This window comes from Micromonospora sp. NPDC000316, from assembly GCF_042898885.1.
Lineage (GTDB): Bacteria > Actinomycetota > Actinomycetes > Mycobacteriales > Micromonosporaceae > Micromonospora.
The window spans coordinates 56,076-113,163 of the sequence record NZ_JBIAZG010000015.1 but is presented as its reverse complement, the minus strand read 5'-3'; the positions used below and the strand labels follow the sequence as shown (position 1 = coordinate 113,163).

The following is a 57,088-nucleotide window of genomic DNA, read 5'->3' as shown; positions in this document are numbered from 1 at the left end:
GTCGAGCTGGAGCCGGTTGTCGCACGCAACCTGGACCGCCACCTCTCGCTCGCCAAGGAGTGGTTCCCGCACGAGTACGTGCCGTGGAGCGAGGGGCGCACCTTCGACGGGCCGCTCAATGGTGAGGCGTGGTCGCCGACCGACTCGACAATCCCGGACGTCGCCCGCACGGCGCTCATCGTCAACCTGCTGACCGAGGACAACCTGCCCTCGTACCACCACGAGATCGCCACCCTGTTCGGTCGCGACGGCGCGTGGGGCACCTGGGTGCACAGGTGGACCGCGGAGGAGGGCCGGCACGGCACCGCCATCCGCGACTACCTGACCGTCACCCGGGCGGTCGATCCGGTGGCGCTGGAGCGGGCCCGGATGACGCACATGTCCGCCGGCTACGTAAACGTCCACGACGACGAGGTGCTGCACTCGCTGGCGTACGTCTCCTTCCAGGAGCTCGCCACCCGCATCTCGCACCGCAACACCGGCAAGGCCACCGGCGACCCCGCCTGCGAGGCGCTGCTGGCCCGGGTGGCCGCCGACGAGAACCTGCACATGGTCTTCTACCGCAACCTGCTCGCCGCCGCGTTCGAGCTGGCGCCCAGCCAGGCCATGCGGGCCGTCGCCGACGTGGTGGCCAACTTCCAGATGCCGGGCAACGGCATCGACGGCTTCGCCCGCAAGTCGGTGGCGATCGCCCTGGCCGGCATCTACGACCTGCGTCAGCACCGCGACGAGGTGCTCCAGCCGGTGCTGCGCCAGTGGGACGTGTTCAACGTGACAGGTCTGAACGCCGACGGCGAAGCCGCCCGCGAACAGCTGGCCACCCAGCTCGACGAGCTGGACCGGGCCGCGAGCCGCTTCGAAGAGAAGCGCGACGCCCGAGCCGCCCGCCTAGCCCTCCGCTAACCCGGCGCTCAGCCCGCCGCACCCCGCGCGCCCCGAAGCCCGGCACCCCCGGGCGTCCGCGCTCTCGCGCGCCACCCCCACTCCCGCGCTCTCGCGCGCCACCCCACTCCCGCGATCTTGCAGTTTGTGCCCCGGCAAATCGGTGCAGAGCGCCTATTTCGGCGACCGAAACTGCAAGATCGCGGGGGTGAGGGGTGGGGGTGTGGGGGTGTGGGGGTGGGGGGGTTAGGGCAGGGGGTAGATGAGGCAGGTGCTTGTGGCGTGGGCTATCAGGCGGTTGTCGGCGTCGGTGAGGCGTGCTTCGGCCAGGGCTGTGCGGCGGCCACGTTGCAGCACGGTGCCCTCGCAGCGCAGCGTGCCGCTGTCGACCGTGACCGGGCGGAGGAACTTGACGTTCAGGTCCAGCGAGGTGTAGCCCACGCCAGCGGGCAGCGTGGTGTGCACGGCGCAGGCGGCGGCGGTGTCCAACATCGTCGAGATGACACCGCCGTGGACGGTGCCCAGCGGGTTGTAGTGGAACTCCTGCGGGATCAACTCGATGGCGACGCGGCCCTCTTCGGCCTCCATCCGCCCCATGTCGATGAGGTCCATCACCGGCGGACCGGCCAGCTCTCCGGCGATCATCGCGCGGAGCAGTTCGATGCCGCTGCGCCGCCCCACCTGCGCGGCGTTGGTCGCTGGGTCCGACCATGTGAAGGTACGGCTGCGCGCCGGCTCCTGGGTCTGTGTCATGGACGCAGCCTCGCAGTCGATTGCTGAGTCTGTCAATTAGACCTAGCCTGGTCGGATGAGGCCTGCGGCACTGGACTGGTCGGTGGAGAACTGCACAATCGCCCGCGCGATGGAGATCCTCGGCGAGCGGTGGACGCTTGTGGTGCTCCGCGAGGTCTTCAACGGAGTACGACGCTTCGACGACATGCGGGTACGCACCGGGATTCCACGTCAGGTGCTCACCAACCGGCTTGCCGTTCTGGTGGAGCGGGGCGTCCTGCGGCGCGAGCCGTACCAGGAGCCGGGCAGTCGGTCACGCCACGAGTACCGGCTGACCGAGATGGGCCTCGCCCTGTGGCCGGTGCTGGTCGCCGTGCTCGGCTGGGGCGACCGGTACCTCGCCGACCCGGAGGGCTCGCCGCTGAGGGTGGAGCACCGCGACTGCGGCGCCGAGGTGCGCGTCGAGCTGCGCTGCGCCGAGGGACACGAACTGGCCGAGCCCCGCGAGGTGCAGCCCCGACCGGGCCCCGGTGCGCGCCGCCGCATCCCCTGACACCGCCTGCCCGCCCGCCTGCCCGCCTGCCCGCCTGCCCGCCTGCCCGCCTGCCCGCCTGCGGCCCCGCGCCGCGACGTTGTGCTGCGCCGCGTCGACGCGCCATGCGTCGACGTGGTCGGCCATCCGGCGGGCTTGTGGGCTGAGCGAGGTCGATCCCGCGTTGGTCCGGGTTCGGTTGTGGCGCGAAACGTGCCCTGCGGCGGACGGTGTCCGAAACGGATCCGGCGGTCGTTCGGTGTGACGGTAGCTGTCCGCCAGCGTGTCGGTGGTGTTGCGGCTATGTCACCGGTGAAGGTCGACTAATTCGGGCGAAACCAAGTCTTGTCAATGATCTTAAGTATGTGAATACTTCAGTTCACTCGGACGGTTTTCCCAGATCGGCCGGGTTGCCCTCGGGTCAGCCGGCCTTGGCGAGACCCGTTCTCCCCCGCCCAGGAGGTTTGTTACATGCGACCCACGAGGTCCTCATTCCGCGTTGCGGCAACCGTCGCCGTGAGCGGAACCCTGGTCGTCGGCTCGCTCATCGGCGCCCCCGCCCATGCCGCCCCCGCCGCCTCGCCCGACGCCGCCGCCGCCCTCTCCGCTCAGCTCGGTGACCGCTCCGCCGGTTCGTACATCGACGCCAGCGGCAAGACCGTCGTGACCGTCACCGACGCCGCCGCAGCGCGCAAGGCGAGCAACGCCGGGGCCACCGTCCGCTACGTCACCCGGGGCTCAGCCGAGCTCAACCGGGCCACCGCCGAGCTGGAGCGGTCCGCGAAGATCCCGGGCACCGCCTGGTGGAGCGACCCGGTCACGAACCAGGTCGTCGTCTCCGTCGACAGCACCGTCACCGGCGCCAAGCTGGAGCGGGTCAAGGCCGCCGCGGCGCGCGCCAACGGCGCGGTGCGGGTCGAAGCCGAGGCCGGCGTGCTGAGCACCCGGATCTCGGGTGGTCAGGCCATCTACGCCGGCGGCGGCGGGCGCTGCTCGCTCGGCTTCAACGTGCGCAGCGGCAGCACCTACTACTTCGTGACCGCCGGGCACTGCACCAACATCTCGTCGAGCTGGTACTCGAACTCCGGCCAGACCGCGCTGCTGGGCACCCGGACCGGCACCAGCTTCCCGGGTAACGACTACGGCATCGTGCGGCACAGCAACTCCGCAAACGCCGCCGGCAACGTCTCGCTCTACAACGGCAGCTTCCGGGACATCACCGGCTCCGGCAACGCCTCGGTCGGCCAGTCGGTGCAGCGCTCCGGCAGCACCACCGGCCTGCGCAGCGGTTCGGTGAACGCGACGAACGCCACGGTGAACTACGCCGAGGGCTCGGTCTCCGGTCTGATCCGTACCAACGTCTGCGCCGAGCCGGGCGACAGCGGCGGCTCGCTGTTCGCCGGCGGCACCGCCCTGGGCCTGACCTCCGGTGGTAGCGGCAACTGCCGCACCGGCGGCACGACCTTCTTCCAGCCCGTCACCGAGGCCCTGAGCCGCTACGGCGTCAGCGTCTTCTGATCCACGCACCGCAAACGGGCCGCCGGAGCACTCCGGCGGCCCGTTCGCTGTCCCAACCCGTGACAGGCAGCACCGCGCGACCGCCAGCGGCTCACGGCGTGCCAGGGCGGCGACCGCCGGCGGCCGGTCAGTGTGGTGAGGGCAGGCGGCGGGTCAGTGCGGCGAGCACGGCGGCAAGCGGTACGACCGCCTCGGCGGCCGCCACCAGCCGCTCCGTCAGCCCGATCCATGCGCCGTCGGTGAAGTACTCGACGGCGAACCAGCCGAGTAGCCCCAGCAGGAGCGCCGTCACCGCGAGCGCTGCCCAGCGGGTGGGTCCGTGCCGGCCCGGCCCGTGTTGATCCCGGCCGACCGGCCGCGTCGACCGCCAGGGCACGGCCAGGGCGGGCCACACGGCCAACGCCCCGAACGCCAGAGCGGCGGCGACGACGTGGGTGATCGACCCGTCCGGGCGCTGCGGGAAGACGACGAGCACCAGGGTGGCAAGTCCGCCGAGCGCGAGCAGCCCACGGCCCGCAGGTGCGGCGGTGACCAGACCGAGCGCGGTCAGCAGGTGGCAGAGGCCCAGGCCGGCCAGCCCGACCGTCATGATCCAACGATTGTCCGCGTCGGTCGCGGCAAGCGCGCTGATGGTCTGCCGGACAGGATCGAACCCGTCTGGCTGGGCGGCCTGCGCCACCGTCCAGCCTCCGACGAGGAACAGTGGCGCGCCACCGGCTGACAGCAGGGCCCAGCGGGGAACGACCGACATCGCGTGATCGTAGCGGTGCGGCCGGCGGCGACACCGGGGCCAGCACGGCTGGGACGGCTGGCTCCCGACACAGTCATCGCAGGGGTGCGGTGACGGCTCAGGGCAGCGGATCGGAGCGTCGCGTGGTGGGGCCGGGCGGTGGCAGAAGCGGATCCGGGGAGACGACACCGCTCATGGGCAGGGCCGGGCCGACGGTGGTGGTGCCACCGGTGGCCCAGGCGAGGTGCGCCCGTCGGGCCGACAGCACCGCGAACAGGGGCCAGAGCGACACGGCCACCGCCGTCACCCGCTCGGCAAGGCCCGTCCGTGACCCGCTCGTCACCTCGAACGCGGACCAGCCGAAGAGGGCCAGCAGCACGGCCGTCGCGCCGAGACCCACCCCTCGACGGAACGCCCACGGCGGCTGCGGTGCCGACGGGTGCGCGTCGTCCCGACCGCGTGGCAGCCGCAGCGCCGAGCCAGCCGGCCAGAGCGCCAGGGCCAGAACGGCGACGGTCGCCGCGATGCCGTGGCTGAGCGAACCGCCCACCGGCGGCCGGGGAAACGCCACAAGCGCGACGGTGGCCACTCCACCGATCGCGAGCAGGAATCGACTGGGCAGCCCTGCCGCGTGCAGCACGGCGGCCACCGCCAGATAGCAGCAGCCCAGCAGCACCAGGGAGGTGACCATGATCCAGGCGTCGGTGGCGTCCTGCCCCGCCAACTCGCTGATGGTGTCGCGGATCGGGTCGTACCCGGCGGGTTGCCGGGTCTCCGCGACCGTCCAGCCGGCCACCAGCACCAGCGGCGCGGCCGCCGCCGTGGCGACTGCCCAGTTCGGTACGGCGCGCATTTCGCCACGTTAACCAAGACGCCGGGCCCGCGAGCATGGTTCGCCGGTCCGCCCACCTGCGAATCGCCCCGGGCTGCCGGGTGCCCCCGAAAGAGACCGGCCGCCCCTGACAGAATGCGGAAGAGGACTGTTCCACGATGAGGAGTTGCCAGCCGTGATCCGTACCCACAATGCCGGAAGCCTGCGCGCGACGGACGCCGGCACGACGGTGACGCTCGCCGGGTGGGTGGCCCGCCGGCGCGACCACGGCGGCGTCATCTTCGTCGACCTGCGCGACGGCTCCGGCGTGGTCCAGGTGGTGTTCCGCGAAGAGGACGCGCACGCGCTGCGCAACGAGTTCTGTGTGAAGGTCACCGGCGAGGTGACCCGCCGCCCCGAGGGCAACGAGAACCCGGAGCTGCCCACCGGCGAGGTCGAGGTGACAGCAACCGAGCTGGAGGTGCTCTCCGAGGCGGCCCCGCTGCCGCTGCCGGTGGACGACCAGATCGAGGCCGGCGACGACCTGCGGCTGCGGTACCGCTACCTGGACCTGCGCCGCAGTGGCCCGGCGAACGCGCTGCGGCTGCGCTCGCGCGCCAGTCACCTCGCCCGGGGCGTGCTGCACGAGCGCGACTTCCTGGAGATCGAGACGCCGACCCTCACCCGCTCGACGCCCGAAGGCGCCCGCGACTTCCTGGTGCCGGTGCGGTTGCAGCCCGGCAGCTGGTACGCGCTGCCGCAGTCGCCGCAGCTGTTCAAGCAGCTGCTGATGGTCGGCGGCATGGAGCGGTACTACCAGATCGCCCGCTGCTACCGCGACGAGGACTTCCGCGCCGACCGGCAGCCGGAGTTCACCCAGCTCGACATCGAGATGTCCTTCGTGACCGAGGACGACGTCATCGACCTCGGCGAGGCGATCGTCTCGGCGCTCTGGAAGGACCTGGCCGGGCACGAGATCACCCGGCCGATCCCGCGGATCACCTGGCACGACGCGATGGCCCGGTACGGCTCCGACAAGCCGGACCTGCGCTACGGCGTCGAGCTGACCGAGCTGACCGACTACCTGCGCGGCACGCAGTTCCGGGTGTTCGCCGGCGCGATCGACGCGGGCGGCTACGTCGGCGCTGTGGTCATGCCGGGCGGCGCGTCGCAGACCCGCAAGGAGCTGGACGGCTGGCAGGACTGGGCCAAGGCGCGCGGCGCTCGTGGCCTTGCGTACGTGGTGCTGGACGCCGAGACCGGCGAGGCGCGCGGCCCGGTGGCCAAGAACCTCTCCGCCGAGCACCTGGGTGGGCTCGCCGACGCGGTCGGCGCCAAGCCGGGCGACGCGGTGTTCTTCGCCGCCAGCACGAACACCCGTGAGGCGCAGGAGCTGCTGGGTGCGGCCCGTGTCGAGATCGCCAAGCGGGCCGGCCTGATCGACGAGAGCGCCTGGGCGTTCTGCTGGGTTGTCGACGCGCCCATGTTCGAGAAGACGGACGAGGGCGGTTGGACGGCCGTGCACCACCCGTTCACCTCGCCGAACGCCGAGTGGGTGGACCGGTTCGAGGAGGCCCCGGACCGGGCGCTCGCGTACGCGTACGACATCGTCTGCAACGGCAACGAGATCGGCGGCGGCTCGATCCGTATCCACAGGGGTGACGTGCAGAAGCGGGTCTTCGACCTGCTCGGCATCACCCCGGAGGAGGCGCAGGACAAGTTCGGCTTCCTGCTGGAGGCGTTCAAGTACGGCGCCCCGCCGCACGGCGGCATCGCGTTCGGCTGGGACCGGGTCTGCATGCTGCTCGCCGGCGCGGACTCGATCCGCGAGGTGATCGCGTTCCCGAAGACCCGTGGCGGCTTCGACCCGCTGACCGGCGCGCCGACGCCGATCACCGGCCAGCAGCGCACCGAGGCCGGCATCGACGCCAAGCCCAAGCCGCAGGCGGCCCCCCACACCGGCACCGCCGGCCCTGCAGCCCCGGTAGCCGACCCGGTCTAAGCCCCACCCCAGCTTGGTTGATCAAGAGGTTTGCGTCATCATCGCCCCGCGAGGTGACGCAAACCTCTTGATCACGGGGGAGTGGGTTGGGATGCGGGTGCTTGTTGTCGGGGGTAGTGGGTTTCTCGGGCGGGAGGTTTGTCGGCGCGCCGTTGACGGCGGCTTCACGGTGACCGGGACGTACCACTCGGGTTCCGTTGGGGTGCCGGGTGTTGCGGAGCGCCGGCTGGACGTGACCGACCGGGCCGCCGTGCGCGCGCTTGTCGCCGAGGTGCGGCCGGACGCCGTGGTCGCGACCCCCTATCGGTACGACGACTGGGCCGTCACCGCCGACGGGGCCGCGAACGTGGCGGTCGCCGCCGCCGAAGCGGGTGCCCGGCTGGTGCACGTGTCCAGTGACGCGCTGCACGCCGGCCGTCCGACGCCGTACCTCGACGACGACGTGCCTACCCCGATCCACGCGTACGGGGCCGCGAAGGCCGCCGCCGAGACCGCCGTGCGGGCGATCGACCCGGGCGCGGCGCTTGTGCGTACCTCGCTGATCGTGGGGGAGGGCAGCAAGCAGATCCAGCTCTGCCGGGACGCGCTCGCCGGCCGGGCGGTGCTGTTCACCGACGAGACCCGCTGCCCGGTCGACGTCACCGACCTGGCCGACGCCGTGCTGGAGATGGCCGGCTCGTCGTACGCCGGTCTGCTCAACGTGGCTGGCCTTGACGCGGTCAGCCGGGCCGAGTTGGGCCTGCTGGTCGCCGGGCGATATGGCCTGGACGCGGCCGGGTTGAAGACGACCACCGGCGCCGCCGCCGGCGTGGTGCGTCCCACCGAGGTACGCCTGGACTGCTCCCGCGCCACGGCTCTGCTGCGGACCCGGCTGCGTGGGGTGCGCGAACTTCTGGCCTCCTGAGTCTGCACACTTCCTATGCACAACTCTTGTGCATAGGAAGTGTGCAGAGTTATTGTGCGTTCATGGGGATTGACGAACCGACACCGCGACCCGCGCCCCGCGAGGTGCGGATCGACAAGCGGCAGGTCCGCGTGCTCGCACACCCGCTGCGGATGCGGCTGGTCGGGGCGCTACGGGTGCATGGCCCCGCCACCGCCACGACACTGGCCGAGCTGCTCGGGACCAACACCGGCGCGACCAGCTATCACCTGCGCCAGCTCGCCGAGGTCGGGCTGGTCGTCGAGGATCCCGACCGGGGCAGCGGACGGCAGCGCTGGTGGCAGGCCGCCCACGACGTCACCAGTTGGGAGCCGACCGACTTCGACGACGACCCCGACGCCCGGGCCGCGATCGAGTGGATCCAGGGCGACCAGGTGCGCCACCTCGTCGAGCACGCCGAGCGGTGGTTCGCCACCCAGCACGAGTGGTCGCCCGCCTGGCGCGACGCCCTGGGCATGGGCGACATCTTCATGACCATCCCACCGGCCCGGCTGGAGGAGCTCAAAGCCGAGGTGTGGCAGGTGCTGGAGCGGTACCGCGAGGCCGGATCCGTCGACCCGCAGGCCCGCCCGGTGCAGGTCTTCCTGGCCGCGTACCCGCTGCGGGAGGGCCTGCGGTGAGCGCGCTTACCGTACGTCAGGTCCGGCAGAGGTTCCTGCTCCTGCACGGGCTGCGGTGGCTGCCCAGCGGCCTGATCATTCCGGTGATGATCCTGCTGATGCAGGAGCGTGGCCTGTCGCTGTCCCAGATCGGGTTGGTCACCGTCGCCCAGGGGCTGGTCGTGTTGGCACTGGAGCTGCCCACCGGCGGCCTCGCCGACGCGCTCGGCCGCCGGCCGGTCCTCCTGGTGGCCTGGACACTCGGTCTGGCCTCCCTGCTGATCTTCGCGGTCGCCGACTCGTTCGCGGTCTTCGTGCTGGTCTGGGCCCTGCAAGGGGTCTTCCGGGCCCTCGACAGCGGCCCGCTGGAGTCCTGGTACGTCGACGCCACCCTCGCCGCCGACCCGGAGGCGAAGTACGAGCCGGGTCTCGGCTACGCCGGCACCGTCATCGGCGTGGCCATCTCCGCCGGCGCGCTGCTCGCCGGCGGCCTGATCGCCCTCGGCCCGATCGGGCCGGTCAGCGCGCTCACCGTCCCGGTGCTTGTCGCCGCGGCTTTCCAGGTGGTGGCCCTGGCCGCCCTTGTGACACTGCTGCGGGAGGTCCGCCCGGCCAAGGGCGCTGGGGCGCTGCGGGCCTCGATCGTCGAGGCGCCCCGGATGATCGGTCAGTCGTTCGGGCTGCTGCGCCGCTCCCGGGTGCTGCTGGCCCTCGTCGCGGTGGAGCTGTTCTGGGGCTTCGGCATGGTCACCTTCGAGTCGCTGCTGCCGGTCCGGCTCGCCGAGGTGGTAGGGGATCCGGACCGGGCGGCGGCGCTGCTCGGACCGGCGAACTCGGCGGCCTGGCTGGCCAGTGCGGCCGGCGCTGCCCTGACCCCGCTGCTGCTGCGCTGGCTGGGCGCCGCGCCCAGCGCCGCCCTGCTGCGCATCCTGCAGGGCGTGACTGTGGTCGGGATGGGTCTGCTCGCCGGCCCGGTCGGGGTGCTCGTGGCCTACCTCGCCTGCTACAGCATTCACGGGGCATCCAACCCGGTGCACATGGGGCTGCTGCACCGCCAGGTCGACGGGCCGTACCGGACCAGCGTGATCTCGCTGAACTCGATGATGGGCCAGCCCGGCTTCGCGGTGGGCGCGGTCGTCCTCACCGCGCTCGCCGACCGGGTCAGCGTCACCGCCGCGATGCTTGTCGGCGCGGTGGTGCTCGCCGTGGCCGCGCCGCTGTACCTGCCGGCCTGGCGGGCCGGTCGTCGGCCCGTCGACCCGCCGGCCGATCAGGGCGCGGTCCCGGTGGCGGAGCTACCCGACCCACGGCGCGAGCATCCTGCGTCCGCCTCAGGCTAGACGTACCGAGGTGAGGCCGAGGGTGCTGGTGAAGCCCAGGCGACGGTAGAGCCGTGCCGCTCCGACGTTGTCCAGGTAGACACCGAGCGCCACGGTGTCGTGGCGCGCCATTAGCGCCCGGGTCATCCCGGCGGTCAACGCCGCGCCCAGCCCTCGACCACGCTGGTCGGGAGCGACGGTCAGGCCGGCGAGGAACCCGACGTCGTCCCGGCTGCGCTCCGCGCCGCACGCCACCAGCCGGCCACCGGCCCGGATGCCGTACCAGTTCACGACCTGCTGGTCGCTGGGGCGGGACGTGCTGCCCGGGAAGGCCTCGTCGATCAAGGCCTCCAGCGCCGGGTGGTCGGCCTCGGTGAGCCGTACGACCCGCCGCTCGTCCGGCTGCTCCGGCGGTGGCGTGCAGGTCCAGTGGAAGTCCCAGTCCTCGTGCCGGTCCACGGTCGGGCGGCCCGCACGGAGGGCGGGATCGTGTCGGGGCAGGTGCAGCCGATCCTGCGGGCGCAGCACCCCGTCGGCGACCAACTCGCCGCAGATCTCGATCGCCGGACCGGCCGGACCGATCGCGCTGGCGGCAGGCCCGTACGCCGACGGTGACAGCCACAGCACTGTCTCGTCGCGCTGGTAGCCGCTCGTCGGCACGTCGAGCCCGAGCGCGTACCGGGCGTACGGGTGGTGACCGGTGGCGGCCAGGATGGCCGTCCGGTCGTGGAGCAGGTAGTCCCCCATGATCATGACGGTCAGCCTACGAAAACCGGCTCACGGGTGACCGCGCCCGGTCAGGTGCAACGGCCCGATCCACGGTGGAGATTGACGAGTCGACCGTTTGGGTACATCACGCGCCGACCTACTGGGAACCCCCACCGGAGGACCGAACATGCTCGCCATTCTCGCGGCCATCGTCTTTGGCTTCGCTCTGCTGATCGACCTGCTCGACACCAACTTCGGCGCGCCCGACCTGTTCAACTGGAACACGCTCGTGCTCCTCGGGTTGTTTCTGCTCGCCCTCTACCTGGGCGGCGTGGGCAGCGGCCCGCGCAGCGGCGGTGGCGGTGGCGGCGGCCGCTGGTACCGGGGTCGTCGCCCCGGTCGCGGCTGACCGGAACTGATCATCAATGGCCCAGCCCACGGCGCGATTCCGGCGCTGCGGGCTGGGCCCGGTACTGTCTTCGTGATGGAGTCAGACGCCCTCTTCACCCTCGGTGCGCCCGCCGGGTCGCGCAGCGCGCCCGAGGGTTCCGCAGGTGTCGACGGCTTCACTCCGGTAGCGCACGATTCGCCCCTGCCCGTCCGTATGCGCCCGGCGACCCTCGACGAGTTGGTCGGCCAGGACCACCTGCTCGCCCCCGGTGCGCCGCTGCGACAACTGGTGTCCGGCGGCGCGCCGCTGTCGGTAATCCTCTGGGGACCGCCCGGCAGCGGCAAGACCACCATCGCGCACCTGGTCGCGGCGGCCACCGATCGCCGGTTCGTCGCCATGTCGGCGCTGTCCGCCGGGGTCAAGGACGTCCGCGCCGTCATCGAGACGGCCCGCCGCCAGCGCCGTTCCGGCGGCCCGCAGACCGTGCTCTTCATCGACGAGGTGCACCGGTTCAGCAAGACCCAGCAGGATTCGCTGCTCGCCGCCGTCGAGGACCGTACGGTGACGCTGCTCGCGGCGACCACCGAGAACCCGTACTTCTCGGTCATCTCCCCACTGTTGTCGCGGTGCGTGCTGCTCACCCTGCAACCGCTCGATGACGACGCGGTGCGCGGCCTGCTGCGCCGGGCGGTCGCCGACGAGCGCGGCCTGCGCGGCACGCTCACCCTGACCACCGAGGCCGAGGACCACCTGGTGCGGCTCGCCTCCGGCGACGTCCGCAAGGCTCTGACCGCGCTGGAGGCGGCGGCGGCCTCCGCCACGGCGCTCGGCGTCGGGCAGATCGACCTCGCCACCGCCGAGCAGGCGGTCGACGTGGCGGCGGTGCGCTACGACCGCGACGGCGACGCCCACTACGACGTGGTCAGCGCGTTCATCAAGAGCATGCGCGGCTCGGACGTGGACGCCGCCGTGCACTGGCTGGCCCGGATGCTCGTCGCCGGTGAGGACGCCCGGTTCATCGCCCGCCGTCTTGTCATCTTCGCCAGCGAGGACGTCGGCATGGCCGATCCCACCGCGTTGAGCGTCGCCACCGCCGCCGCGCACGCCGTCGAGTACGTCGGGCTGCCCGAAGTGCAGCTCAACCTGGCCCAGGCGGTGATCCACCTGGCGACCGCCCCCAAGTCGAACTCGGCGACCACCGCGATCGGTGCCGCCATCGCCGACGTACGGGCCGGCAAGGGTGGCCCGGTGCCGCGCGGGTTGCGCGACGCGCACTACGCCGGCGCCCGAGGGCTGGGCCACGGCACCGGCTACCGCTATCCGCACGACGACCAGCGCGGCGTGGTCACCCAGCAGTACGTCCCGGACGACCTGGTGGGCACGGACTACTACCAGCCCAGCCCGCACGGGGCGGAGCGGTCGGTGGCGACCCGGTTGCCGCTGCTGCGCCGGATCGTGCGCGGCCTGCCAGCGCCGCCGGCCCGACCGGAGGCCCCGGCAGCCGCGCCCGTAACGGCGCAGGCCCCATCGGCGCTTGGCGGTCAGAACGGTCGCCCGGGCACGGGCACGAGCGGTCCCGGCACGACGCAGGACAGCGGCACTGACGCCGCGGGAGAGGGTCAACAGTGAGATCGCGTGGTGCGGACCGCCCGGACGAGGGCCCGGACGAGCGGCGTGATCCCCGCGCCAAGGGCCGCCGCTGGGGTCGAGGCCGAGCCGAGGCGGAGCCGGAGGAGCCGGTATCCGGCGAGGAGTTCGGCTGGATCGACGACCTGCGCTCGGCCAAGCAGCAACGCACCGAGTTGGGCCCGGACGGCGCACCGGCCGAGCCCGTGGCACCGCGCGCGAGCGCGCCCACGACGCCGGACGCGACGCCCGGCCCACGCCGCGGCGACCCGGACGGCAGCGGGACGCGTCGCCCGGCCGACGGCCCCTGGCCGGGCGAGCCGCCAGCGGTTCGCCGCCCGGACGAGCGGCCACCCGCCGACCGACCCCGCCCCGCCGGTCCTGGCGTCCCCGCCCAGGGCCAGCCGGCGCCGCGCGGCACACAGCCGGTGCCCGGCACCGGCCCCCGCGCCGCCGGACCGCCGCTGACACCACCCGCCGCCCGCCCGGCCGGCGGTGACCCGGCAGGACCGCCCGGGCCGCGTCCTTCGTCCGGGGCTCCCGCCGGCCCGGCACGGCCGCGTCCGGCGACGGCTCCACCCGGCCCACCCGTGGGCCCACCGACCTCGGGCGCCCCGACCGGTCGCCGCCCGGATGCTGCCGCGCCGGCCGGCCGGGCGGACGCGATGCCGCCGCTGCGCCGCCCGGACGCCGTCCCGCCGAACCGCCGCCCCGGCCCGGAGCCCACCGAGCCCGGCCGTCCACTGCCCACCGACGGGCCGCCCGCGGGTCGGCGCACCACTGGGCCGGTCGCAGGTCCGGCGCGCACCGCCGGGCCGCCCGCCGGCGCTGGTCCGGCCCGCTTCGACGGGCCGCCGCCCGGTGTCGTACCGCCGGTCCCCGACGGCCCGCGGCCCGACCCCGCGATCGACCGCGACCCGCGCGGGGCCCAGCGTCGTCCCGGCCCGGTCGACCCGGGGGCACCGCAGCCACCCGTTCCCCCTCGCCCGGCCACGGGCGGTCGCCGCCGCGCGGCGGAACAGCAGGAGCCCGTGGTGCCCCGCTCGGGCAACGCGCCACCGATGCCGCCCGCGCCCGCCACCCAGCGCGGTGCCGCCCAGTCCGGTCCGGCGCAGTCCGGCCTCGCGCAGTCCGGCCCGGCGCAGCATGGCGCAGCGCAGTCAGGTGTCGCGCCGGCTGGACCCCGCGCGGGGACCTCGCCTGCTGGCCCCGCGCGCACGGGTGCCGCGCCCACCGACGGCGCCGGCCGTCGCCGGGCAGCCACCGACGAGCAGGGTCGGCGCGGTCCGGCCGGCGCTGAACCCCGGGCGGACCGCCCGGAGCGACCGGCCGACTGGCTGCGTCAGGCCGGTCGGCTGCCGCACACCGACCCCGGCCTTCCGGTGGTCAACAGGCGCGGCGGCGGTGCACCCGCTCCGGCCGGAAACCGGCCCGCCGGGCACCGTCCGGCACCGTCCGCAGGCGATCTGACCGGCGGCTCCACCGGCCCGCTCGCCGTGCCGGACCCGGCTGCGGACCGCACCGCCGGCCAACGGCCCGTCGGGCCGCCACCGGATCCGGGCGCGCCCCCTCCCACGGGTCGCACCGCACGGCCGGGCCCGGCGGAGTCCACCGGGGAAGAGCCGAGCGGTGCCGTGCCCCCCGCCGGAGACCGGCCCGCCGGCCGCCGGGGCGCTGCGACACCCACACCGGATCCGACCGGTCGGCGCAGACCCCACGCCCAGCCCGGCCCCGACGCAACGACCGCTGCCCGGCCCGGCCCGGCCGGTGAGCGCGGCGACGACCCGTACGCCGGTCCCGCTGGCGGCGCGCCGTCCCGGGGCGGCACCCGCTCCACCCCGCCCGGCGGACGGGCACGTGTCGGCCCTGGCGACGCGCCGGTCCCCGGTCGCCGTGGCCCCGACGGCCCACCCCGCCCCGGAACCGACGTACCCGAGCGGGGTGCCCGACGCCCGGACGGCCCGGCGCGTGCCGCCGTCCCACCGGGTGCCGGCCCGGATGGTCCGCCCCGACCACGCCCGGATGGTCCCGCTCGTGCCGCTGTCCGCCCGCCCGCCGCCGGGCAGCCGCCCGCCGGTGTCGCTCCGGCCGGCGGCGAGCCCGGCACCGGTCCCGGGTCGCCAGTCGCGGCGCGCGGCGGTGCCGCACCCGTTCGCCAGGCGGATCGCGCCGCCGGCCGTGCCCTGCCGCCGCACCGGGATCCCGGCCGCCCCGAGCCGAGCGGCGTCGCCCCCGTGCCGCCTCCCGGACGCCCCGGCGAGCCCGTCGGCGTGGCCCGTGCCGCCGCCGTGGTGCCCGCCGCGACCGGGCCGGCGGACCGCCCGACCCCCGAACCGGCCGGCGGGGCCGCGCTGCGCGCGGCCAACCAGGACACCCCCGACGACGACGGGGCCGCACCGGGCGCCCGGTCCGAGCTGCGCCGGCAGTTGCGCGAACGACGCCGGCTGCGGGCGGCGGTGCTGGTGCTGGTGAGCGTCGTGCTGCTCGGCGCGGTGCCGCTGTTCTTCGGCGTCCGCACGCTGAGCCGCGACCCGGTCTTCGACAACCTGGACCAGCTCAACGTGCCTGGCTGGGCCGCCACGAAGACGGTCGACGACGTCAGCGGCAGCCGCTGGTGCCTGCTCGACTGCCGGCTCCGTGAGCGCACCGTCAACTCCGAAAAGTCACCGGAGGAGACGACGAAGGTGTACGAGGACGCGCTGCGCCAGGACGGCTGGCAACCGTGGAAGGTGAGCCGCTGCCCGGAGCAGGAGACGAAGGGCACCTACACCTGCTGGCGTCGGGACGAGTTGACCCTCGACCTGTGGGTGCGTTCGCCGACCTGCGTGCCGCCGCCTGTCGACGGCGAGCCGGCGCTCGTGCCGTCCCCGGAGCCGTCGGCCGCTGCGGCGGAGTGCACCGGCTCGTTGGTGTCGGTGAAGGTACGCAATGCGATCGACGACGAGCGGACCAGGCCGCAGCCGGCCACCGACCCGTCGCTGACCGGAGAGGATCCGTTCCCGACGGTCAGTGCGGATCCGCTCGGCGACCTGACACCCTCACCGTCCTGAGCCGGTCTCCATCACGGACGGTAGGGTCTGGGGCTGGCGGGCCCGCCCGCTACCGCTGACTGGCGACAGATCGGCGCGGGCACAAGGTGGTGCGTTCCGGGGACGTCGGGTCCTGCGGAATTCTGTATGAGGAGGACAGGCGTGGACGGCTTGGGAGAGGTCGCGGCGCTGATCGCGGCGTCGGCGTTCGCGGTACTGGTGCTCATCCTGACGCTGCCGATTCTGCGGCTGCGGCACACGGTTGACGCCACTACCCGGATGATCAACGACCTCAACGATCGGACCGCGCCGCTGCTCGGCGACGTGAACACCACTGTGAAGAACGTCAACACCGCGCTGGAGCAGGTGCAGACCTCGCTCGACGGCGTGAACCTGCAGCTGGCGAAGGTCGACACCATGACCAGCCACGCGCAGAACGTCACCGCCAACGTCGCCAACCTGGCCACCGTCGTCTCCGCCGCTGCCGCGAACCCGCTGGTGAAGGTGGCCGCGTTCGGCTACGGCGTGCGCAAGGCCGCCGCCGGCCGGCGGGCCGCCGAGACCGAGCGCGAGGTACGCGACACCATCAAGAAGCAGCGACGGGCCGCCCGGCGCGGCGACGACCGCTGACCAGCCGGCGCACCAGGAGGTAGCACGACATGAAGCGCTTGTTCTGGCTCGGCATCGGCGTGACCGTCGGCGTGATCGTGGTCCGCAAGGCGACCCGGACCGCCCAGGCGTACACGCCTGCCGGTATCGCCAGCTCGTTGTCGGAATCCGCTGGCGGCCTGGTCGAGTCGCTGCGTAGCTTCGTGGAGGACGTCCGGATCGGGATGGCCGAACGCGAGCAGGAGATCCACCACGCGTTCGCCCAGGGCGAGGCGTTCGACGACAAGTTCGCCGAGCTGCGGGAAGACCCGCGGATCGGCGATCGAGAAATCTTTCCGGAGGAACACCAGCGATGAAGACGGCGGAGATCAAGCGGCGGTACCTCGCGCATTTCGAGGCGAATGGCCACGCCGTGGTGCCGTCCGCTCCGCTGCCCGCCATCAGCGACCCGAACCTGCTGTTCGTCAACGCCGGCATGGTGCAGTTCGTGCCCTACTTCCTGGGCCAGCAGGCGCCGCCGTACCAGCGGGCGGTGAGCGTCCAGAAGTGCATCCGCACCCCGGACATCGACGAGGTCGGCAAGACCAGCAGGCACGGCACGTTCTTCCAGATGAACGGCAACTTCTCCTTCGGTGACTATTTCAAGGACGGCGCGATTCCCCTCGCGTGGGACCTGGTCACCAAGTCGCAGGCTGACGGCGGGTTCGGTCTGGACCCGGAGCGCGTCTGGCCGACCGTCTACCTCGACGACGACGAGGCGTACGAGATCTGGCGGTCGGTGGGTGTGCCGGCGGCGCGGATCGTCCGTCGGGGCAAGGCCGACAACTTCTGGTCGATGGGGATTCCCGGGCCGTGCGGTCCGTGCTCGGAGCTGTTCTACGACAGGGGCCCGGAGTACGGCCGCGAGGGCGGCCCGGCGGTCGACGAGGACCGCTACATGGAGTTCTGGAACCTCGTCTTCATGCAGTTCGAGCGGGGTCCGGGCACCACCAAGGACGACTACCCGATCCTGGGTGAGCTGCCGGCGAAGAACATCGACACAGGCATGGGCCTGGAGCGGATGGCCTCGATCCTGCAGGGTGTCGACAACCTGTACGAGATCGACGAGGTCCGGCCCATCCTGGACCGGGCGGCCGAGCTGACCGGCAAGCGGTACGGCGCGCACTCCGGGCACGTGGCGAGCGAGTCGCACCCGGACGACGTACGGCTGCGGGTGGTCGCCGACCACGTGCGGACCGCGCTGATGCTGATCGGCGACGGTGTGACCCCGAGCAACGAGGGGCGCGGCTATGTGCTGCGTCGGATCATGCGGCGGGCGATCCGGTCGATCCGGCTGCTCGGCTGGCAGGATCGGGCGCTGCCCGAGCTGCTGCCGGTCGCCCGGGACTGCATGGCGCCGTCGTACCCGGAGCTGGCGAGCGACTTCGACCGGATCTCGCAGTACGCGTACGCGGAGGAGGACGCCTTCCTGTCCACGCTGCGCGCGGGCACCACGATCCTGGACACGGCGATCGCCGAGACCCGTACGGCGGGTGGCACGGCGCTGTCCGGGGCGAAGGCGTTCCAGTTGCACGACACGTACGGCTTTCCGATCGACCTGACCCTGGAGATCGCGGCCGAGCAGGGCCTCGCTGTCGACGACGAGGGTTTCCGCCGGCTGATGGCCGACCAGCGGACCCGGGCGAAGGCGGACGCGCAGGCCCGCAAGACCGGCCACACCGATGTGTCCGCGTACCGGTCGGTGCTCGACTCGGGTGGCCCTGTGACGTTCACCGGGTACAGCGAGGTGGCCCGCGAGTCGCGGGTGCGGGCGCTGCTGGGCGGGGCGGGCCCGATCCAGGCGGCGACCGAGGGCGACACCATCGAGTTGGTGCTCGACACGACCCCGTTCTACGCCGAGGGCGGTGGCCAGCAGCCCGACCACGGCATGATCACCGTCGGCGACGGGCAGGTCGAGGTGCTCGACGTGCAGCAGCCGGTGCCCGGCCTGATCGTGCACCGGGCCCGGGTGATCAGGGGCGAGGTGCGCGCGGGCGACACCGGCTACGCCGAGATCGACACCACGCGGCGGCGGGCGATCTCCCGGTCGCACACCGCCACCCACCTGGTGCACCAGACCATGCGTAACTTCCTCGGGGAGTCGGCGACGCAGGCGGGTTCGTTGAACGCGCCCGGTCGGCTGCGGTTCGACTTCAACACCCCGACCGGTGTCTCCCCGACCGTGCTGCGGGACGTGGAGCAGCAGGTGAACGAGGTGCTCCTGGCCGACCTGGAGGTGCACGCCTTCATCACGTCGCTGGACGAGGCGCGACGGATCGGCGCGATGGCGCTCTTCGGTGAGAAGTACGGCGAGGAGGTGCGGGTCGTCGAGGTGGGCGACTACGCCCGGGAGCTGTGCGGTGGCACGCATGTGGCGCGCTCGGCCCAGCTCGGCCTCGTGAAGATCCTCTCCGAGTCGTCGATCGGTTCCGGTGTGCGCCGGGTCGAGGCGCTCGTCGGCATGGACGCGTTCGGCTTCCTGGCCCGCGAGCACCTGCTGGTGTCCCGGCTGGCCGAGCTGTACCGGGTGCCCAACGACCAGGTCGCCGACCGGGTGGAGCAGACCGTCACCCAGCTCCGGGACGCCGAGAAGGAGCTGGAGAAGCTGCGCGCTCAGTTGGTGCTGGGTGGGGCGGGAGCGCTCGCCGCGCAGGCGAAGGATGTGCGCGGGGTGGCGTACGTGGGCACCGAGGCGCCGGAGGGCGCGGCCGGTAACGACGTGCGGACCCTGGCCCAGGAGATCCGCGGCAAGATCGACCCTGCGCGGCCGGCGGTGGTCGCGGTGGCGGCCCGCGCGAACGGCAAGGCGTCGCTCGTGGTGGCGGTAAACGCCGCCGCGCGCAGCCGGGGCCTCGCGGCCTCGGATCTGGTGAAGGCGGCGTTCTCCGGGCGCGGCGGGGGCAGCCCCGACCTGGCCCAGGGCGGCGGGCTGCCCGCCGCCGAGGCACCGAACCTGCTCCTCACCGTCGAGAAGGCGATCACTGAAGCGTGATACCACGATCGTTGTCAGCCAGGGCGGACCGAATGGTCCGCCCTGGCTCGTATGGCCCTCCGGTGACCGTCGGTGAGTGAGCGCGTGCGTGGTGTGCGGATCGGTGTGGACGTCGGTCAGGTGCGGGTGGGTATCTCCCGCTCGGATCCGGACGGGATCCTGGCCACCCCACTTGTGACCCTGGCGCGTGATCTCACCGCCGCGCCGGACGCGGTGCCGAGTGACATTGCCGAGGTGGCGGCGCTGGTGGCCGAACATGAGGCCGTCGAGGTTGTCGTCGGCCTTCCGGTCAATCTCGCCGGCAAGCATGGTCCGGCGGCGGTCCATGTGAAGGCGTACGCTGACCGACTGGTCGATGTGATAGCGCCTGTCCCGGTAACGCTCACCGACGAGAGGATGTCGACGGTGGTCGCTTCTCGTAGGCTTGCCGAGCGTGGCGTTCGGGGCAAGCGTCAACGTGCGGTTGTCGACCAGGCGGCCGCGGTGGAGATCCTGCAGAGCTGGCTGGACGCGCAGCGGAGGCGGACGTAATGATCGACGATCTGGACCTTGGGTTCGACGAGCCGGAGCGGGGGGAGAAGGGCCGGCACCGGCGGGGCTTCCGCAAGCGCAAGGGTGGGTCCGGTGGCGGCCGGGGCAAGACGTTCCTGGCGCTGCTGATGGCCTTTGTCCTGTTGGGCGTCATCGGCGGTGGGGCGTTCTACGGTTTCGACAGGGTCCAGAGCTACTTCGTCACACCCGACTACGACGGCACCGGGTCCGGCGAGATCAGCGTCGAGATCAAGAACGGCGCGCTGCTCGCCGACATGGCCGACGCCCTGGTCGCCGCCGACGTGGTCAAGAGCCACAAGGCGTTCATCGAGGCCGCCGAGGCCAACTCGCGCAGCAAGAACATCCAGCCGGGCACCTACAAGCTGCGCAAGCAGATGAGCGGCGAGAGCGCCGTCGCCGCCATGCTCGACCTGAAAAACAAGATCGTCAACGGGTTGACCATCCCCGAGGGGCGCAGCAGCAAGAACATCTACAAGCTGCTCTCCGACAAGACCAAGATCCCGGTGAAGGACTTCGAGGCCGCCGCCAAGGACCCGGAGGCGCTCGGCGTGCCGGACTGGTGGTTCAAGCGCGACGACGGCAAGAAGGTCGTCAAGTCCGTCGAGGGCTTCCTCTTCCCGGACACGTACGAGATTCCGCCGAAGGCCACCGCGGAGAGCATCCTCAAGCTGATGGTGGACAACTTCCTCTCGGTGACCGGCGAGATGAAGTTCGCCGACCGGGTGCAGAAGGAACGCAAGGTCAGCCCGTACGAGGCGCTGATCGTGGCGTCGCTGGCCCAGGCCGAGGCCGGCAACAAGGACGACCTCGGCAAGGTGGCCCGGGTGGCCTACAACCGGGTGTACGGCGAGTTCCCCTGCAACTGCCTGGAGATGGACGTCACCGTCAACTACTACCTGGAGTCGATCGGCAAGCCGACCAAGTCGTCCAAGCAGATGACGGCGGCCGAGTTGGACGACCCGAAGAACCCGTACAACCGCAAGCTGCCGGGAATGATCCCGACCCCGATCAACAACCCCGGTAAGGAAGCCCTGGAAGGGGCGATGGACACGCCGGTCGGCAAGTGGCTCTACTTCGTGGCCATCGACAAGGAGGGCCACTCCGCCTTCGCCGAGACCTACCCGGAGCACCAGCGCAACGAGGCCAAGGCCCGCGAGGCCGGCATCATCTGATGGCACTGGTTCGGCGTGCGGCGGTGTTGGGGAAGCCGATCGCGCACTCGCTCTCCCCGGTGATCCACAACGCCGGCTACGCCGCCGCCGGGCTGACCGGCTGGTCGTACACCCGGATCGAGTGCGCGGCGGCGGAGCTGCCGGCCCTGGTCGCCGGCCTGGGCCCCGAGTGGGCCGGGCTGTCGGTGACCATGCCGGGCAAGGAGGCGGCGCTCGCCGTGGCCGCCGAGGCCTCGCCTGTCGCCGCCGCCGTCGGCGCGGCCAACACGTTGGTACGCCGACCGGACGGCTCCTGGCATGCGGACAACACCGACGTGGGCGGCATGGTGCACGTGCTCACCGGCGCGGGGGTGCGCGCCGGTGCGGCGATGACAGTGCTGGGTGCGGGCGGTACGGCCCGCGCCGCGCTCGCCGCCGCCGCACGGCTCGGCTGCTCCGGCGTGACGGTGGTGGCCCGCCGGCCCGCGGCGGTCGACGAGTTGCGCCCGGTGGCGGCGGCGTTGGGGGTCGGGCTGACCGGCGGGGCCTGGGCTGACGCGCCCCGCCACCTCGCCGCCGACGTGGTGGTGTCCACAATGCCGGCGGGCGTCGCCGACGCACTTGCCGACGCGGTGACCTGGTCGCCGGGCGCGGTGTTCTTCGACGCGGTGTACGACCCGTGGCCGACGCCGCTTGCCGCTTCGGCCCTTGGTGCCGGCCTGCGGGTGGTGTCCGGTTTGGACCTGCTGCTGGCGCAGGCGGTCGGCCAGTTCGAGCAGTTCACCGGCGTGGCCGCCCCGGTCGAGGCGATGCGGGCGGCTCTGCGGCAGGCCACCGGCGCCTCTCTTAGCTGACGCTTAAGACGCGCTTACGGAAAACTGTCCTGCCCACGACTGCCCCTGGTCATGGATACGCTGCTCTGCGTTACGCCAGCAGACACAGGGAGTTTCCTTGACCAGGCACGGACTGCACCGCGCGGGCCGGTTCCGCTCCGGCCCTCACCGCAAGGCGATCGCCCTCGGCGTGGTCGGAGGTTCCGTGGTCGCCGGCATCGTGGCGACCACGCTGCCGCTGCTGGCCAGCGACGACCTGTCGATCCGCGCGGTGGCGGACACCACCGCGACAGCGGTGACCCAGGACGGCGACAACGCCGCCAAGACGACCCTCGCCACCTGCCCGGCCCGCTGTGACGGCAATCCGCAGGGCGGCCGGGAGGCGGTAATCGAGTTCGCCGTGACCACCGTGCCCGCAGCGGCGGTAAACGTCCGGGCGACCCTGCGGGTGCACGCCTGGCAGCAGTTCGCCGCCACGGTGACGGCGCACGCGTCACCGCTGAGCGCCCGGGAGACGCGGCCGGCCGTGGCGTCGGCAGGCACCGCACTGGACACGGTGACAGGTGTCGCCAAGGGTGCCAACGAGTGGGACATCTCCAGGCTGATCACCGGCAACGGGACCTGGACGGTCTCGCTTGCCCAAAGTGGTCTGGACACCCGGATCTACTGGGCGTCGGTCGAGAACAGCAACCCGGACCTGCGGCCCAGCCTGGTGATCAGCTACGACATCGGCACCGCGCCGTCGTCGCCGCCGACCACGCGTCCGGCGCCGCCACCGACGCTGAGCGCGCCGCCGACCACCGCCGCGCCCACGCCGTCGCCGACAGTCGCGCCGACGTGGGCGCCCACCGCGACGGCGAACCCGGCTCTTCCGTCCGGCAAGTGCGGCTCGGTGTCGGACAAGCTCGTCCCGTCCTGCGGCGCCTGGTGGGGCATGTACGCACCCGCCCGGGCGGCCGGCGGCTGGAACCACGGCAAGGCCGTCACCGACGTGGAGGCGCAGGTCGGTCGGAAGTTCGACATCGTGCACCGCTACCACGACTTCTCCAACGCGGGCAGCAACGGCGCCTTCCCCGACGCGTACGAGCAGCAGCAGATGCGCGAGGGCCGGCTCATGTTCTTCGCCTGGGAGTCCCGCAACTTCTCCGCCGGCACGACCTTGAAGTGGGCCGATGTCTACAGTGGGCGGCAGAACGCGACGATCGACGCGGTCGCCGGCCGCATCCGGGCCGCAAAGGTGCCGGTGTTCCTCGGCTTCGACCACGAGCCGGAGGACGAGCCGGCCAAGGGCAGCGACGCCGAGTTCGTTCGCGCCTGGCGGTACGTGTACGAGCGGTTCGCCAAGGCGGGCGCGGACAACGCCGTCTGGGTGTGGACGATGATGGGCTGGTCCGGGCACTACTCCCGGTACGCCGGCCTCTACCCCGGTGACCGCTACGTCGACTGGGTGGCCTACGACCCGTACAACTTCCACGTCTGCCGAAACAGCACGGTGTGGAAGAGCCCGAGCGCGACGGTCGGTGGCTTCTATCGCTGGTTGGACCAGAACGGCATCGGCGCTGGCAAGCCGCGGATGCTCGCCGAGTTCGGCACCAACTTCAACTCCGCCGACCCGGGGGCCAAGCAGCGCTGGTTCCAGGAGTTCCCCGCGGCGTTGAAGGCGCACCCGAAGATCAAGGCAGCCGTCTACTTCAACTCGGCAGGCGTAACGTCCCGCACGGCGACCTGCGACATGACGATGAACCATGACGCCTTGTCAGTGGCAGGCTTCGCGCGAGCCGGTCAGGATCCCTATCTGCGGCAACCCACCGCAGGAAGCCGTTGACGACCACCTGGGTGACGACCGCTGGGCCACCTCGCACTGGCCAGGTGTTGCCGTCGAGTTTCGGCACTGTCGTAAATGCGACTCGACGCTAATACGATATTCACTTTCGTCGGATTTCGGTGATGTCAACGCCCCACGCCCACAAATGGTGGACGGACAGCGGACAGATTGGCGGCTATCGCGGAGCGTCCTGGTCCCCTAACGTGTCACCAGCCGAATGGCATGTGGCGGTGGTGGTGAATCCTGCTGGGATTTGCCGGCCTCTCGGGGCGAGGAGGGTCGATGGCTCTGGCAGACGCGAGGTGGCCGCGTGCTGTGGATGTGGCGGGACAAGCCGCCTGCCGACGTGACGGCGGTGGCCGGCTGTGGCTCTGATCTACGCCCTGGCGGCACTGTCGGTGCTGGTGCCGGCTTTTCTGATCCCCGTGGTGGCGACCCGGTGGGTGCCGGCCGTTCGGGAGAGTCGGGCGGCGGACCGACTGCGTGCGGCGGTGGCTGGGCTCACCGAGGCGCTCGGCCGACTCGGGGCGGCTCTCGTCGTTCTGCTCGCGGGGTCGGCGGCGGTGGTGGCGATCTGCTGGCCACTCGGCGAGTTGCTGGCCAAACTGGAGCCGTCCGTTGATCATGGCGTCTTCGACTATGTGCATGCCCGGCGCGTCGACGTGTGGGTCGACATCAACTCATTTATCACGGCAATCGGGGACCGGTACCCGCTCAAGTGGGTGACTGTGGTTGCGGCGCTCGGCTTCGCCATCGCCTGGCGCCGCCGCCGCTGGTGGATTCCGCTGGCCGCCATGCCACTGCAGTTCGTCCTTGAGCAATACACCCAGCAGATCCTGGCGGTGACCGTCGACCGGGGCCACCCACCCACCGACGTCGGCACCTACCCGTCGGGCGGCTGCGCCCGAGTCCTGCTCACCTTCGGCACCGTCGCGGTGCTGGCGATGCTGACCTGGAATATCTCGCGCCGTGGCCGGATCGCCATCGCGGCCGCTCTGGCCGTGCTGGTCTCCGTCGAGGGGTACACCCGGATCTACGCCGAGAAGCACTGGTTCACGGACGTGATCGGGGGCTGGATCTTCGGCGCGCTGCTGCTCGGCGTGATGGTGCTTACCGTGCTCGTGGCCGAAGGGCGGGTGCGTCCACCAATCCGGTCTGCGAACGCGGCGCCCGAAAAGGTCACGACCACCCTTTGATCCCGCTTGCCGCTGTGCTGCGCGACCGCAGGAAGCGGTGGGAGTCCGATACCCGGCACGGCGCCCGCCCGCCGTTGTCAGGTACAAGCGACAGTCCAATCGGCGGATATCGCGAATGATGACCGACGAGGCACGCTACCCAGGTCCTCGTCCAATTTGGAGGCGCAGCGTGCGCAATATTCCGCTCTCTCGACGACCTGTCGGATTGTGTTTCCGCGTAGCCGTAGTCGCCTTGGTGACCATCGCCGGGACGATGACCGTACCCACCGTCGCCTCGGCTGCCGTGGTGCCGGCTCCTGAGACGGCGACAGTGGTGTCGACAAATCCCGCCGACCACACCCCACACGGCCGCGACGGCGAGACACGGGCCTTCGCCGAGGTCGGATCCCAGGTGTACGTGGGGGGAAGCTTCACCCAGATCCGGCAGACCTCCACCGCGCCGTGGATCACGCAGAGCTACCTGTTCTCGTACGACCGGGTCAGCGGAACCATCGCGTCCACGTTCCTGCCGGTTCTCGATGGCCCGGTCAACTCCCTGATCGCCGGCCCGAACGGCACGCTTATCGTCGGCGGCGGGTTCAAGACCGTCAACGGTGTCTCCCGGAAGAACCTGGTGGCGCTGAACCCCACGACCGGGGCGACCATCGACAGCTGGGTCGGCCGCTCCGACGGCGGCATGATCCGAGACATGGTGCTGCGCGACAACTGGCTCTACGTCGCTGGCGCCTTCAACTGGTTGAACGGCGCCGCACACTCCGGGCTGGCCCGGCTCAACGCCGCCACCGGCGCGATCGACCCGACCTTCAACATCAACGCCACCGTCGGGCGGCACGGCACCGGCTCGTACGGTTGGACGATCGATGTCACTCCGGACGGGCAGACCATGATCGCCGGCGGCAACTTCAGCCTGGTGAACGGGCTCTCCCGGAACCAGATGGTGATGATCGACCTCTCGGGTACGCCGACGGTCCTGGACTGGAGCACTGACAAGTTCGCCGCGCCGTGCGCGGCGCCCGAGACCTTCACGCACTACGTCCAAGACCTGAAGTTCGGTGCGGACGGCAGTTGGTTCGTCGTCGGCACCAACGGCGGTGCCGGCTGGCCCGCCGCGTACTGCGACGCCCTGATCCGGTTCGAGACCGCAGACCGGGGTAGCGGTCAGCTCGGCACCTGGGTCGACTACACCGGCAACGACACCATCACCTCGGTGGAGGTGGCCGACAACGTCATCTACCTGGGCGGGCACTTCCGCTGGCTGAACAACCCGAACGCCAGCGACGCGGCCGGCGCCGGCGCGATCGACCGACTGGGAATCGCCGCCGTCACCCCGGCGACCGGCCTGCCTGTCGCGTGGAATCCCGGCCGCCGCGGCAGCACGTCCATGCCGGCCGGAAGCAGCAACTGGGGCTCGCAGGTTCCCGTGCTCTGGAGGGGGAGTGACGGGATCTACTTCGGGCACAACTCCGACGGCATGGGCAGCGAATATCACGGCCGGCTCGGCATGTTCCCGCTCGCCGGCGGTCGCACCTTCGCCCCGAAGAACCCGCCGACCGCGACAACCGGCAACCTCTACCTGGGCACGGGTGAGGGTCAGCTGGCCAAGGCTTCGTTCAACGGCACGACTCTCGGTGCCCCCACCACCGTCAGCCAACCCACCTACACGATGGCCGGCGCGACCTGGCGTGTGAGCGACCGCATCTACTGGGCGCACACCGTTGCGGGCACCCGCACCGGCAGCCGGATCGACGTCTCGATGTTCAACGGCGGCGCCATCGGCGTGCCGTGGGAGTCGTCAGGGTTCAACGCCTGGTTCAACGCCGCGGCCATGACCGGTGCGTTCTACCTCGACGGCCGGCTGTATTACACACGCACAGGCGCCAACGCGCTTTACTACCGCTACTTCGAGATCGACGGCAACTACCTGGGCGCGACCGAGTTCCGCCTCACCACCACGGGCATCACGTGGTCGTCGGTGCGGGGCATGGCCTGGGTCGGCGGCCGGATCGTGTACGGCGGCAGCGACGGCACGCTGCGAAGCGTGTCGTTCGATCCCACGGCCAGCGTGGCTGTCGACGCCGCGACCAGCACGGTGATCGCACCGGCGAACGGAGACCTGACCTGGTCCACGCCAAAGATGTTCTTCTCCGTGCAGTGACAGCTGATCCGTTCAGCACGGAGAATCGATAGATCACGGTCGGGCCGGCGGCGGACCACGTCGCCGGCCCGAAGCGTCACAAGGGACGTACGTCGCCTGCCGCAGGCGCAGGTTCGTCCGGGCAACTCACGACAGACGGTGAAGTTCTATGGCTGATGCAAGTTCCTGGCCCGCCGATGCGCCGGGCGGTGGGGGCACGCCGGCCCGGACAGTCACCCTGACGGATCTGCTCCGCGTCCCCCTGCATCGGATCCGGCTGGTGGGGGCGGTCGCCGCGTTCGGCCTCCTCGCCGCCCTCGGGTATGTCCTCCTGCTGCCGGGCGCGGTCACCGCGAGCGCCGTGGTGGCGGTACGCCCGGTCGTCACCGACGCGTTCACCCCGAGCGGCGCCGCCGCCGACCGGGCGGTGAACATGAACGTGGAGAGCGGCATAGCCACGGGGACCGAGGTCGTGCAACGGCTCGCGGGAGAGGGTGGGGACCAGCGCGATGTGCGCGACGCCCTCGAGGTGGAGGTGCCGACCGGCGGGCAGATCCTCCGTTTCTCCTACACCGATCGCTCCACCGACGCCGCGGTACGCAATGCGAACCTTGCCGCGCAGACCTACCTCGACGTTCGCCGCGGGATGTACGAGAGACAGCGGGCCGAGATGCTGAAGCGGTACGACGAGAGCCTCGCGGAGGTGGAGAAGCAGCGGGAGTTGTTGCAGCGGCGCATCGCGAGCGCGCGGGACGGCTCGCTGGACGCCGCGATTGCCGAGCTGGGCGGCACCAACAACCAGCTGACGCAGTTGAAGTCCTCCCGCACCGAGATCGCGGCAGTCGATGTGAACCCGGGCTGGATCACGCAGAGCGCGGAGAACATCCTGGTCTCCTCCAGCCGACACACCGTGCTCTACGTGCTGGCCGGGCTGCTCGGTGGCGCACTGCTGGGCGTGGTGCTGGCGTACGCCTGGGAGTCCGTGGACCGCCGGGTCCGATCGGTTCACGACGGGCGCGACATCACCGGCCTGCCGTTGCTCGGCACCGTACGTGACCGGCTGTTCCGCGGCCGGAAGAAGGCAGTGGACGCCGACATTCGATATGTGGCGATGGCGATCGCCGAGCGGGTTCGTGAGCCGGCCCGGGTGGCGATGCTGACCACACGTGAGGACCAGACCACCATCACTGCCGGTCTGGCGGTCGCGCTCGCCGCGACCGGCCGGGAGGTCTACGTGGCCGACGACAGCGGTCGCCTTGAGCACCTGCGTGCCGCGGTGCTGGCGGACCGGGATCAACTGCCCGCGATGGCCAACCCGGCACGTCCGCTCGTCCCGAAGCCCCGAGGCGCTGACCTGGTCAGCGGCAGCGACGTCACCGACCAGGTCCCCGCCCGCCGCCCATCTCCGTACCCGACCGGGAGCTTCCCGTCGACGGACCCGGACGCCACCCTGACCCTGCCGCGAACGGGTCTGACCGCCAGCACGATGAACACTGTCGGAAACAGCGCCGAGGTGGTGCCCGTCGGCGCCGGTGGAGTGCGTTTCGGCACGTGGCGTCAGCGCACCGCCACCGGGGTCGTACTCTTCAACGCGCCGCCCGCGGAGGCCGACGAGCGCGGTGTCGCGGCGGCACGTCAGGGCACCGCAGTCGTCGTGGTGGAACAGGACAGGACCCGCCAGGGCGACTTGCGCCGTCTCGTGGAGCGGCTGCGCGCGGCAGGCGTCACCCCGATGGGTTTCGTGCTCACCCGCACCGGGCGGGGATGACGGTGTCGGTCACCGTCGCCCTGGCCAGCAGCGAACCGGACGGGCGCGATTCGTCGGCCAGCCCCGCGCCGCCACCACCTCGGCTGCCCCGCTGGCCACTGTTGATCATTTTCGGTCTCGTCCCACTGTGGTGGTTGGCCGGCGCGTTCTACCTGATCTGGCCGCTGTTCGGCGCGGTGCTGCTGGCGTTGCTGATCGTCCGGGGGCGGGTGCCGCTGCCACCGGCCACCGGCATCTGGCTGCTGTTTCTGACCTTGGTGCTGCTCAGCGCCACGCAGCTGCCCTCGCCGGTCTCGCTGCTGCCCTTCGGTCTGCGGCTCGGCCACTACATCACCGCTCTGGTGGTTGCCGTGTACGTCTACGTCTATGCGCGGGAGCGAGCCGACGTGGCGGGGGCGCTCGTGCCGATCTGTGCATTCTGGTTCGGTCTGGTCGCACTGGGCTGGCTGGGTGTGCTGGCGCCGCGTTTTGCGCTGATCACCCCGGTGGAGATGTTGCTGCCCGGCGGCATCGGCGGCCACCCCTATATGCAGGATCTCGTGCATATCAACGCCACCGAGTACAGCGAGGCGGCGCTCAACCCGATCTATCGGCCGACGGCGCCGTTCCCGTACACCAACAACTACGGCAGCGCGTACGCGATGACGCTGCCCTGCGTCGTCGCGTACACCATGTTGTGCCGCCGCGGACTCCTCCGCTTGGCACTGCTCATATCGATGCCGTTGTCCCTGGCGCCGGCCTTCCTCACCCTGAACCGGGTCATGTTCGTGAGCCTCGGCGTGGGCTTGGCGGTGCTCGGCGTGCGTGCGGCGCTGCGGGGCAATGTCCGGGTTGGCGCGTCCGTCGTCGGTGTCCTCGTCATCGCCGGGCTCGCCAGCCTGGTGATCCCGGTCGCTGAGTTGATCAACAATCGGGTCGAGTCGTCGGACACGAACACCGATCGGTTTTCGCTCTACGCGGAGGTCATCCGCCGCATCGGAGACTCACCGTGGCTCGGGTACGGCGCGCCCGTCACCGTGGACACGGTCACCGCCGAGGTGCCGGTCGGCACCCAGGGGCAGATCTGGATGGTGCTGTTCAGTCATGGCATACCAGCGCTTGTCTGCTTCCTCGCCTGGTTCGTGATCGTCACGCTGAAAACCGCCCGAGCCCGCTCGGCACCCGGGCAGTGGCTGGCGGTGGTTCCGGTTATCTGCCTGGTGCAGATGCCCTTCTACAGCATGGCCGATCCGAACATCACTATCGCTTACGTCGGGGTGGCCGCCGCGATAGCGCTCGCGGAGCAGGAGGCGAGGCACCCGAATGTCCGCCCGGCGGGTCCCCGTGCCGGCGCGGTGGCGGTTGCGGCATGACCGCCGGCACTCCGACAGGGGTCGACTCCGGCCCCGGTACGGACGTCATCGACGGCACCACCGAGGCGCGGCGCAGTGCCCGGACCGGCCTCGCGGGGCTCGCCGGGGCCGCGGCCAACGGGCTCTTCGGGTTCCTGCTGGCGATCGTCATCACCCGTGGCTACGGCCCGGTCGGTTCGGGCGCGTTCTTCGCCGCGATCGGAGTCGTCACCGTCACCGCCGCCATCTGCACCCTCGGCGCCGAGACGGGGCTCATCTGGATGCTGCCGCGTCGACGTACCGGGCGGAGCGGCGACGCAGCCCGGGTCCTCCCGGTGGCGTTCCTGCCGCCGCTGGTCACCGCAGTCGTCGTCAGTCTCGTCGGCGTGTTCGCCGCAGACGTGCTCGCCTCCCGCCTGCTGGACGGGCCGGGTGCCGACGGCACGTCCCTGATCGCGACAAGCTTCGCCGCGGTGCCACTTGTGGTGGCGATGACGCTCCTGTTGGCCGTGCTCCGGTGCGTCCGACCGATCCGCGCGTACATCGGTGTGCAGTCCGTCCTGCTGCCGGTCACGCGGCCGGTGCTTGTCGGTGCGGCGGCCCTGGCCGCTGGTGGTGTGCTTGTCGGCGTGACCGGGTGGCTGGTGCCGGTGGCGTTCGCTGTAGTGGCCTGCCTGGCGCTCGTGGTCGGCCCTCTGGGTGTGGGCCGGGGTGCGGTGCTACGGCCGGACCGGGCCGACTGGTCGACGTTCTGGCGCTTCGCGTTGCCCCGAGCGGCATCCGCCGCGATCGACGCCAGCGTCCTGTGGGTGGGCGTGCTGCTCACATCGGTGCTCGCCGGGCAGGCCGACGCCGGCGTGTTCGGCGCGGTCGGCCGCTACATTCTGGCCGGCCAGTTGGCGATGCAGGGGCTGCGGGTGGCGGTCTCGCCGCAGCTCTCCCGGCTGCTGGGGCGTGGCGAGCGGGTCGCCGCCGCAGCGGTGCACCGTCAGATGAGCACGTGGGTGCTGGTGCTGTCGTGGCCGATCTATCTGCTGCTCGCGGTGTTCGGGCTGGCGTTCCTTCAGCTCTTCGGGCCCAACTTCACCGCCGGATCCACCGCGATGACAGTGCTCGCCGTGGCCATGCTCGTCAACACAGGTGTGGGCAACGTGCAGAGCCTGCTGTTGATGGGCGGGCGCAGCGCGATGCACCTGGCCGCGACGGTCGCCGGGCTGCTGGTCACCGTATCCCTCGGGCTGTGGCTGATCCCGGGGCACGGGGTGACGGGCGCCGCCGTGGCCTGGGCGGCCGGTATCGCCACCGAGAACCTGATCGCGTTCGGCTGCGCCCGGGCGGTGATCGGGCAGCCTCTCGTCGACGCGGTGCTGCTGCGGGCGGCCGCCACGATCAGCGCCGGGGTGGGCATCGCCGCTCTGGCCGGCGTCCTCACCGCCGGTCGGGGGGTCGCCGGTCTGCTGGTGGCACTGTGCGTCCTGGCCGCCGGTTGCGTCGGCTTGTTGACCGTGCCCAGGGTGCGAGGGCGTCTTCGGGTGACCATGAGTCAGTTCCGTCGCGCTCAGACGGCGGCGCCGGTCGCCGCCGATGCGGCCGCGACGTCGACGAAGGACAGGTGAGAACGCGGTGTCGTCCATCCGAGATCGGGTGAAGCAACTCGTGCCGGCCCAGGTGACCAACCGGTTGAGGGACTCCCTTGTCGACTATGCGGTCCGGACGAGCGACCGGCGCGCGCTGCCGGACTTCCTCATCATCGGCACCAAGCGGGGCGGCACGACCTCGCTGTGGAACTACCTCGTCCAACACCCGCTGGTGCCGCGCCTCTTTCCGGCCTGGAACACCAAGTCGGCGCACTATTTCGAGGAGCACTGGGGTCGCGGCGAGGCGTGGTACCGCTCGCACTTTCCCACCGAGCGCCAGCGCGAGGCCCTCGCCAAGCGCCACGGCGGGCCGGTGCGCGTCGGTGAGGCCGCCCCGCTGTACATGTTCCACCCGCTCGCCGCGCAGCGGGTCGCCGGGCTGATGCCGACGGTGAAGCTCATCGTGCTGCTGCGCGACCCGGTGGAGCGGGCGTACTCGCACTGGAAGGAACGCCGCACCCACGGCATCGAACCGCTCGACTTCGCTGCCGCGCTGGCCGCCGAGCCGGAGCGGACGGCGGGGGAGCGGGCACGGCTGATCGCCGAGCCGGAATACTTCAGCGAGCCGTACGACTGGTACACCTACCGGGCCCGGGGCCGCTATCTGGAGCACCTGGAGCCGTGGCTGGAGCGTTTCGACCCGGGGCAGATGCTGTTCCTGCCCAGCGAGGACCTCTATCGCGACGCGCGCGCCACCTACCAACGAACGTTGGACTTCCTCGGGCTGCCGGCGCACGACCTGCCGAGCTTCAAGGTCTACAACGACCGGCGTTCGTCCCCGCTGGAGCCGGCCGTGCGCGCCGAGCTGACCGAGTACTACCGGCCGTACAACGACGCGCTGCGCGAGCGGCTCGGGCTGGCCCTCGACTGGGCGGATCGGCCGGCGTGACCGATCAGGTCGACGAGCCAGCGGATCCCCGGTCGCGGACGGACGGGCTGGGCTGGGTCAGTCGGGCGGTCTTTCCCGACCGTCGGGTCGCGCTGACCGTGGGCGCCCCGGCGCCCGCCGGCCATCGCACGATGGCCCGTTACGCAGTCGTGCCGTCGTTGGCGCGCGCCCGCTTTCTCGTGCCGCTGGGCTCGCCTCGCGCCGGGGCGGCGTCGCTGCTGGCGTACAACGCGTTGCGACCGCCGAAGGTGCGGGCGGTGCGGGCCGCGATCGGCGGGCTGGTCCGCCTCGGCCTGCTGGGTCTGGCACCGTTCCCGACCCTGACCGTGTCGGCGCCCGCCGAGGTGCCCGCGACCGAGGTGCTGCTCGCCGAGCGGCTCGCCACGGCGCTGGGTGGCGCGCCGCTGCTGGCCGCCGTCGGCGTTCGCCCGCCGGATCCCAACCACAAGCCCACCCTGCAACTGTTCAGCGGCGACGGCAGCCCGCGCGGATACGCCAAGATCGGCTGGAATCCCGCCACCCGCGCGCTGGTCACCGCCGAGGCGGCGGCGCTGCGGGCGCTGCCGGCGGTCGCCGGCGCGACCGACCACCCGGTGCCGCCGGGGCTGCTCGCCGAGCTGACCTGGGCCGACCAGGTGGTCGCGGTGATCGAGCCACTGCCACCGGGGGTACGCGGGGTGTCGGCCCACGACCCGCCCCGGGTCGCGGCGCTGCTCGCCGTGGCCCGACGCGGTGGGTCGGGCACGCCGCCGCGTCCGCTGGCCGGGTCGACGTTCCTGGCCCGGTTGACCGCGCAGGCACAGCGGGCCGCCGCCACCGTGCCCTCCGGCGCCCGGGCCGTCGCCGCGGTCGAGGCGCTGGCTCAGCGGCACGGCGCCACCGATGTCGAGTTCGGCCATTGGCACGGCGACTGGGTGCCGTGGAACCTCGGCGAGGACTCCGGCCGGCTGGTCGCCTGGGACTGGGAGCACAGCGGCCCGGACGTACCTGTCGGCTTCGACCTGGCGCACGACACGTTCCAGCGGGCACTGCTGCTGCGCGGCGAACCCGCCGCGACGGCCGCCGACGCCGTCGACTCGTGCCTGGCCCGGTACGGCGATCGGCTCGGCCTGAGCCCGGCCCAGCGTCAGGTGGTGGCGGACGGCTACCTCGTGGAGTTGTGGTTGCGCACCTGGCGGCTGGCGAGCGGGGGAGCGGGCTGGAACGCCGCGCTGCACCCCGCGCTGCTGGACCTTGTCGAGAAACGACATAGCGGTTGATGCGGAGAAATCGCCGGAGCGTCGAACGTTGAGATGTCGCAGGGTGGCGAAGAAAATGCAGGCCGTGACGCGGTTGATGGAAAGCAGGTGGCCGGTGGACCGTCCAGCCTGTGCGTTGGGCGGGTGACGACCCGGTCACGCTATTCAACGGCGGGCAAACGTGTGATCTGCTCATGCGTGGCGTGAGCTGTAATTCCAAGCGGACTTGTGGGGAGTCGCGTGGGCAGCAAGAGCGAGGCCGAAGATTCACCGTTACTGCTACTGGTCGGCTCCAGCGGCGGGCACCTAGCCCAACTGCTGGCCCTGCGACCGTGGTACGAGAGTAAACGGCGGTGCTGGGTCACCTTCGACACGCCGGAGGCGTTGTCGCTGCTGGCCGGCGAGGACGTGGTCCCGGCACACCATCCGACCACCCGTAACGTGCCCAACCTGCTGCGTAACGCGGTGCTCGCCTGGCGCGTGCTGCGCGCGCGGCGGGTCGAGGCGGTGCTCACCACGGGTGCCGGAGTGGCGGTGCCGTTCGTGGTGCTGGCCCGGCTGCGGCGTATTCCGACCGTCTACATCGAGGTGTACGACCGGATCGACACTCCGACACTTACCGCTCGGCTGTGCCGCCCCTTCCTGTCCGCGATGCTCGTGCAGTGGGACGAGCAGCGCCGGCAGTACCCGGAGGCCACAGTCGTCGGGACGCTGTTGTGAGCGGGGACACGACGACCGGCACCGCCCGGCGTCCGCGGCCGCCCGAACCCCAGCCGGTCTCGCCGACCGCCGACCCGCTGCCGGCCGCACCGGGCACCGCGCACGGCCGGCTGCCGCGGCAGCGCGACGCCCTGTCGACCGAGCAGCCGCGGGTGCTGGCCGCCGTCGGCACCGACAGGCATCCGTTCGGTCGGCTCGTGGACTGGCTGGCGCAATGGCATGCGGTGACCGGGACACTTGTGGAACTGACCCTCCAACATGGGCACACCGACGCGCTGGCGGTGCCCGGCGCCGTGCCGTTTCTCGGCCATGGCGCATTGCAGGAGGCGATGTCGAACGCCCACCTGGTGGTCTGCCACGGCGGTCCGGCGACCATCCTGGAGGCCCGCCGGCACGGTCATCTGCCGATCGTCGTGCCCCGCGATCCGGCCTACGGCGAGCACGTCGACGACCACCAGCAACTCTTCGCTCGCCGGCTCGGCACGGCCGGGATGGTAATGCTCTGCGAGACCCGGGAGGCGCTGTACGACGCGCTCGACGCCGGCCTGAAGGACCCGTCCCGGTACGCGGTGGCGGCCAACCCGGAGGCGTACCGGGCGCAGGCCGCGGCGGTGGCCCGGGTCGGTGCGATCGTCGAGGAGTTGGTGGCGCGATCGGCGTCGCGCCGGTCGCGCCGGCGGACGTGGCTGCGGCTGCGCCGCGGTGCGGAGGAGAACCGATGACCCGGCAGCCGAGCGTCAGCGTCGTGGTGCCCACCCGGGACCGGCCGGAACTGCTGCGAGCTGCCGTGGGCGCGATCCTCGCCCAGGAGTACGCGGGCCACGTCGAGATCGTCGTGGTCCACGATCAGTCAACGCCGGACGACTCCCTCGCAGACTCGGCCGACCCGGACCGTACGGTCCGGGTGATCCGCAACGTGCGCACCCCGGGGCTGGCAGGGGCCCGCAACAGCGGCACCCTGGCCGCCGGCGGCGAGTTGATCGCGTTTTGCGACGACGACGACGAGTGGCTGCCCGGCAAGCTGGCCGCGCAGGTGACGGCGCTCGGCGCTGACCCGGACGCCGATTTCGTCTGCTGCGGCATCCGGGTCAGCTATGACGGCGTCACCGTCGACAGGGTGCTGGACAAGGACCGCATCACCCTCGCCGACCTGCTGCGCGACCGGATGACCGAGCTGCACCCCTCCACCTTCCTGATCCGCGCCTCCGCGCTCCGCGACGGCTTCGGATTGGTCGACGAGGAGATCCCGGGCAGCTATGCCGAGGACTACGAGTTCCTGCTGCGGGCCGCGCGCAGCGCGCCGCTGCTCAACCTCCGTACCCCGTCGGTGCTGGTGCGGTGGCACAAGCGGTCCTACTTCGCGCAGCGCTGGGACACCATCTCCGAGGCGTTGCAGTGGTTGCTGGAGCGCTACCCGGAGTTCGGCAGCCAGCCGGCCGGCGAGGCCCGGGTGACCGGGCAGATCGCGTTCGCGCGGGCAGCCTCCGGCCACCGACGCGACGCGCTGCGCTGGGCTCGACGGACGCTGCGGCGCAACCCCCGCGAGCCACGCGCCTACCTCGCCCTCGCCGTGGCCGGGCGGATGGTCCGGGCCGATGCGGTGCTGCGGACGCTGCACAAACGCGGCCGGGGCATCTGACCGAGCCGGACGACGCACCGCACCCCTCCGCCGAGCCAACAGCAGATCAAAGGACAACCACTCATGGGACTTCACTCGCTCAGGTTCCGTCTCGTCGATTCGCCGACCTCGCTCGGTGCGAAACGGCGTGCGCGGCGCGCGGCCTGGCTGTCGGACACCTTCCCCAACCTGGCCGACATGACCGTCCTGGACCTGGGCGGCCGGGTGGACAGCTGGGCGCGCGTCCCCGTCCGCCCGGCACACGTCCACGTGGTCAACCTGGAGCCGCTGCCCACGGAGCTGCCCGACTGGGCCGAGGCCGACCACGCCGACGCCTGCGAGCTACCCAAGAGCATCCTGAACCGCAAGTACGACCTCGTCTTCAGCAACAGCGTCCTGGAACACGTCGGTGGGCACGAGCGCCGGCAGCGGATGGCCGACGCGGTCCGTGAGGTGGGGCGCGCGTACTGGGTGCAGACGCCGTACCGGTACTTCCCGATCGAGCCGCACTGGGTGGCCCCGGGGATGCAGTTCCTGCCGGTTTCGGCGCGGGTGGTGATGGCGCGTAAATGGCCGCTCGCCTACAACCCCGGCAAGTCGTACGAGGCGGCGATGAGGCAGGTCCTCACGACCGAACTGATCGGCCGCGCGGAACTCCGTTACCTGTTCCCGGACGCCACCACCATCCGCAACGAACGTCTGGCCGGCCTGACCAAATCGATCATCGCCATCCGAAACCACTGAGCGGGTCGGCCCGTGCCCGCAGAGCGGGACGCGGCGGGCGGCGCGGCGGGGCGACCACCAGCCGTGACAGACTGACGCTGTGTTGCGCTGGTTAACTGCAGGTGAGTCGCACGGTCCCGCCCTCGTCGCGATGATGGAGGGGGTGCCGGCCGGCATCGAGGTGACCACCACCGAGATCGCCGACGACCTGGCCCGCCGCCGGCTCGGCTACGGCCGCGGTGCCCGGATGTCGTTCGAGCGGGACGAGGTCGAGGTGATCGGCGGGCTGCGGCACGGCGTCACGCTGGGCAGCCCGGTGGCGATCCGGGTGGGCAACTCCGAGTGGCCGAAGTGGCAGACCGTGATGGCCGCCGACCCGGTCGACCCCGACGAACTGGCTCGGCAGGCCCGCAACGCCCCGCTGACCCGTCCGCGTCCGGGCCACGCCGACCTGGCCGGCATGCAGAAGTACGGCCACACCGACGCCCGCCCGATCCTGGAGCGCGCCAGCGCCCGGGAGACCGCCGCCCGGGTCGCCGTGGGCGCGGTCGCCAAGGCGCTGATCCGGCAGGCACTCGGCATCGAGATCGTCTCGCACGTCGTCGAGCTGGGTCCGGTGGCCGCGAAGCCCGGGCTGCGCCCGAGCCCGCAGGACGCCGCCCGGATCGACGCCGACCCGCTGCGCTGCCTCGACCCGGAGGCCAGCGCCCTGATGGTCGCCGAGGTCGACGCCGCGAAGAAGGCCGCCGACACCCTCGGCGGCGTGGTCGAGGTGTTGGCGTACGGGGTGCCACCGGGGCTGGGCAGCCACGTGCAGTGGGACCGCAAGCTCGACGCCCGACTGGCCACCGCGCTGATGTCCATTCAGGCCATCAAGGGGGTGGAGATCGGCGACGGGTGGCAGCAGGCCCGCTCGCGAGGCTCCGAGGCGCACGACGAGATCATCCCGTCGGCCACAGGTGTCCGCCGGGTCACCGACCGGGCCGGCGGGCTGGAGGGCGGCATCACCACGGGTGAGCCGCTGCGGGTCCGCGCCGCCATGAAGCCGATCTCCTCGCTGAACCGGGCCCTGGCCACCGTGGATGTCACCACCGGCGAGCCGGCGACCGCGATCAACCAGCGCTCGGACGTCTGCGCGGTGCCCGCCGCGGCGGTCGTCGCCGAGGCGATGGTGGCGCTGGTGCTGGCCGAGGCGGCCACCGAGAAGTTCGGCGGTGACTCGGTCGCCGAGATCCGCCGCAACCTCGCCGGCTACCTCGACGCGCTGGTCATCCGCTGATGGCGCCGGTCGTCGTGCTTGTCGGCGCGCCCGGTTGCGGTAAGACCACTGTCGGGCAGGCGCTCGCCGCCGCCCTCGGTGTGGAGTTCCGGGACACCGACGCCGACATCGAGCAGATGGCCGGCAAGCCCATCCCGGAGATCTTCATCGACGAGGGTGAGGCGCACTTCCGTACGCTGGAACGGGCCGCCGTGGCCGCGGCGCTCGCCGCCGGCACCGGCGTGCTCGCCCTCGGCGGCGGCGCGGTCCTGGCCGAGGAGACCCGCGCCGCGCTTGTGGGGCACCGGGTGGTGCACCTGTCGGTGGAGTTGCCCGACGCCGTGAAGCGGGTCGGGCTCGGTGCCGGCCGGCCACTGCTGGCGATCAACCCGCGGGCCACCCTCAAGCACCTGCTGGACCAGCGTCGACCGCTCTACGCGGAGGTGGCCACCGCGACGGTGACCACCGACGGCCGGTCCCCGGCGGATGTCGTCGCCGAGATAGCCGACCTGCTGCCGCGCTGACGTCCCCGCCCTGCTGCCTCGGGTCAGCCCAAGCGGCGTGTCCCGAGGCGGTGGTGCCCCGAGGCGGTGGCGCCCCGAGCGGTGGTGTCAGGCCTGGGCGGCAGCGTCGAGCACGTCGGCAAGGGCCTTCGGCTCACTGAGCATCGGCCAGTGCCCTGTGGGCAGATCGAACAGCCGTCCACCGGCCAACCCGGCGAACAACGGGTGCCTCGCACCGATCATCTGCTCCACCACCGCAAGCGGGAAGGTGCAGGCGACAAGCGCGGTGGGGACCGGCCGACCGCCGGTGCGACGCACCGGGTCGGTGGAGGTCCGCAGCGGCTGCGGTGTGGCCCGGGCCCGCAGGAGGGCGAGTGTCGGCTCGTCCAACCCGGCCAGGTTGGTCGGGTCGGCCGCGGGGTCGAAGGCCGGCGGCGGCAGGAGGTGGCCGTCGCCGATCGCGGCCCGCAGGCGCTCCTGCTCCTCCGGCGGCACCGTGTCGAACTGCGCGGTGCCGTCGGGCAGCGGCCCGCTCTCCACATAGACCACGCGGGCGATCCGGTCCGGGATCCGGTCCGCCGCCTGGGCAACCGGCAGGCCGCCGCCGGAGTGCCCGACCAGCAGGACATCGTGCAGGTCCTCGACCTCGATCAGGCGGACGATGTCGGCGGTGTGCGTCTCCAGGCTCACCTCCGGACCGGCCAGGTGGTCGCGCTCGGCCAACCCGGTAAGCGTCAGCGGGTACACCTCGTGCCCCTGCGTGCGCAGCGTCCCGGTCACCTCCCGCCATGCCCAGGCACCCAGCCAGAACCCTGGTACCAGCACGAACGTCGCCATCTGTTGCTCCTTCACTCGGTTACCGACAGACCGTACGATCGAACCCGGACAGATTCCGCCCGGTTTGAAGGAGTGGCCCGTGTCACATCCCGCCGGTCGGGTGCTGGCCCTGCTCGAACTGCTGCAGACCCGGCACCGGGCGACGGCCGCCGAACTCGCCGGCCGGCTCGGTGTGGACGAGCGGACAGTGCGGCGGTACGCCACCACACTTGTCGAGCTGGGCATCCCGGTCACCGCCGACAGGGGTCGCCACGGCGGCTACCGGCTGCACTCCGGCTACAAGCTGCCGCCACTGATGCTCACCGACGACGAGGCGGTGGCCGTGCTGCTCGGCCTTGTCGTCGCGGAGCGGGTCGGCCTCGCCACCGAGCAGCCGGCCACCGCCACCGCGCTGGCGAAGATCCGCCGGGTGCTGCCGGCGGCGCTCGCCGACCGGCTGGCCGCCGTGCAGGAGCACCTCGGCTTCACCCTGCGCCGCCCGGAGCCGGAGCGCGGACCGACGTCGGGCACCCTGCTCGCCCTTGCGGCGGCCGCCCGGCACCGGCAGCGGGTGGCGCTGGACTACCGCTCCTGGCGCGGGGAGCAGTCGCACCGCGAGCTCGACCCGTACGGGCTTGTCTTCCACGCCGGTCGCTGGTACGTCACAGGTCACGACCACCGGCGCGGGGAGGTTCGCACCTTCCGACTGGACCGGATCGGCGCCGTGACGCCCGGCGCGGCGACGTTCACCGTGCCGGACGGCTTCGACCCGGTCGCCCGGGTCACCCGGTCGTTGGCTCGCGTGCCGTACACCCACGAGGTCGAGGTGCTGCTGGAGACCGACCTGCTCACCGCCCGCCGCCGTGTCCCGCCCAGCGTGGCCGAGATGACCGTTACCACCGGCGGAGTGCTGCTGCGGGCTCGGGCGGAGAGCCTGCCCGGCATGGCCGCGCTGCTCGCCGGGCTGGGCTGCCCGTTCACCGTGCGGTATCCGGACGCGTTGCGCGACGCGGTGGCCGAGCACGCACGCCTGCTTGCCGAGTGGGCCGCCCGGCCAGCAGGTGGGCAGCCGCCGTCGCCACGCCGCCCTCTGGACTAGGCTGCCGGCGATGGACGACGTGACCCGGATTCCGGTCGGCGGCGAACGGCCGTACGACGTGCTGGTTGGACGCGATCTGCTGGGCGCGCTGCCCGGCCTTCTGCCCGGTGCGACCCGGGCGGCGGTGCTGCACGCGCCCCCGCTCAAGGCCCTGGCCGACGCGCTCGGCGAACGCCTGCGCGCGGCAGGGGTCGAGCCGCTGCCGATCGAGGTGCCCGACGCCGAGTCCGGTAAGCAGATCGACGTGGCGGCCGCCTGCTGGGACCGGCTGGGAGCGGCGGGCTTCACCCGTACCGACGCGGTGGTCGGCGTGGGCGGCGGCGCGGTGACCGACCTGGCCGGCTTCGTCGCGGCCTGCTGGCTGCGCGGCGTGCGCTGGGTGCCGGTGGCGACCTCGCTGCTGGGCATGGTGGACGCCGCCGTGGGCGGAAAGACCGGCATCAACACCGCCGCCGGCAAGAACCTGGTGGGCGCGTTCCACCCGCCGGTCGGTGTGCTTGCCGACCTCGCCACCCTGGACAGCCTGCCCGCCGTCGACCTCGCGGCCGGCCTGGCCGAGGTGGTCAAGTGCGGCTTCATCGCCGACCCGGTGATCCTGGACCTGATCGAGCGTGACCCGGCAGCGGCCACCGACCCGCGCGGGCCCGTCGCCCGGGAGCTGATCGAGCGGGCGATCCAGGTCAAGGCCGACGTGGTCGCCGGTGACCTGCGCGAATCCGGCCTGCGGGAGGTCCTCAACTACGGGCACACCCTCGCGCACGCGATCGAACAGAACGAGGGATATCGCTGGCGGCACGGCCACGCCGTGGCCGTGGGTCTGGTGTACGCCGCGGCGCTGGCCCGCCTCGCCGGCCGGCTGGACGCGCCGACCGCCGACCGGCACCGGAGCGTCCTGGCCGCGCTCGGCCTGCCGGTGAGCTATCCGGCCGAGGCCTGGGAGCGACTGCTGGCAGTGATGCGGGTGGACAAGAAGGCCCGGGGCAGCAAGCTGCGTTTCGTGGTGCTGGACGGGCTGGCCCGCCCGGCGATGCTGGAGGGCCCGGCCGACACGCTGCTCGAAGCGGCCTACCGCGAGGTGGCCGCCCCGTGAAGGTCTACGTGTTGAACGGGCCGAACCTGGGCCGGCTGGGCACCCGGGAGCCGGCGGTGTACGGCTCGACAAGCTACGCCGACCTGGTGGCGCTCTGCGAGGCCACCGGCCGGGAGTTGGGGCTCGACGTGACGGTCCGGCAGACCGACGCCGAGCACGAGCTGCTCGACTGGCTGCACGCCGCCGCCGACGAGAGCGCCGCCGTGGTGCTCAACCCGGCCGCCTGGTCGCACTATTCATACGCGGTGCGTGACGCCTGCGCGATGCTGCGCGGGCCGCTTGTCGAGGTGCACCTGTCCAACATCCACGCCCGCGAAGAGTTCCGGCACCACTCGGTGGTCTCGGCGGTGGCCACCGGGGTGATCTGCGGCCTCGGCATCGACGGCTACCGCCTCGCCCTGCACCACCTCGCCACCCGCACCGCCTGACCGCCGCCCGACGCGCCAGTTGCGCACCTTCCTGCGGCGTCCCCGCCATCTCATCGCACCGAGCGTGATGGCGGCCCTCGGGCGCCGGTTGTCACTGTCGGTTGCCCCCGCCCCGCCCGGCTTCGGGGACCACCTTCCCGGTTCGCTGCCTTTGCTCTGCTTCAACGGACGCAACACCTGTCTTGAGCTGCGCATACCCGATCGTTGGTGCCGATCGTCCCCGTTGGGCGGGGTGTACGAAGTGTGACTGTTGCGTCCGTTGAAGCAGAGCAAAGGCCGGAGAGGGTGGGGTGCCCGTGACGCATGGGTTACTGTTTGTCACCGCTGCCTGACGTTGTGCGGGCGGCGAATGGTGGGGCCGACCACGGCGGGTAACACGACTGGGCGCAGCTTGTAGACTTGCCAGGTCTGTCCGCCAATTGATGATCAAGGCAGGAAATGGCCTCCACCAACGACCTCAAAAACGGCCTGGTACTCAACCTCGACGGCGAGCTCTGGTCCGTCGTCGAGTTCCAGCACGTCAAGCCCGGTAAGGGTGGTGCCTTCGTGCGCACCACGCTGAAGAACGTGCTGTCCGGGAAGGTGGTCGACAAGACCTTCAACGCGGGCACCAAGGTCGAAACCGCGACCGTTGACAAGCGCACGATGCAGTACCTGTACGCCGACGGCGAGGACTACGTCTTCATGGATCTGGAGACCTTCGACCAGATCACCGTTCCCGGCGGCACCGTCGGGGAGGCAGCCAACTACCTGCTGCCCGAGGCGGAGGCGACCGTCGCCACCCACGAGGGTGTGCCGCTCTACATCGAGCTGCCCACAAGTGTCGTGCTCGAGGTCACCTACACCGAGCCGGGCCTGCAGGGTGACCGGTCGACCGGCGGCAACAAGCCGGCGACCGTCGAGACCGGTGCCACAGTGCCGGTCCCGCTGTTCATCACCACCGGTGAGAAGATCAAGGTCGACACCCGCGACGGCCGTTACCTCGGCCGCGCCTGATGGCTGAGGGTCCCAAGCAGCAGATGCCGGCGCGCCGCAAGGCGCGCAAGCGGGCGCTGGATGTCCTCTACGAGGCCGACCTGCGGGACCGGCCCCCCGTGGAGGTGCTCGCCGGCTACCTCCAGCGCATCGAACGGCCCCACCCGGAGCACCTTGGCTACGCGGTGGGCCTGATCGAGGGGGTCGCCGAACACCTCAACCGGATCGACGAGCTGATCGCCAGCTACGCCGAGGGCTGGACCCTGGACCGGATGCCTGTGGTCGACCGCAATCTGGCCCGGGTCGCCGTCTACGAGTTGCTCTACGTCGACGAGATCGACGACGCGGTGGCGATCAGCGAGGCCGTTGAGTTGGCCCGGCAGATGTCCACCGACGATTCGCCGCGCTTCCTCAACGGCCTGCTCGGCCGTATCGCCGAGTACGCCACCCGCTGAGGTCAGGCACCCGTACCACCGAAAGGGCCCGTGCCGGATGGCACGGGCCCTTTCGGGTGGAGCGACAGCTCAGGAGGCGAAGAACGCCCGCGGGTCGGCGACCAGCACACCGTGCTCGGTGAGCCGCTCGATCAGCCCCGACGGCGAGGCGTCGTAGACGATCGCGAGCGCCCGCAGGTCGTCGGCGCGGATGGAGAGCACCCGACCGTTGTAGTCACCACGCTGCTGCTGGATGGCGCGGGCGTAGCGGGCGACGTAGGCCAGGTCCTCGGAGGCCTCGTCGTAGAGCCGCTCCAGGTCCAGGACGATCTTGCTGGTGGGCTCGTGACGGACACCACTGCCATCGGGCAGCAACTCCGAGACGGGGACACGGTAGAACTCGGCCAGCTCGGCCAGACGGGAAACCGTCACGGCCCGGTCGCCACGCTCGTACGAGCCGACCACCACGGCCTTCCACCGCCCGTTCGACTTCTCCTCCACACCCTGCAGGGACAGGCCCTGCTGCTGGCGGATGGAGCGCAGGCGGGCGCCCAGAGATTTGGCGTATTCAGAGGGCATTCGGACACTCCCAGTGCTGCTCGGGGTTCTCCCGTCGATCGCTACGGAGCGTGACGGTACGGGGAATGCGACACGTGGTCAAGTGGTCGGGACCCCACCGTTGGGGAGCATCGCGGGAGTTATCCCCATCCGTGGGCCTGATCCGATGGTCAGCGGCCGCCGTTCATCGGCCCGGTGACCACTGGTAACGTGGCGTGAAGCCCCGGCCTGAGCTGCGTCAGCGGTCCGGCCGGAGGTGCCCGACATCCTTTAACGACCCGTCCCGTGAGGCGGGGAAGGAGGTCTGCCGTGGCGTACCCACCGGCGGCCCGATCGTCACCACCGCGACAACCCTCGGTGAAGGTCATCCTCGACAGCGCCGACGTGCAGCGCGTGGTCGACCGCATCGCCCACCAGATCCTGGAGAAGACCCAGGGCGCCGCCGACACCGTGCTGCTGGGGATTCCCACCCGTGGCGCGCCCCTGGCCCGGCGGCTCGCGGCCCGGATCAGCACCTTCGAGGACGTGGCCGTCCCGGCCGGTGTGCTCGACATCACGCTCTACCGTGACGACCTGCGTCGGCACGGCACCCGCGCGGTCGGCCCCACCCAGGTGCCCAGCGGCGGCATCGACGGCAAGCGGGTCATCCTCGTCGACGACGTGCTCTTCTCCGGCCGCACCGTCCGGGCCGCGCTCGACGCGCTCAACGACGTGGGCCGTCCGGCATCGGTGCAGCTCGCGGTCCTGGTCGACCGCGGCCACCGGGAGTTGCCGATCCGCGCCGACTACGTGGGCAAGAACATTCCGACTTCGCTCGCCGAGAGTGTCAAGGTGACACTCGCCGAGACCGACGGCGTCGACGAGGTCAAGCTGTACGGGGGGGCAACCGCATGATCAAGCACCTGCTCTCCGGCGCGGACCTGGACGCCGACACCGCCACCGAGATCCTCGACACCGCCGCCGAGATGGCCACTGTCGCCGGCCGCGAGATCAAGAAGCTGCCCGCGCTGCGCGGCCGTACGGTCGTGAACCTCTTCTACGAGGACTCCACGCGTACCCGGATCTCGTTCGAGGCGGCGGCGAAGCGGCTCAGCGCCGACGTGATCAACTTTTCCGCGAAGGGGTCCAGCGTCACCAAGGGCGAGAGCCTGAAGGACACGGCGCTGACCCTGCAGGCCATGGGGGCCGACGCGGTGGTCGTCCGGCACCCCGCCTCCGGAGCGCCGCACCGGCTGGCCAACTGGGTGGACGGGTCGGTGGTGAACGCGGGTGACGGCACCCACGAGCACCCCACCCAGGCGCTGCTCGACGCGTACACCATGCGGGCCCGGCTGGGCCGGCTCGCCGGCCTGTCGGTGGCGGTGGTCGGGGACGTGCTGCACTCCCGGGTCGCCCGCTCGAACGTCCTGCTGCTCTCCACCCTCGGCGCGAAGGTGACACTTGTCGGCCCGCCGACCCTCATTCCGGTCGACATCGCGGGCGCCCTCGCACCCGGCACCGACGTGTCCTACGACCTCGACGCGGTGCTGCCCGACGTCGACGTGGTGATGATGCTGCGGGTGCAGCGGGAACGGATGAAGGACTCCTACTTCCCGTCCGCCCGCGAGTACGCCCGCCGCTACGGGCTGGACGGGCCACGCATGCGCCGGCTGCCGGAGCACGCCATCGTCATGCACCCCGGCCCGATGAACCGGGGCATGGAGATCACCCCCGAGGTGGCCGACTCACCCCGCTCCACGATCGTCGAACAGGTCACCAACGGGGTTTCCGTGCGGATGGCCGTCCTGTACCTGCTGCTCGGAGGAAACAACCGGTGACCGCGTACCTCATCACGAGCGTGAGCGTCGTCGGCGCCGCGCCGACCGACGTGCTGATCCGCGACGGCGTCGTCGTCGAGGTCGGCGCGGGGCTGTCCGCGCCGGACGCGACAGTCATCGACGGCACCGGCCTGGTGGCCCTGCCCGGCCTGGTCGACCTGCACACCCACCTGCGCGAGCCCGGCCGCGAGGACGCCGAGACCGTCGAGTCCGGTTCCCGCGCCGCGGCCTTGGGCGGCTACACGGCGGTCTGCGCGATGGCCAACACCTCACCGGTGGCCGACACGGCAGGCGTCGTCGAGCAGGTGTGGCGGCTCGGCCGCGAGGCCGGGCTGGTCGACGTGCAGCCGATCGGCGCGGTGACCGTCGGCCTGGCCGGCGAGCGCCTGGCCGAGTTGGGCGCGATGGCCGACTCGGCCGCCCGGGTGCGGATCTTCTCCGACGACGGGCACTGCGTGGCCGACCCGTTGCTGATGCGCCGTGCCCTGGAGTACGTCAAGGCGTTCGACGGGATCATCGCCCAGCACGCCGAGGAGCCCCGACTCACCGAGGGCGCCCAGATGCACGAGGGCGAGGTCTCCACCCGGCTCGGGCTGATCGGCTGGCCGGCGGTCGCCGAGGAGGCGATCATCGCCCGGGACGTGCTGCTCGCCGAGCACGTGGGCAGCCGCCTGCACGTCTGCCACGTCTCCACCGCCGGCAGCGTCGAGGTGCTGCGCCAGGCCAAGGCCCGTGGGGTACGCGTCACCGCCGAGGTTACGCCGCACCACCTGCTGCTCACCGACGAGCGCGCGGAGAGCTACGACCCGGTGTTCAAGGTCAACCCGCCGCTGCGGACGGCCGCGGATGTCGCCGCGCTGCGCACCGCGCTCGCCGACGGCGTCATCGACATCATCGCCACCGACCACGCCCCGCACGCCGTGGAGGACAAGGAGTGCGAGTGGGCGTACGCCCGACCGGGAATGCTCGGTCTGGAGACGGCCCTCTCCATCGCGCTCGACGTGCTCGGCCCCGAATGGGACCTGATCGCCGAGCGGATGTCGCGCACCCCGGCCCGGATCGCCGGCCTGACCGGGCACGGCGTCGACCCGGCACCCGGTGTGCCGGCCAACCTGACCCTTGTCGACCCGGCCGCCCGCCGCACCATCGAACCGGCGGAGCTGGCCAGTCGCAGTCGCAACACCCCGTACGCCCGCATGACGCTGCCAGGTCGCATCGTGGCGACCTTCCTGCGTGGCGAGCCGACGGTCCTGGACGGAAAGGCTGTCAAGTGAGTAAGCGCAGGCCCGCGATCCTCGTACTCGAGGACGGGCGCACGTTCCACGGCGAGGCGTACGGCAGTGTCGGGGAAACCTTCGGCGAGGCCGTCTTCAACACCGGCATGACCGGCTATCAGGAGACCCTCACCGACCCGTCCTACCACCGGCAGGTGGTCGTGCAGACCGCGCCGCACATCGGCAACACAGGCGTCAACGGCGAGGACGACGAGTCCGACCGGATCTGGGTCGCCGGGTACGTCGTGCGCGATCCGGCCCGGATCGGCTCGAACTGGCGGGCCACAGGCGGTCTGGAGGACCGGCTCGCCACCGAGGGCGTGGTCGGCATCAGCGGCGTGGACACTCGTGCGCTGACCCGGCACCTGCGTGAGCGGGGCGCCATGCGGGTGGGCATCTCCAGCGTCGAGACGGACCCGGAGAGCCTGCTGGCCCGGGTCCGGCAGTCACCGCAGATGGTCGGCGCGGACCTCTCCGCCGAGGTGACCACCGCCAAGCCGTACGTCGTCGAGGCGATCGGCGAGCGGCGGTTCACCGTCGCGGCGCTGGACCTGGGCATCAAGCGCAACGTGCCACGGCGGCTTGCCGAGCGCGGGGTGACCACCCACGTCCTGCCCGCCTCGTCGAGCATCGAGGACCTGCTCGCCACCGGCGCGGACGCGGTCTTCTTCTCGCCCGGCCCGGGTGACCCGGCGACCGCCGACGCTCCGGTGGCGCTGGCCCGGGAGGTGCTGACCCGGCGGATCCCGCTGTTCGGCATCTGCTTCGGCAGCCAGATCCTCGGCCGGGCGCTGGGCTTCGGCACCTACAAGCTGGGCTACGGCCACCGTGGCATCAACCAGCCGGTGCTCGACCGGGTCACCGGCAAGGTGGAGGTGACGAGCCACAACCACGGCTTCGCGGTGCAGGTGCCGGGTGCGGGTGACGGCGCGGTCGTCCCCGACCAGGTGATCGACACCGAGTTCGGTGGAGTCCAGGTGTCGCACGTCTGCCTCAATGACAACGTGGTCGAGGGGCTGCGGGCTCTGGACGTGCCCGCGTTCACAGTGCAGTACCACCCGGAGGCGGCGGCCGGCCCGCACGACGCGGACTACCTCTTCGACCGATTCGCCGAGCTGATCGAGGGCCGTGCCCCCGACCAGCAGTCCAGCGAGGGCCGGAACCACAGCGAGGGGCGCAGCAATGCCTAAGCGGAGCGATCTCAAGCACATCCTGGTGATCGGCTCGGGGCCGATCGTCATCGGGCAGGCCTGCGAGTTCGACTACTCCGGCACCCAGGCGTGTCGGGTGCTGCGCAGCGAGGGGATCCGGGTCAGCCTGGTCAACTCCAACCCGGCCACGATCATGACCGACCCGGAGTTCGCCGACGCCACGTACGTCGAGCCGATCACCCCGGAGTTCGTGGAGCTGGTTATCGCCAAGGAGCGCCCGGACGCGATCCTGGCGACCCTCGGCGGGCAGACCGCGCTCAACACCGCCGTCGCCCTGCACGAGAACGGCGTCCTGGAGAAGTACGGCGTCGAGTTGATCGGCGCGAACATCGACGCGATCAACCGGGGCGAGGACCGCCAGCTGTTCAAGGAGATCGTCGCGAAGGCCGGTGTCCGGCTCGGCGTCGACGACCCGGCCGGGCTGGTGCCCCGCTCCCGGGTCTGCCACTCGATGGACGAGGTCGAGGCGACAGTCGCCGAGCTGGGCCTGCCGGTGGTGATCCGGCCGTCGTTCACCATGGGCGGTCTGGGCTCGGGCATGGCGCACACCCCTGAGGACCTGGCCCGCATCGCCGGCGACGGCCTGGCCGCCAGCCCCGTGCACGAGGTGCTCATCGAGGAGAGCGTGCTCGGCTGGAAGGAGTACGAGCTCGAACTGATGCGCGACAGGCGCGACAACGTGGTCGTGGTCTGCTCGATCGAGAACATCGACCCGATGGGCGTGCACACCGGCGACAGCGTCACAGTGGCCCCGGCCATGACGCTCACCGACCGGGAGTACCAGCGCCTGCGTGACCTGGGCATCGCGGTGCTGCGCGAGGTCGGTGTCGACACCGGCGGCTGCAACATCCAGTTCGCGGTCAACCCGGCCGACGGCCGGATCGTCGTGATCGAGATGAACCCGCGGGTGTCCCGGTCGTCGGCGCTGGCCTCCAAGGCGACTGGCTTCCCGATCGCCAAGATCGCCGCGAAGCTGGCCATCGGTTACACCCTCGACGAGATCCCCAACGACATCACGTTGAAGACCCCTGCGGCGTTCGAGCCGACCCTGGACTACGTGGTGGTGAAGATCCCCCGGTTCGCGTTCGAGAAGTTCCCCGGCGCGGACCCGGAGCTGACCACCACGATGAAGTCGGTGGGCGAGGCGATGAGCCTGGGCCGTAACTTCACCGAGGCGCTGAACAAGGCGATGCGCTCGATGGAAACGAAGGCGGCCGGGTTCTGGACCCTGCCCGACCCGGAGGGCGTCACACTGGCGGACACCCTCGCCGCGCTGCGCATCCCGCACGACGGCCGGCTCTACACGGTCGAGCGGGCGCTGCGCCTCGGCGCGTCGATCGCCGAGGTCAACGCGGCGTCCGGCGGAATCGACCCGTGGTTCCTGGACCAGATCGTCGCGCTTATCGAGCTGCGGGCGGAGATCGTGGACGCCGCGGTGCTCGACGCCGAGCTGCTGCGCCGCGCCAAGCGGGCCGGCCTGTCCGACCGGCAGCTCGCCGCGCTGCGGCCGGAGTTGGCGGCCGAGGACGGCGTACGGACCCTGCGGCACCGGCTCGACGTGCGCCCCGTCTACAAGACCGTTGACACCTGCGCGGCCGAGTTCGAGGCGACCACGCCGTACCACTACTCGACGTACGACCTGGAGACCGAGGTCGCACCGTCGGACCGGCCGAAGGTGCTGATCCTGGGCTCCGGCCCGAACCGGATCGGGCAGGGCATCGAGTTCGACTACTCGTGCGTGCACGCCGTGCAGGCGCTGCGGTCGGCCGGTTACGAGACCGTCATGGTCAACTGCAACCCGGAGACCGTCTCCACCGACTACGACACCGCCGACCGGCTCTACTTCGAGCCGCTGACGTTCGAGGATGTCCTGGAGGTCTGGCACGCCGAGGACTCGTCCGGCCGGGCGGCCGGTGGGCCGGGTGTGGTCGGTGTGGTCGTCCAGCTCGGCGGGCAGACGCCGCTCGGGTTGGCGCAGCGGCTCAAGAACGCCGGTGTGCCGATCGTCGGCACCTCGCCGGAGTCGATCCACCTTGCCGAGGAGCGGGGTGCCTTCGGCCTCGTGCTGGCGCGGGCCGGGCTGCGCGCGCCCGCGCACGGCATGGCCACCTCCTACGACGAGGCCAAGGCGATCGCCGACGAGATCGGCTACCCGGTGCTGGTCCGGCCGTCGTACGTGCTGGGCGGGCGGGGCATGGAGATCGTCTACGACGACCCGACGCTGCGCGACTACATCGGTCGGGCCACCGACATCTCCCCGGACCACCCGGTGCTTGTCGACCGGTTCCTCGACGACGCCATCGAGATCGACGTGGACGCGCTGTGCGACGCCGACGGCGAGGTCTACATCGGTGGCGTGATGGAGCACATCGAGGAGGCCGGCATCCACTCCGGTGACTCGTCGTGCGCGCTGCCGCCGATCACCCTCGCAGGGTCGCACCTGGCCGAGGTCCGCCGCTACACCGAGGCCATCGCGCGTGGCGTCGGAGTGCGCGGCCTGCTCAACGTGCAGTACGCGCTCAAGGACGACGTGCTCTACGTGTTGGAGGCCAACCCGCGCGCCTCGCGGACCGTCCCGTTCGTCTCGAAGGCCACGGCGGTGCCGCTGGCCAAGGCGGCGGCCCGGATCGCGCTGGGCGCGAGCATCGCCGAGTTGCGCGCCGAGGGCCTGCTGCCGGCGACCGGTGACGGCGGCACGATGCCCGCCGACGCGCCGATCGCGGTCAAGGAGGCGGTGCTGCCGTTCAAGCGCTTCCGTACCCGCGCGGGCAAGGGGATCGACTCGCTGCTCGGGCCGGAGATGAAGTCGACAGGCGAGGTGATGGGCATCGACACCAACTTCGGGCATGCCTTCGCCAAGAGCCAGTCGGCCGCGTACGGCTCGCTGCCCACCGCCGGGAAGATCTTCGTCTCGGTGGCCAACAGGGACAAGCGGGGCATGATCTTCCCGATCAAGCGGTTGGCCGACCTGGGCTTCGAGATCGTGGCGACCACCGGCACCGCCGAGGTGCTGCGTCGGCACGGGATCGCCTGCGAGCAGATCCGCAAGCACTACCAGGCCGGTGAGGGCGACGACGCGGTGTCGCTGATCCTCGGCGGCCACGTGGCGCTTGTCATCAACACGCCGCAGGGTTCGGGTGCCAGCGCCCGCTCCGACGGCTACGAGATTCGCAGCGCCGCCGTCACCGGGGACATCCCCTGCATCACCACGGTCCCCGGTGCCGCCGCGGCGGTGATGGGCATCGAGGCGCGGATCCGGGGCGACATGCAGGTCCGCCCGCTTCAGGATCTGCACGCCATGCTGCGGGCTGCCAAGTGACAGTGTTCGAGCGTGCGGTACGGCCCTTGTTGTTCCGGATCGGCGGTGGCGACGCGGAGGCCGCGCACGAGTGGACACTGCGGCGGCTGGCCGCGCTGTCCCGGCGGCCCGCCGCGCTCACCGCCCTCCGCGCCCGCTACGCGGTGAACGCGCCGCGCACGGTCTTCGGGGTCCGGTTCCCGAACCCGGTCGGGCTGGCCGCCGGCATGGACAAGGACGGCGCGGCGCTGGCGGCCTGGCCGGCGCTCGGCTTCGGCTTCGTCGAGGTGGGCACGGTCACCGCACACGCGCAGCCGGGCAATCCCCGGCCGCGCCTGTTCCGGCTGCCGGCCAGCGAGGCGGTGGTCAACCGGATGGGCTTCAACAACGCCGGTGCTGCCGCGCTGGCCGCCCGACTGGCCGCGCTGCCGCGCCCGATCGGTGTGCCGTTGGGCATCTCGCTCGGCAAGTCCAAGGTGACCCCGCTCGACGAGGCTGTCGAGGATTACCTCACCTCGTACCGTGCGCTGCGCGGGCACGGCGACTACTTCGCCGTGAACGTCTCCTCACCGAACACTCCGGGCCTGCGCTCGTTGCAGGACCGTACGCACCTGGACGCGCTGCTCGCCGCACTGGTGGGGGAGAAGCCGGTCCTGGTCAAGATCGCCCCTGATCTGACCGAGGCGGCCATCGCCGAACTGCTGGAGGTCTGCCTGGCCCGGGGTGCGGCCGGGGTGATCGCCACCAACACCACACTGGCCCGTGACGGGCTGGCGTCGACGGACGCGCAGCGCGGCGCGGAGACCGGTGGGCTGTCCGGCCGCCCGCTGACCGGTCGGGCCCGGGAGGTGGTCGCCTTCGTCCACCGGGAGACCGGTGGCCGGCTGCCGATCATCGGGGTCGGCGGAGTGCTGGACCCGGACGACGCCGCTCGCATGTTCGACGCCGGCGCCGCCCTGGTGCAGCTCTACACCGGCTTCATCTACCGGGGCCCCGCCCTGGTCCGGGCCGTCGCCCGCGCGAAGGCCACCACGGGAGCACCTGACCCGGTCGCCGGCCGGTGACCGCAGGGGCGGTCGAGCCGACTGCGGCCTCCGTGTCCGGCGGCCTGGTCGTGCGTCGTGCCGCTCCGGCTCTGGTGTCGGTTGGCGTGGTCGTGCGCCCTGCCGCGCCGGCCGCCGACCTGTCCCCGCGTCCTTTGCTCTGCTTCACCCGACGCAACACCCGGTGTCCGGATACCGGACGTTGGCCGTTGCGTGGGTTGAAGCAGAGCAAAGGACGCGCACAAGTGGTCCGGCACCGCGCAGCGGCGCGTGCCGTTGGCGGCGATCGAGCCGCCCAGGCTGGGAAGGAACGCGCGTGACGCCCGAGGAGATCCTGGCCGGCGACCGGGCGCACGTGTGGCACCCGTACACGGCGCTGCCGGCGGCGAACCCGCCCTACGTGGTGGACAGCGCCGAGGGGGTGCGGCTGCGGCTGGCCGACGGCCGGGAACTGGTGGACGGCATGTCGTCCTGGTGGGCGGCAATCCACGGCTATCGGCACCCGGTGCTGGACGCGGCGGTGACCGACCAGCTCGGCCGGATGAGCCACGTGATGTTCGGCGGCCTCACCCACGAACCGGCGGTGCTGCTCGCCCAGACCCTTGTCGAGCTGGCCCCGGACGGCCTGGAGCACGTGTTCCTGGCCGACTCCGGCTCGGTGAGCGTCGAGGTGGCCGTGAAGATGTGCCTGCAGTACCAGCGGGCGGTCGGCCGGCCGCAGCGGCGCCGGCTGGCGACCTGGCGGGGCGGCTACCACGGCGACACGTTCCACCCGATGAGCGTCTGCGACCCGGAGGGCGGGATGCACCACCTCTGGGGTGACGTGCTGCCCCGGCAGGTCTTCGCCCCGGTCCCGCCGGGCGGCTTCACCGACCCGCCCGACGAGGCGTACGTGACGGCGTTGGCGGACACGATCGAGCGGCACGCCGACGAACTGGCCGCCGTGATCGTGGAGCCTGTGGTGCAGGGCGCGGGCGGGATGCGCTTCCACCATCCCGGGTACCTGCAGGTGCTGCGCGAGGTGACCCGCGCCCACGGGGTGTTGCTGATCTTCGACGAGATCGCCACCGGGTTCGGCCGTACCGGCACCATGTTCGCCGCCGAGCACGCCGGGGTGGCCCCGGACGTGATGTGCGTGGGCAAGGCGCTCACCGGCGGGTACCTGACCCTTGCCGCGGCCCTGTGCACCCCGGAGATCGCCCGGGGCATCTCCGCCGCGGGCGTCCTGGCCCACGGGCCCACCTTCATGGGCAATCCCCTGGCCTGTGCGGTGGCCAACGCCTCCATCGGGCTGCTGCGGGCGGGGGACTGGGCGGGGCAGGTCGCCAGGGTCGGCGAGGGCCTACGCGTCGGCCTGGAGCCACTGCGCGGCACGCCAGGCGTGACCGACGTGCGGGTGCTCGGCGCGATCGGGGTGGTCCAGCTCGACCACGAGGTGGACCTCGGCGCCGCCACCACTGCGGCGGCCGAGCAGGGGGTGTGGCTGCGGCCGTTCCGCGACCTGATCTACACGATGCCGCCGTACGTCACCGACGACGCCGACCTGGCCCGGATCGCGGCCGGCGTGGCGGCGGCGGTGGCGGCCGGCTGAGGCGGCCCGGCTGTCGGGTCGACGGGTACTCCGGGCGGGTCGCCGCCCGGACGAGGAGAGGGGAAGTACCGGATGGAGAGCTTCGGCACCCGACTGCACCGAGCCGTCGGCGAGCGAGGACCGCTCTGTGTGGGCATCGATCCGCATCCCGGTCTGCTGGCCCGTTGGGGTCTCGCCGACGATCTCGACGGTCTTGACCGGTTCAGCCGGACCGTCGTGGACGCCCTCGGTGACCGGGTTGCGGTGGTCAAGCCTCAGTCGGCCTTTTTCGAGCGGTTCGGGTCCCGCGGTGTGGCGATCCTTGAGTCAACTATCCGACAGTTACGGGCAGCCGGTTCGCTCGTTTTGTTGGACGTCAAGCGTGGCGACATCGGCTCAACGGTCAGCGCGTACGCCTCGGCTTACCTCGATCCATCCAGCCCCTTGTATGTCGACGCCGTCACCGCGAGCCCCTACCTGGGAGTAGGTTCGCTGGCCCCGATGTTCGAACTCGCTGCCCAGCACGGCGGCGGTGTCTTCGTGCTCGCCCTCACCTCGAACCCCGAGGGCGCCGCCGTCCAGCGCGCGCGCACCGCCGACGGACGCACCGTCGCGCAGACCGTGATTGACGAGATTTCCCAGCTCAACAGGGGTGCGGACCCCCTCGGAAGCTTCGGTCTGGTGGTCGGCGCGACCATTGGGGACACCGGTCACGACCTATCCGGCGTGGGGGGTCCGCTGCTCGCGCCGGGGCTCGGAGCGCAGGGCGCCGGGGCTGCGGACCTACGTACCGTGTTCGGTTCGAGCCTTCCTGCGGTGCTCCCGTCGTACTCCCGCGAGGTGCTTTCGGCGGGCCCGGACGGCACCGCCCTGCGGGCCGCCGCCGACCGGGTGTTGGCCGAGTGCAGGGCCGTTCTGGCTGCCCGGTGACTGACTGACGGCTCGGTCACTCTGCGATGATCATCGCGCGCCCACGTTGCCGAAAGCTCCGCTGACCGCTAGTTTTCCCCGCGCTGGGAACCACGGACCCCTTGGTTCACAGCGACACCACGTTTCACAGATGCGGCGGTGCGCCCCGCCCGCCGCGATAGGGACCTGAGGAGAACTGGTGCCGCTCCCGTCACTGACCCCCGAACAGCGCGCTGCCGCGCTCGAGAAGGCCGCGGAGATCCGCAAGGCCCGCGCCGAGCTGAAGGAGCAGCTCAAGCAGGGCAAGACCACCCTCGGTGCCGTCCTTGAACGGGCCGAGGGCGACGATGTCGTCGGCAAGCTCAAGGTCTCGGCCGTCCTGCAGGCGATGCCGGGCATTGGCAAGATCCGGGCCACCCAGATCATGGAGAAGCTCAAGATCGCCGACAGCCGTCGCCTGCGCGGCCTCGGCGAGCAGCAGCGCAAGGCACTGCTTGGAGAGTTCGCCGCCAACTGAACCTGGCAGCGTGTAGAAACAAGCAGTGAGCACGGATGACGAGGCGCGCCCGGCGGCTCGGCTCACTGTCCTGGCTGGACCTTCGGGTTCCGGCAGGGAGAGTGTCGTCGAGCTCGTCCGGGCGCGTTCTCCGTTCGTGTGGATCCCGGTGCCGGCAACGACAAGGCCGCGCCGGGAGCCGGAGGTGGACGGGGAGGACCGGGTCTTCCTCGCCGCCGCGGAGTTCGAGCGCCGGGTGGCCGCCGGCGACCTGCTCGAGTGGTCCCGGATCGGCCCGTACCGCCGGGGCACCCCGTACCCCCCGCTGCGCGCCCGGCTCGACGCCGGGCAGCCGGTCCTGCTCCCGCTCGACCTGGCAGGCGCCCAGCTGGTCCGGGCACGACTGCCCGACGCCCGGCTGGTGCTGCTGAGCCCACCCGGGCAAACGCCCGACGCCGCAGTGGTGGCGGCCTTCGCGTACGCCCTGACCCACGACCTCACCGAACGGGTGGCTGTCGAGCTGGTAGGCTTACTCGGTTCTTCTTATCCGGATCCGGCCTGGTCGCGCGTGCGTGGCTGACGCCGACCGCCGTTGAGACTCAGCACCGCGTCCGCGCGGCTCGAAAGACGCAGAGGTTAATTCGTGGGATCCATCGCCAACCCCGAAGGCATCACCAACCCGCCGATCGACGAGCTCCTCGAGAAGACGACGTCGAAGTACGCGCTCGTCATCTTCGCCGCCAAGCGTGCGCGCCAGGTCAACGCCTACTACAGCCAGCTCGGTGAGGGCCTCCTGGAGTACGTCGGCCCGCTCGTCGAGACCACCCCGCAGGAGAAGCCCCTCTCCATCGCCATGCGTGAGATCAACGCAGGCCTGCTCACCGCCGAGCCGACCGACCAGCCATAAGCGTCGGCACGCCGATGTCCGCTCGGATCGTCCTCGGGGTCGGTGGCGGCATCGCCGCCTACAAGGCATGTGAGCTCCTGCGGCTCTTCACCGAATCGGGTCATCAGGTCCGTGTCGTGCCGACCGCGTCGGCGCTCCGGTTCGTCGGGGCGCCGACCTGGGCGGCGCTCTCCGGCCAGCCGGTCGCCGACGACGTCTGGTCCGACGTGCACGAGGTGCCACATGTCCGGCTCGGCCAGGAGGCCGACCTGGTGGTGGTCGCGCCGACCACCGCTGACCTGCTCGCCAAGGCCGCGCACGGGCTCGCCGACGACCTGCTGACAAA

General features: G+C 71.7%; 53 protein-coding genes (2 of these 53 only partly in view). 47 read left to right on the top strand and 6 right to left on the bottom strand.

What is annotated here, in order from left to right:
* On the top strand, positions 1-903 hold the 3' portion of the coding sequence (locus ACFY2Q_RS24370) for an acyl-ACP desaturase (RefSeq protein WP_387133887.1). It extends 33 nt beyond the left edge of the window; the window shows 903 of its 936 coding nt (coding positions 34-936); the start codon falls outside the window, past its left edge; the stop codon is at positions 901-903.
* A 225-nt stretch (positions 904-1,128) separates the two neighbouring features.
* Here the strand turns inward: ACFY2Q_RS24370 and ACFY2Q_RS24365 are convergent, their stop codons facing one another.
* Entirely contained in the window at positions 1,129-1,635 is a 507-nt protein-coding gene (locus ACFY2Q_RS24365) for a PaaI family thioesterase (protein WP_387133833.1), read from the bottom strand.
* A gap of 55 nt (positions 1,636-1,690) precedes the next feature.
* Between ACFY2Q_RS24365 and ACFY2Q_RS24360 the strand changes: the two genes are divergently transcribed.
* The gene (locus ACFY2Q_RS24360; RefSeq protein ID WP_387133832.1) at positions 1,691-2,167 is read left to right on the top strand and encodes a winged helix-turn-helix transcriptional regulator; all 477 of its coding nucleotides are present in this window, start codon (positions 1,691-1,693) and stop codon (positions 2,165-2,167) included.
* A 450-nt stretch (positions 2,168-2,617) separates the two neighbouring features.
* On the top strand, positions 2,618-3,664 hold the full coding sequence (locus ACFY2Q_RS24355; protein WP_387133830.1) for a S1 family peptidase: 1,047 nt from the start codon (positions 2,618-2,620) through the stop codon (positions 3,662-3,664).
* 127 nt (positions 3,665-3,791) lie between these two features.
* Here the strand turns inward: ACFY2Q_RS24355 and ACFY2Q_RS24350 are convergent, their stop codons facing one another.
* Positions 3,792-4,415, bottom strand: coding sequence for a DUF998 domain-containing protein (locus ACFY2Q_RS24350; protein ID WP_387133828.1), 624 nt, complete (start codon positions 4,413-4,415; stop codon positions 3,792-3,794).
* Positions 4,416-4,512: 97 nt separating this feature from the next.
* Positions 4,513-5,247 carry a DUF998 domain-containing protein gene (locus ACFY2Q_RS24345; RefSeq protein WP_387133827.1) on the bottom strand — a complete coding sequence of 245 codons (735 nt, stop codon included), beginning with the start codon at positions 5,245-5,247 and terminating at the stop codon, positions 4,513-4,515.
* A gap of 154 nt (positions 5,248-5,401) precedes the next feature.
* On the opposite strand from ACFY2Q_RS24345, the gene aspS reads away from it, so the two are divergent.
* The 4 genes from aspS (at position 5,402) to ACFY2Q_RS24325 (ending at position 10,089) form a co-directional block, all read left to right on the top strand.
* On the top strand, positions 5,402-7,207 hold the full coding sequence (aspS, locus tag ACFY2Q_RS24340; RefSeq protein ID WP_387133825.1) for an aspartate--tRNA ligase: 1,806 nt from the start codon (positions 5,402-5,404) through the stop codon (positions 7,205-7,207).
* A gap of 91 nt (positions 7,208-7,298) precedes the next feature.
* Positions 7,299-8,111 carry a sugar nucleotide-binding protein gene (locus tag ACFY2Q_RS24335; RefSeq protein ID WP_387133823.1) on the top strand — a complete coding sequence of 271 codons (813 nt, stop codon included), beginning with the start codon at positions 7,299-7,301 and terminating at the stop codon, positions 8,109-8,111.
* A 62-nt stretch (positions 8,112-8,173) separates the two neighbouring features.
* A complete protein-coding gene (locus ACFY2Q_RS24330; protein ID WP_387133821.1) occupies positions 8,174-8,770 on the top strand; it encodes a helix-turn-helix domain-containing protein in 597 nt (198 codons plus the stop codon).
* Positions 8,767-10,089, top strand: a complete 1,323-nt coding sequence (locus ACFY2Q_RS24325; RefSeq protein ID WP_387133820.1) for an MFS transporter — start codon at positions 8,767-8,769, stop codon at positions 10,087-10,089. Before ACFY2Q_RS24330 ends, ACFY2Q_RS24325 begins: the two co-directional genes overlap by 4 nt.
* On the opposite strand, the gene ACFY2Q_RS24320 is transcribed toward ACFY2Q_RS24325, so the two are convergent.
* Positions 10,081-10,821, bottom strand: a complete 741-nt coding sequence (locus tag ACFY2Q_RS24320) for a GNAT family N-acetyltransferase (RefSeq protein ID WP_387133819.1) — start codon at positions 10,819-10,821, stop codon at positions 10,081-10,083. The genes ACFY2Q_RS24325 and ACFY2Q_RS24320 overlap by 9 nt on opposite strands.
* 142 nt (positions 10,822-10,963) lie before the next feature.
* Here ACFY2Q_RS24320 and ACFY2Q_RS24315 point away from each other — a divergent pair, with 142 nt between their 5' ends.
* The 23 genes from ACFY2Q_RS24315 (at position 10,964) to ACFY2Q_RS24205 (ending at position 38,859) form a co-directional block, all read left to right on the top strand.
* Positions 10,964-11,185 carry a hypothetical protein gene (locus ACFY2Q_RS24315; RefSeq protein ID WP_387133818.1) on the top strand — a complete coding sequence of 74 codons (222 nt, stop codon included), beginning with the start codon at positions 10,964-10,966 and terminating at the stop codon, positions 11,183-11,185.
* Between the two features lie 75 nt (positions 11,186-11,260).
* Positions 11,261-12,796 carry a replication-associated recombination protein A gene (locus ACFY2Q_RS24310; RefSeq protein ID WP_387133817.1) on the top strand — a complete coding sequence of 512 codons (1,536 nt, stop codon included), beginning with the start codon at positions 11,261-11,263 and terminating at the stop codon, positions 12,794-12,796.
* Between the two features lie 2,348 nt (positions 12,797-15,144).
* Positions 15,145-15,843 (top strand): hypothetical protein, encoded by a 699-nt coding sequence (locus ACFY2Q_RS24305; protein WP_387133885.1) that lies wholly within the window; start codon positions 15,145-15,147, stop codon positions 15,841-15,843.
* 141 nt (positions 15,844-15,984) lie between these two features.
* A complete protein-coding gene (locus ACFY2Q_RS24300; protein WP_387133815.1) occupies positions 15,985-16,452 on the top strand; it encodes a DUF948 domain-containing protein in 468 nt (155 codons plus the stop codon).
* Positions 16,453-16,481: 29 nt separating this feature from the next.
* Positions 16,482-16,787, top strand: coding sequence for a hypothetical protein (locus ACFY2Q_RS24295; RefSeq protein WP_387133814.1), 306 nt, complete (start codon positions 16,482-16,484; stop codon positions 16,785-16,787).
* A complete protein-coding gene (gene alaS / locus ACFY2Q_RS24290) occupies positions 16,784-19,462 on the top strand; it encodes an alanine--tRNA ligase (RefSeq protein WP_387133812.1) in 2,679 nt (892 codons plus the stop codon). The genes ACFY2Q_RS24295 and alaS overlap by 4 nt, the downstream gene beginning before the upstream one ends.
* A gap of 72 nt (positions 19,463-19,534) precedes the next feature.
* Positions 19,535-19,993 (top strand): Holliday junction resolvase RuvX, encoded by a 459-nt coding sequence (gene ruvX, locus ACFY2Q_RS24285; RefSeq protein WP_387133811.1) that lies wholly within the window; start codon positions 19,535-19,537, stop codon positions 19,991-19,993.
* Positions 19,993-21,186, top strand: coding sequence for an endolytic transglycosylase MltG (mltG, locus tag ACFY2Q_RS24280; RefSeq protein WP_387133809.1), 1,194 nt, complete (start codon positions 19,993-19,995; stop codon positions 21,184-21,186). Before ruvX ends, mltG begins: the two co-directional genes overlap by 1 nt.
* Positions 21,186-22,019, top strand: coding sequence for a shikimate dehydrogenase (locus ACFY2Q_RS24275; RefSeq protein ID WP_387133808.1), 834 nt, complete (start codon positions 21,186-21,188; stop codon positions 22,017-22,019). Before mltG ends, ACFY2Q_RS24275 begins: the two co-directional genes overlap by 1 nt.
* A 97-nt stretch (positions 22,020-22,116) precedes the next feature.
* Positions 22,117-23,823 (top strand): glycosyl hydrolase, encoded by a 1,707-nt coding sequence (locus ACFY2Q_RS24270; RefSeq protein WP_387133807.1) that lies wholly within the window; start codon positions 22,117-22,119, stop codon positions 23,821-23,823.
* Between the two features lie 365 nt (positions 23,824-24,188).
* Positions 24,189-25,019: a phosphatase PAP2 family protein gene (locus ACFY2Q_RS24265; RefSeq protein ID WP_387133806.1), complete on the top strand. Its 831-nt coding sequence runs from the start codon at positions 24,189-24,191 to the stop codon at positions 25,017-25,019.
* Between the two features lie 253 nt (positions 25,020-25,272).
* Positions 25,273-27,174, top strand: a complete 1,902-nt coding sequence (locus tag ACFY2Q_RS24260) for a delta-60 repeat domain-containing protein (protein WP_387133804.1) — start codon at positions 25,273-25,275, stop codon at positions 27,172-27,174.
* A gap of 148 nt (positions 27,175-27,322) precedes the next feature.
* Positions 27,323-28,921, top strand: coding sequence for a lipopolysaccharide biosynthesis protein (locus ACFY2Q_RS24255; RefSeq protein WP_387133803.1), 1,599 nt, complete (start codon positions 27,323-27,325; stop codon positions 28,919-28,921).
* Complete coding sequence (locus ACFY2Q_RS24250) at positions 28,918-30,273, top strand: O-antigen ligase family protein (protein WP_387133801.1); 1,356 nt, start codon at positions 28,918-28,920, stop codon at positions 30,271-30,273. Before ACFY2Q_RS24255 ends, ACFY2Q_RS24250 begins: the two co-directional genes overlap by 4 nt.
* Entirely contained in the window at positions 30,270-31,868 is a 1,599-nt protein-coding gene (locus ACFY2Q_RS24245) for a lipopolysaccharide biosynthesis protein (RefSeq protein ID WP_387133800.1), read from the top strand. Before ACFY2Q_RS24250 ends, ACFY2Q_RS24245 begins: the two co-directional genes overlap by 4 nt.
* A gap of 7 nt (positions 31,869-31,875) precedes the next feature.
* The gene (locus tag ACFY2Q_RS24240) at positions 31,876-32,778 is read left to right on the top strand and encodes a sulfotransferase domain-containing protein (protein WP_387133798.1); all 903 of its coding nucleotides are present in this window, start codon (positions 31,876-31,878) and stop codon (positions 32,776-32,778) included.
* The gene (locus ACFY2Q_RS24235; RefSeq protein WP_387133796.1) at positions 32,775-34,037 is read left to right on the top strand and encodes a hypothetical protein; all 1,263 of its coding nucleotides are present in this window, start codon (positions 32,775-32,777) and stop codon (positions 34,035-34,037) included. The genes ACFY2Q_RS24240 and ACFY2Q_RS24235 overlap by 4 nt, the downstream gene beginning before the upstream one ends.
* Positions 34,038-34,256: 219 nt before the next feature.
* The gene (locus tag ACFY2Q_RS24230) at positions 34,257-34,736 is read left to right on the top strand and encodes a UDP-N-acetylglucosamine--LPS N-acetylglucosamine transferase (RefSeq protein ID WP_387133794.1); all 480 of its coding nucleotides are present in this window, start codon (positions 34,257-34,259) and stop codon (positions 34,734-34,736) included.
* A gap of 152 nt (positions 34,737-34,888) precedes the next feature.
* The gene (locus tag ACFY2Q_RS24225; RefSeq protein WP_387133883.1) at positions 34,889-35,458 is read left to right on the top strand and encodes a glycosyltransferase; all 570 of its coding nucleotides are present in this window, start codon (positions 34,889-34,891) and stop codon (positions 35,456-35,458) included.
* Positions 35,455-36,375 carry a glycosyltransferase family 2 protein gene (locus ACFY2Q_RS24220; protein ID WP_387133792.1) on the top strand — a complete coding sequence of 307 codons (921 nt, stop codon included), beginning with the start codon at positions 35,455-35,457 and terminating at the stop codon, positions 36,373-36,375. The genes ACFY2Q_RS24225 and ACFY2Q_RS24220 overlap by 4 nt, the downstream gene beginning before the upstream one ends.
* 63 nt (positions 36,376-36,438) lie before the next feature.
* Complete coding sequence (locus tag ACFY2Q_RS24215; RefSeq protein ID WP_387133790.1) at positions 36,439-37,098, top strand: class I SAM-dependent methyltransferase; 660 nt, start codon at positions 36,439-36,441, stop codon at positions 37,096-37,098.
* Between the two features lie 79 nt (positions 37,099-37,177).
* Positions 37,178-38,356: a chorismate synthase gene (gene aroC, locus ACFY2Q_RS24210; RefSeq protein ID WP_387133788.1), complete on the top strand. Its 1,179-nt coding sequence runs from the start codon at positions 37,178-37,180 to the stop codon at positions 38,354-38,356.
* Positions 38,356-38,859: a shikimate kinase gene (locus ACFY2Q_RS24205; RefSeq protein ID WP_387133787.1), complete on the top strand. Its 504-nt coding sequence runs from the start codon at positions 38,356-38,358 to the stop codon at positions 38,857-38,859. Before aroC ends, ACFY2Q_RS24205 begins: the two co-directional genes overlap by 1 nt.
* Positions 38,860-38,946: 87 nt before the next feature.
* Here the strand turns inward: ACFY2Q_RS24205 and ACFY2Q_RS24200 are convergent, their stop codons facing one another.
* Positions 38,947-39,675, bottom strand: a complete 729-nt coding sequence (locus ACFY2Q_RS24200; protein ID WP_387133786.1) for an alpha/beta fold hydrolase — start codon at positions 39,673-39,675, stop codon at positions 38,947-38,949.
* A gap of 79 nt (positions 39,676-39,754) precedes the next feature.
* Between ACFY2Q_RS24200 and ACFY2Q_RS24195 the strand changes: the two genes are divergently transcribed.
* The 5 genes from ACFY2Q_RS24195 (at position 39,755) to nusB (ending at position 43,701) form a co-directional block, all read left to right on the top strand.
* Positions 39,755-40,753, top strand: coding sequence for a helix-turn-helix transcriptional regulator (locus ACFY2Q_RS24195; protein ID WP_387133784.1), 999 nt, complete (start codon positions 39,755-39,757; stop codon positions 40,751-40,753).
* A 10-nt stretch (positions 40,754-40,763) separates the two neighbouring features.
* Positions 40,764-41,843, top strand: a complete 1,080-nt coding sequence (gene aroB / locus ACFY2Q_RS24190) for a 3-dehydroquinate synthase (protein WP_387133783.1) — start codon at positions 40,764-40,766, stop codon at positions 41,841-41,843.
* A complete protein-coding gene (gene aroQ, locus ACFY2Q_RS24185) occupies positions 41,840-42,271 on the top strand; it encodes a type II 3-dehydroquinate dehydratase (RefSeq protein ID WP_387133782.1) in 432 nt (143 codons plus the stop codon). Before aroB ends, aroQ begins: the two co-directional genes overlap by 4 nt.
* Positions 42,272-42,709: 438 nt before the next feature.
* The gene (gene efp, locus ACFY2Q_RS24180) at positions 42,710-43,267 is read left to right on the top strand and encodes an elongation factor P (protein ID WP_053655444.1); all 558 of its coding nucleotides are present in this window, start codon (positions 42,710-42,712) and stop codon (positions 43,265-43,267) included.
* Positions 43,268-43,290: 23 nt separating this feature from the next.
* Entirely contained in the window at positions 43,291-43,701 is a 411-nt protein-coding gene (nusB, locus tag ACFY2Q_RS24175; protein WP_387133882.1) for a transcription antitermination factor NusB, read from the top strand.
* A gap of 69 nt (positions 43,702-43,770) precedes the next feature.
* On the opposite strand, the gene ACFY2Q_RS24170 is transcribed toward nusB, so the two are convergent.
* The gene (locus ACFY2Q_RS24170) at positions 43,771-44,259 is read right to left on the bottom strand and encodes a transcriptional regulator (RefSeq protein WP_007458348.1); all 489 of its coding nucleotides are present in this window, start codon (positions 44,257-44,259) and stop codon (positions 43,771-43,773) included.
* A gap of 288 nt (positions 44,260-44,547) precedes the next feature.
* Between ACFY2Q_RS24170 and pyrR the strand changes: the two genes are divergently transcribed.
* The 12 genes from pyrR to coaBC all read left to right on the top strand — a co-directional run.
* Positions 44,548-45,132 (top strand): bifunctional pyr operon transcriptional regulator/uracil phosphoribosyltransferase PyrR, encoded by a 585-nt coding sequence (gene pyrR / locus ACFY2Q_RS24165; protein ID WP_387133780.1) that lies wholly within the window; start codon positions 44,548-44,550, stop codon positions 45,130-45,132.
* Entirely contained in the window at positions 45,129-46,055 is a 927-nt protein-coding gene (locus tag ACFY2Q_RS24160; protein WP_387133778.1) for an aspartate carbamoyltransferase catalytic subunit, read from the top strand. Before pyrR ends, ACFY2Q_RS24160 begins: the two co-directional genes overlap by 4 nt.
* Positions 46,052-47,329 carry a dihydroorotase gene (locus ACFY2Q_RS24155; protein WP_387133776.1) on the top strand — a complete coding sequence of 426 codons (1,278 nt, stop codon included), beginning with the start codon at positions 46,052-46,054 and terminating at the stop codon, positions 47,327-47,329. The genes ACFY2Q_RS24160 and ACFY2Q_RS24155 overlap by 4 nt, the downstream gene beginning before the upstream one ends.
* Positions 47,326-48,519 carry a glutamine-hydrolyzing carbamoyl-phosphate synthase small subunit gene (gene carA, locus ACFY2Q_RS24150; RefSeq protein ID WP_387133775.1) on the top strand — a complete coding sequence of 398 codons (1,194 nt, stop codon included), beginning with the start codon at positions 47,326-47,328 and terminating at the stop codon, positions 48,517-48,519. The genes ACFY2Q_RS24155 and carA overlap by 4 nt, the downstream gene beginning before the upstream one ends.
* Positions 48,512-51,859: a carbamoyl-phosphate synthase large subunit gene (gene carB / locus ACFY2Q_RS24145; RefSeq protein ID WP_387133773.1), complete on the top strand. Its 3,348-nt coding sequence runs from the start codon at positions 48,512-48,514 to the stop codon at positions 51,857-51,859. Before carA ends, carB begins: the two co-directional genes overlap by 8 nt.
* The gene (locus tag ACFY2Q_RS24140; RefSeq protein WP_387133771.1) at positions 51,856-52,902 is read left to right on the top strand and encodes a quinone-dependent dihydroorotate dehydrogenase; all 1,047 of its coding nucleotides are present in this window, start codon (positions 51,856-51,858) and stop codon (positions 52,900-52,902) included. Before carB ends, ACFY2Q_RS24140 begins: the two co-directional genes overlap by 4 nt.
* A gap of 295 nt (positions 52,903-53,197) precedes the next feature.
* Entirely contained in the window at positions 53,198-54,472 is a 1,275-nt protein-coding gene (locus ACFY2Q_RS24135) for an adenosylmethionine--8-amino-7-oxononanoate transaminase (RefSeq protein WP_387133770.1), read from the top strand.
* A 72-nt stretch (positions 54,473-54,544) separates the two neighbouring features.
* On the top strand, positions 54,545-55,381 hold the full coding sequence (pyrF, locus tag ACFY2Q_RS24130; protein WP_387133768.1) for an orotidine-5'-phosphate decarboxylase: 837 nt from the start codon (positions 54,545-54,547) through the stop codon (positions 55,379-55,381).
* A 178-nt stretch (positions 55,382-55,559) separates the two neighbouring features.
* A complete protein-coding gene (gene mihF, locus ACFY2Q_RS24125) occupies positions 55,560-55,877 on the top strand; it encodes an integration host factor, actinobacterial type (protein WP_053655462.1) in 318 nt (105 codons plus the stop codon).
* A gap of 25 nt (positions 55,878-55,902) precedes the next feature.
* The gene (locus tag ACFY2Q_RS24120) at positions 55,903-56,436 is read left to right on the top strand and encodes a guanylate kinase (RefSeq protein ID WP_387133767.1); all 534 of its coding nucleotides are present in this window, start codon (positions 55,903-55,905) and stop codon (positions 56,434-56,436) included.
* Between the two features lie 63 nt (positions 56,437-56,499).
* Positions 56,500-56,763, top strand: coding sequence for a DNA-directed RNA polymerase subunit omega (gene rpoZ / locus ACFY2Q_RS24115; protein WP_007075826.1), 264 nt, complete (start codon positions 56,500-56,502; stop codon positions 56,761-56,763).
* Between the two features lie 14 nt (positions 56,764-56,777).
* Positions 56,778-57,088: the beginning of a bifunctional phosphopantothenoylcysteine decarboxylase/phosphopantothenate--cysteine ligase CoaBC gene (coaBC, locus tag ACFY2Q_RS24110; RefSeq protein WP_387133766.1), read on the top strand. Its footprint extends 898 nt past the window's final position; the window shows 311 of its 1,209 coding nt (coding positions 1-311); it begins with the start codon at positions 56,778-56,780; the stop codon falls past the right edge of the window.

Excerpts from the sequence above, each read along its gene's own strand:
- pyrF (WP_387133768.1), top strand. The coding sequence starts at position 54,545 with ATGGAGAGCTTCGGCACCCGACTGCACCGAGCCGTCGGCGAGCGAGGA.
- ACFY2Q_RS24200 (WP_387133786.1), bottom strand. The coding sequence starts at position 39,675 with ATGGCGACGTTCGTGCTGGTACCAGGGTTCTGGCTGGGTGCCTGGGCA.
- ACFY2Q_RS24160 (WP_387133778.1), top strand. The coding sequence starts at position 45,129 with ATGATCAAGCACCTGCTCTCCGGCGCGGACCTGGACGCCGACACCGCC.
- ACFY2Q_RS24350 (WP_387133828.1), bottom strand. The coding sequence starts at position 4,415 with ATGTCGGTCGTTCCCCGCTGGGCCCTGCTGTCAGCCGGTGGCGCGCCA.
- ACFY2Q_RS24320 (WP_387133819.1), bottom strand. The coding sequence starts at position 10,821 with ATGATCATGGGGGACTACCTGCTCCACGACCGGACGGCCATCCTGGCC.
- carB (WP_387133773.1), top strand. The coding sequence starts at position 48,512 with ATGCCTAAGCGGAGCGATCTCAAGCACATCCTGGTGATCGGCTCGGGG.
- alaS (WP_387133812.1), top strand. The coding sequence starts at position 16,784 with ATGAAGACGGCGGAGATCAAGCGGCGGTACCTCGCGCATTTCGAGGCG.
- ACFY2Q_RS24310 (WP_387133817.1), top strand. The coding sequence starts at position 11,261 with ATGGAGTCAGACGCCCTCTTCACCCTCGGTGCGCCCGCCGGGTCGCGC.
- mltG (WP_387133809.1), top strand. The coding sequence starts at position 19,993 with ATGATCGACGATCTGGACCTTGGGTTCGACGAGCCGGAGCGGGGGGAG.
- aroB (WP_387133783.1), top strand. The coding sequence starts at position 40,764 with ATGGACGACGTGACCCGGATTCCGGTCGGCGGCGAACGGCCGTACGAC.
- ACFY2Q_RS24355 (WP_387133830.1), top strand. The coding sequence starts at position 2,618 with ATGCGACCCACGAGGTCCTCATTCCGCGTTGCGGCAACCGTCGCCGTG.
- ACFY2Q_RS24220 (WP_387133792.1), top strand. The coding sequence starts at position 35,455 with ATGACCCGGCAGCCGAGCGTCAGCGTCGTGGTGCCCACCCGGGACCGG.
- ACFY2Q_RS24205 (WP_387133787.1), top strand. The coding sequence starts at position 38,356 with ATGGCGCCGGTCGTCGTGCTTGTCGGCGCGCCCGGTTGCGGTAAGACC.
- ACFY2Q_RS24315 (WP_387133818.1), top strand. The coding sequence starts at position 10,964 with ATGCTCGCCATTCTCGCGGCCATCGTCTTTGGCTTCGCTCTGCTGATC.
- ACFY2Q_RS24275 (WP_387133808.1), top strand. The coding sequence starts at position 21,186 with ATGGCACTGGTTCGGCGTGCGGCGGTGTTGGGGAAGCCGATCGCGCAC.
- ACFY2Q_RS24330 (WP_387133821.1), top strand. The coding sequence starts at position 8,174 with ATGGGGATTGACGAACCGACACCGCGACCCGCGCCCCGCGAGGTGCGG.
- ACFY2Q_RS24215 (WP_387133790.1), top strand. The coding sequence starts at position 36,439 with ATGGGACTTCACTCGCTCAGGTTCCGTCTCGTCGATTCGCCGACCTCG.
- nusB (WP_387133882.1), top strand. The coding sequence starts at position 43,291 with ATGCCGGCGCGCCGCAAGGCGCGCAAGCGGGCGCTGGATGTCCTCTAC.
- efp (WP_053655444.1), top strand. The coding sequence starts at position 42,710 with ATGGCCTCCACCAACGACCTCAAAAACGGCCTGGTACTCAACCTCGAC.
- ACFY2Q_RS24365 (WP_387133833.1), bottom strand. The coding sequence starts at position 1,635 with ATGACACAGACCCAGGAGCCGGCGCGCAGCCGTACCTTCACATGGTCG.
- ACFY2Q_RS24250 (WP_387133801.1), top strand. The coding sequence starts at position 28,918 with ATGACGGTGTCGGTCACCGTCGCCCTGGCCAGCAGCGAACCGGACGGG.
- ACFY2Q_RS24245 (WP_387133800.1), top strand. The coding sequence starts at position 30,270 with ATGACCGCCGGCACTCCGACAGGGGTCGACTCCGGCCCCGGTACGGAC.
- ACFY2Q_RS24255 (WP_387133803.1), top strand. The coding sequence starts at position 27,323 with ATGGCTGATGCAAGTTCCTGGCCCGCCGATGCGCCGGGCGGTGGGGGC.
- ACFY2Q_RS24345 (WP_387133827.1), bottom strand. The coding sequence starts at position 5,247 with ATGCGCGCCGTACCGAACTGGGCAGTCGCCACGGCGGCGGCCGCGCCG.
- ACFY2Q_RS24260 (WP_387133804.1), top strand. The coding sequence starts at position 25,273 with ATGACCGTACCCACCGTCGCCTCGGCTGCCGTGGTGCCGGCTCCTGAG.
- ACFY2Q_RS24295 (WP_387133814.1), top strand. The coding sequence starts at position 16,482 with ATGAAGCGCTTGTTCTGGCTCGGCATCGGCGTGACCGTCGGCGTGATC.
- ACFY2Q_RS24335 (WP_387133823.1), top strand. The coding sequence starts at position 7,299 with ATGCGGGTGCTTGTTGTCGGGGGTAGTGGGTTTCTCGGGCGGGAGGTT.
- ACFY2Q_RS24170 (WP_007458348.1), bottom strand. The coding sequence starts at position 44,259 with ATGCCCTCTGAATACGCCAAATCTCTGGGCGCCCGCCTGCGCTCCATC.
- ACFY2Q_RS24360 (WP_387133832.1), top strand. The coding sequence starts at position 1,691 with ATGAGGCCTGCGGCACTGGACTGGTCGGTGGAGAACTGCACAATCGCC.